General features: G+C 62.6%; 52 protein-coding genes and 6 pseudogenes (1 of these 58 cut by a window edge). 32 read left to right on the top strand and 26 right to left on the bottom strand.

Annotated features, from left to right (window positions below):
- Positions 1–81: 81 nt before the first annotated feature.
- The 4 genes and pseudogenes from D1793_RS18835 (at position 82) to D1793_RS18820 (ending at position 3,654) form a co-directional block, all read left to right on the top strand.
- Positions 82–1,230: a TolC family protein gene (locus tag D1793_RS18835; protein ID WP_162900032.1), complete on the top strand. Its 1,149-nt coding sequence runs from the start codon at positions 82–84 to the stop codon at positions 1,228–1,230.
- Positions 1,227–2,684: an efflux RND transporter periplasmic adaptor subunit gene (locus D1793_RS18830; protein WP_119023464.1), complete on the top strand. Its 1,458-nt coding sequence runs from the start codon at positions 1,227–1,229 to the stop codon at positions 2,682–2,684. The genes D1793_RS18835 and D1793_RS18830 overlap by 4 nt, the downstream gene beginning before the upstream one ends.
- Before the next feature lie 11 nt (positions 2,685–2,695).
- Positions 2,696–3,181, top strand: a pseudogene (locus tag D1793_RS18825) (efflux RND transporter permease subunit); the annotation flags it as partial.
- Between the two features lie 158 nt (positions 3,182–3,339).
- Complete coding sequence (locus tag D1793_RS18820; protein ID WP_119023463.1) at positions 3,340–3,654, top strand: cupin domain-containing protein; 315 nt, start codon at positions 3,340–3,342, stop codon at positions 3,652–3,654.
- 31 nt (positions 3,655–3,685) lie between these two features.
- On the opposite strand, the gene D1793_RS18815 is transcribed toward D1793_RS18820, so the two are convergent.
- Positions 3,686–4,336, bottom strand: a complete 651-nt coding sequence (locus D1793_RS18815; RefSeq protein ID WP_119023462.1) for an MbcA/ParS/Xre antitoxin family protein — start codon at positions 4,334–4,336, stop codon at positions 3,686–3,688.
- A 399-nt stretch (positions 4,337–4,735) separates the two neighbouring features.
- Positions 4,736–5,092 (bottom strand): hypothetical protein, encoded by a 357-nt coding sequence (locus D1793_RS19610; protein ID WP_162900031.1) that lies wholly within the window; start codon positions 5,090–5,092, stop codon positions 4,736–4,738.
- A gap of 849 nt (positions 5,093–5,941) precedes the next feature.
- Between D1793_RS19610 and D1793_RS18810 the strand changes: the two genes are divergently transcribed.
- From D1793_RS18810 to D1793_RS18800, 3 genes and pseudogenes are all read left to right on the top strand, one after another.
- Complete coding sequence (locus tag D1793_RS18810; RefSeq protein WP_119023461.1) at positions 5,942–6,151, top strand: hypothetical protein; 210 nt, start codon at positions 5,942–5,944, stop codon at positions 6,149–6,151.
- A 639-nt stretch (positions 6,152–6,790) separates the two neighbouring features.
- The gene (locus D1793_RS18805) at positions 6,791–7,159 is read left to right on the top strand and encodes a DUF2442 domain-containing protein (RefSeq protein WP_119023460.1); all 369 of its coding nucleotides are present in this window, start codon (positions 6,791–6,793) and stop codon (positions 7,157–7,159) included.
- A 243-nt stretch (positions 7,160–7,402) separates the two neighbouring features.
- A pseudogene (locus D1793_RS18800) lies at positions 7,403–7,648 on the top strand (IS256 family transposase); the annotation flags it as partial.
- A 62-nt stretch (positions 7,649–7,710) separates the two neighbouring features.
- Here D1793_RS18800 and D1793_RS18795 read toward each other — a convergent pair.
- From D1793_RS18795 to D1793_RS18785, 3 genes are all read right to left on the bottom strand, one after another.
- Positions 7,711–8,013 carry a helix-turn-helix domain-containing protein gene (locus tag D1793_RS18795; protein WP_119023757.1) on the bottom strand — a complete coding sequence of 101 codons (303 nt, stop codon included), beginning with the start codon at positions 8,011–8,013 and terminating at the stop codon, positions 7,711–7,713.
- A 10-nt stretch (positions 8,014–8,023) separates the two neighbouring features.
- Positions 8,024–8,164 carry a hypothetical protein gene (locus D1793_RS18790; protein WP_205527586.1) on the bottom strand — a complete coding sequence of 47 codons (141 nt, stop codon included), beginning with the start codon at positions 8,162–8,164 and terminating at the stop codon, positions 8,024–8,026.
- A gap of 314 nt (positions 8,165–8,478) precedes the next feature.
- Positions 8,479–9,564 carry an integrase domain-containing protein gene (locus tag D1793_RS18785; RefSeq protein WP_276110629.1) on the bottom strand — a complete coding sequence of 362 codons (1,086 nt, stop codon included), beginning with the start codon at positions 9,562–9,564 and terminating at the stop codon, positions 8,479–8,481.
- 147 nt (positions 9,565–9,711) lie between these two features.
- Here D1793_RS18785 and D1793_RS18780 point away from each other — a divergent pair, with 147 nt between their 5' ends.
- The 3 genes from D1793_RS18780 to D1793_RS18770 all read left to right on the top strand — a co-directional run bounded on the left by D1793_RS18780 (position 9,712) and on the right by D1793_RS18770 (position 11,878).
- Positions 9,712–10,701, top strand: a complete 990-nt coding sequence (locus D1793_RS18780; RefSeq protein WP_119023458.1) for a tripartite tricarboxylate transporter substrate binding protein — start codon at positions 9,712–9,714, stop codon at positions 10,699–10,701.
- Positions 10,702–10,797: 96 nt separating this feature from the next.
- Positions 10,798–11,160, top strand: coding sequence for a tripartite tricarboxylate transporter TctB family protein (locus D1793_RS19750; RefSeq protein WP_205527585.1), 363 nt, complete (start codon positions 10,798–10,800; stop codon positions 11,158–11,160).
- A gap of 448 nt (positions 11,161–11,608) precedes the next feature.
- Positions 11,609–11,878 carry a DUF5666 domain-containing protein gene (locus D1793_RS18770; protein WP_119023457.1) on the top strand — a complete coding sequence of 90 codons (270 nt, stop codon included), beginning with the start codon at positions 11,609–11,611 and terminating at the stop codon, positions 11,876–11,878.
- Between the two features lie 10 nt (positions 11,879–11,888).
- Here the strand turns inward: D1793_RS18770 and D1793_RS18765 are convergent, their stop codons facing one another.
- Positions 11,889–14,360 (bottom strand): cation-transporting P-type ATPase, encoded by a 2,472-nt coding sequence (locus D1793_RS18765; RefSeq protein ID WP_119023456.1) that lies wholly within the window; start codon positions 14,358–14,360, stop codon positions 11,889–11,891.
- Between the two features lie 576 nt (positions 14,361–14,936).
- Here D1793_RS18765 and D1793_RS19935 point away from each other — a divergent pair.
- The 9 genes and pseudogenes from D1793_RS19935 to D1793_RS18725 form a co-directional block, all read left to right on the top strand.
- A pseudogene (locus D1793_RS19935) lies at positions 14,937–15,392 on the top strand (sodium:calcium antiporter); the annotation flags it as partial.
- Positions 15,393–15,527: 135 nt separating this feature from the next.
- A pseudogene (locus tag D1793_RS19930) lies at positions 15,528–15,914 on the top strand (chromate transporter); the annotation flags it as partial.
- A 134-nt stretch (positions 15,915–16,048) separates the two neighbouring features.
- Positions 16,049–17,023: a tripartite tricarboxylate transporter substrate binding protein gene (locus tag D1793_RS18755; protein WP_119023455.1), complete on the top strand. Its 975-nt coding sequence runs from the start codon at positions 16,049–16,051 to the stop codon at positions 17,021–17,023.
- Between the two features lie 46 nt (positions 17,024–17,069).
- Positions 17,070–17,540, top strand: a complete 471-nt coding sequence (locus D1793_RS18750; RefSeq protein WP_119023454.1) for a tripartite tricarboxylate transporter TctB family protein — start codon at positions 17,070–17,072, stop codon at positions 17,538–17,540.
- A 17-nt stretch (positions 17,541–17,557) separates the two neighbouring features.
- Positions 17,558–19,072 (top strand): tripartite tricarboxylate transporter permease, encoded by a 1,515-nt coding sequence (locus D1793_RS18745; protein ID WP_119023453.1) that lies wholly within the window; start codon positions 17,558–17,560, stop codon positions 19,070–19,072.
- Between the two features lie 20 nt (positions 19,073–19,092).
- Positions 19,093–22,437 (top strand): heavy metal translocating P-type ATPase, encoded by a 3,345-nt coding sequence (locus tag D1793_RS18740; RefSeq protein ID WP_240407727.1) that lies wholly within the window; start codon positions 19,093–19,095, stop codon positions 22,435–22,437.
- Positions 22,434–22,613 (top strand): hypothetical protein, encoded by a 180-nt coding sequence (locus D1793_RS18735; protein WP_119023452.1) that lies wholly within the window; start codon positions 22,434–22,436, stop codon positions 22,611–22,613. The genes D1793_RS18740 and D1793_RS18735 overlap by 4 nt, the downstream gene beginning before the upstream one ends.
- A gap of 107 nt (positions 22,614–22,720) precedes the next feature.
- Positions 22,721–23,074 (top strand): DUF2946 family protein, encoded by a 354-nt coding sequence (locus D1793_RS19605; RefSeq protein ID WP_162900029.1) that lies wholly within the window; start codon positions 22,721–22,723, stop codon positions 23,072–23,074.
- Between the two features lie 87 nt (positions 23,075–23,161).
- Positions 23,162–24,262 (top strand): YncE family protein, encoded by a 1,101-nt coding sequence (locus D1793_RS18725; RefSeq protein WP_205527583.1) that lies wholly within the window; start codon positions 23,162–23,164, stop codon positions 24,260–24,262.
- 133 nt (positions 24,263–24,395) lie between these two features.
- Here D1793_RS18725 and D1793_RS19925 read toward each other — a convergent pair whose 3' ends face one another.
- From D1793_RS19925 to D1793_RS18700, 5 genes and pseudogenes are all read right to left on the bottom strand, one after another.
- Complete coding sequence (locus D1793_RS19925) at positions 24,396–24,668, bottom strand: dioxygenase (protein ID WP_240407726.1); 273 nt, start codon at positions 24,666–24,668, stop codon at positions 24,396–24,398.
- A gap of 516 nt (positions 24,669–25,184) precedes the next feature.
- Complete coding sequence (locus D1793_RS18715; RefSeq protein WP_205527704.1) at positions 25,185–25,658, bottom strand: MaoC/PaaZ C-terminal domain-containing protein; 474 nt, start codon at positions 25,656–25,658, stop codon at positions 25,185–25,187.
- Between the two features lie 89 nt (positions 25,659–25,747).
- A complete protein-coding gene (locus D1793_RS18710; protein ID WP_205527582.1) occupies positions 25,748–26,806 on the bottom strand; it encodes a zinc-binding dehydrogenase in 1,059 nt (352 codons plus the stop codon).
- A pseudogene (locus D1793_RS18705) lies at positions 26,803–28,051 on the bottom strand (thiolase family protein). Before D1793_RS18705 ends, D1793_RS18710 begins: the two are co-directional and overlap by 4 nt.
- A gap of 27 nt (positions 28,052–28,078) precedes the next feature.
- Complete coding sequence (locus tag D1793_RS18700; RefSeq protein WP_119023449.1) at positions 28,079–29,032, bottom strand: branched-chain amino acid ABC transporter permease; 954 nt, start codon at positions 29,030–29,032, stop codon at positions 28,079–28,081.
- Between the two features lie 186 nt (positions 29,033–29,218).
- Here D1793_RS18700 and D1793_RS18695 point away from each other — a divergent pair, with 186 nt between their 5' ends.
- The 3 genes from D1793_RS18695 to D1793_RS19600 all read left to right on the top strand — a co-directional run bounded on the left by D1793_RS18695 (position 29,219) and on the right by D1793_RS19600 (position 34,043).
- Positions 29,219–30,574, top strand: a complete 1,356-nt coding sequence (locus D1793_RS18695) for a site-specific integrase (RefSeq protein ID WP_086511096.1) — start codon at positions 29,219–29,221, stop codon at positions 30,572–30,574.
- A 95-nt stretch (positions 30,575–30,669) separates the two neighbouring features.
- Positions 30,670–33,579, top strand: coding sequence for a site-specific integrase (locus tag D1793_RS18690; RefSeq protein ID WP_160113392.1), 2,910 nt, complete (start codon positions 30,670–30,672; stop codon positions 33,577–33,579).
- On the top strand, positions 33,576–34,043 hold the full coding sequence (locus tag D1793_RS19600; protein ID WP_140162521.1) for a hypothetical protein: 468 nt from the start codon (positions 33,576–33,578) through the stop codon (positions 34,041–34,043). Before D1793_RS18690 ends, D1793_RS19600 begins: the two co-directional genes overlap by 4 nt.
- Before the next feature lie 165 nt (positions 34,044–34,208).
- Here D1793_RS19600 and D1793_RS18685 read toward each other — a convergent pair whose 3' ends face one another.
- The 5 genes from D1793_RS18685 to D1793_RS18665 all read right to left on the bottom strand — a co-directional run bounded on the left by D1793_RS18685 (position 34,209) and on the right by D1793_RS18665 (position 36,319).
- Positions 34,209–34,526 carry a DUF4160 domain-containing protein gene (locus D1793_RS18685; RefSeq protein WP_205527581.1) on the bottom strand — a complete coding sequence of 106 codons (318 nt, stop codon included), beginning with the start codon at positions 34,524–34,526 and terminating at the stop codon, positions 34,209–34,211.
- A 180-nt stretch (positions 34,527–34,706) separates the two neighbouring features.
- Positions 34,707–35,204, bottom strand: coding sequence for a type II toxin-antitoxin system YhaV family toxin (locus D1793_RS18680; protein ID WP_119023448.1), 498 nt, complete (start codon positions 35,202–35,204; stop codon positions 34,707–34,709).
- The gene (locus D1793_RS18675; RefSeq protein WP_119023447.1) at positions 35,201–35,536 is read right to left on the bottom strand and encodes a type II toxin-antitoxin system PrlF family antitoxin; all 336 of its coding nucleotides are present in this window, start codon (positions 35,534–35,536) and stop codon (positions 35,201–35,203) included. The genes D1793_RS18680 and D1793_RS18675 overlap by 4 nt, the downstream gene beginning before the upstream one ends.
- Positions 35,537–35,702: 166 nt before the next feature.
- The gene (locus D1793_RS18670) at positions 35,703–35,984 is read right to left on the bottom strand and encodes a helix-turn-helix domain-containing protein (protein WP_119023446.1); all 282 of its coding nucleotides are present in this window, start codon (positions 35,982–35,984) and stop codon (positions 35,703–35,705) included.
- Positions 35,981–36,319: a type II toxin-antitoxin system RelE/ParE family toxin gene (locus D1793_RS18665; protein ID WP_119023445.1), complete on the bottom strand. Its 339-nt coding sequence runs from the start codon at positions 36,317–36,319 to the stop codon at positions 35,981–35,983. Before D1793_RS18665 ends, D1793_RS18670 begins: the two co-directional genes overlap by 4 nt.
- A gap of 148 nt (positions 36,320–36,467) precedes the next feature.
- Between D1793_RS18665 and D1793_RS18660 the strand changes: the two genes are divergently transcribed.
- Positions 36,468–36,671, top strand: a complete 204-nt coding sequence (locus tag D1793_RS18660) for an antitoxin Xre/MbcA/ParS toxin-binding domain-containing protein (RefSeq protein WP_119023753.1) — start codon at positions 36,468–36,470, stop codon at positions 36,669–36,671.
- A 312-nt stretch (positions 36,672–36,983) separates the two neighbouring features.
- Positions 36,984–38,147, top strand: a complete 1,164-nt coding sequence (locus D1793_RS18655) for a Fic family protein (RefSeq protein WP_119023444.1) — start codon at positions 36,984–36,986, stop codon at positions 38,145–38,147.
- Between the two features lie 48 nt (positions 38,148–38,195).
- Here the strand turns inward: D1793_RS18655 and D1793_RS18650 are convergent.
- The 3 genes and pseudogenes from D1793_RS18650 to D1793_RS18640 all read right to left on the bottom strand — a co-directional run.
- Positions 38,196–38,348 (bottom strand): annotated as a pseudogene (locus tag D1793_RS18650) (IS1380 family transposase); the annotation flags it as partial.
- A gap of 48 nt (positions 38,349–38,396) precedes the next feature.
- Positions 38,397–38,870 carry an RES family NAD+ phosphorylase gene (locus D1793_RS18645; protein ID WP_119023443.1) on the bottom strand — a complete coding sequence of 158 codons (474 nt, stop codon included), beginning with the start codon at positions 38,868–38,870 and terminating at the stop codon, positions 38,397–38,399.
- Positions 38,870–39,322 carry an antitoxin Xre/MbcA/ParS toxin-binding domain-containing protein gene (locus tag D1793_RS18640; RefSeq protein WP_205527580.1) on the bottom strand — a complete coding sequence of 151 codons (453 nt, stop codon included), beginning with the start codon at positions 39,320–39,322 and terminating at the stop codon, positions 38,870–38,872. Before D1793_RS18640 ends, D1793_RS18645 begins: the two co-directional genes overlap by 1 nt.
- Positions 39,323–39,646: 324 nt before the next feature.
- On the opposite strand from D1793_RS18640, the gene D1793_RS18635 reads away from it, so the two are divergent.
- Positions 39,647–40,900 (top strand): IS1380 family transposase, encoded by a 1,254-nt coding sequence (locus D1793_RS18635; RefSeq protein ID WP_119023442.1) that lies wholly within the window; start codon positions 39,647–39,649, stop codon positions 40,898–40,900.
- A gap of 266 nt (positions 40,901–41,166) precedes the next feature.
- Here the strand turns inward: D1793_RS18635 and D1793_RS18630 are convergent, their stop codons facing one another.
- The 6 genes from D1793_RS18630 to D1793_RS18605 form a co-directional block, all read right to left on the bottom strand.
- Positions 41,167–42,327 carry an FAD-dependent oxidoreductase gene (locus tag D1793_RS18630; RefSeq protein WP_119023441.1) on the bottom strand — a complete coding sequence of 387 codons (1,161 nt, stop codon included), beginning with the start codon at positions 42,325–42,327 and terminating at the stop codon, positions 41,167–41,169.
- A gap of 32 nt (positions 42,328–42,359) precedes the next feature.
- On the bottom strand, positions 42,360–44,930 hold the full coding sequence (locus D1793_RS18625) for a LuxR C-terminal-related transcriptional regulator (RefSeq protein WP_240407724.1): 2,571 nt from the start codon (positions 44,928–44,930) through the stop codon (positions 42,360–42,362).
- A gap of 539 nt (positions 44,931–45,469) precedes the next feature.
- The gene (glnE, locus tag D1793_RS18620; RefSeq protein ID WP_119023439.1) at positions 45,470–48,451 is read right to left on the bottom strand and encodes a bifunctional [glutamate--ammonia ligase]-adenylyl-L-tyrosine phosphorylase/[glutamate--ammonia-ligase] adenylyltransferase; all 2,982 of its coding nucleotides are present in this window, start codon (positions 48,449–48,451) and stop codon (positions 45,470–45,472) included.
- Positions 48,452–48,530: 79 nt separating this feature from the next.
- A complete protein-coding gene (locus D1793_RS18615) occupies positions 48,531–48,902 on the bottom strand; it encodes a diacylglycerol kinase (protein ID WP_119023438.1) in 372 nt (123 codons plus the stop codon).
- Positions 48,903–48,933: 31 nt separating this feature from the next.
- The gene (dacB, locus tag D1793_RS18610) at positions 48,934–50,373 is read right to left on the bottom strand and encodes a D-alanyl-D-alanine carboxypeptidase/D-alanyl-D-alanine-endopeptidase (protein ID WP_119023437.1); all 1,440 of its coding nucleotides are present in this window, start codon (positions 50,371–50,373) and stop codon (positions 48,934–48,936) included.
- A gap of 64 nt (positions 50,374–50,437) precedes the next feature.
- Positions 50,438–51,127 carry a methyltransferase domain-containing protein gene (locus tag D1793_RS18605; protein ID WP_119023436.1) on the bottom strand — a complete coding sequence of 230 codons (690 nt, stop codon included), beginning with the start codon at positions 51,125–51,127 and terminating at the stop codon, positions 50,438–50,440.
- A gap of 453 nt (positions 51,128–51,580) precedes the next feature.
- On the opposite strand from D1793_RS18605, the gene D1793_RS18600 reads away from it, so the two are divergent.
- From D1793_RS18600 to radC, 7 genes are all read left to right on the top strand, one after another.
- Positions 51,581–51,748, top strand: coding sequence for a DUF1153 domain-containing protein (locus D1793_RS18600; RefSeq protein WP_205527579.1), 168 nt, complete (start codon positions 51,581–51,583; stop codon positions 51,746–51,748).
- Positions 51,749–51,839: 91 nt separating this feature from the next.
- On the top strand, positions 51,840–52,157 hold the full coding sequence (locus tag D1793_RS18595) for a hypothetical protein (protein WP_119023435.1): 318 nt from the start codon (positions 51,840–51,842) through the stop codon (positions 52,155–52,157).
- 65 nt (positions 52,158–52,222) lie between these two features.
- Entirely contained in the window at positions 52,223–53,191 is a 969-nt protein-coding gene (locus tag D1793_RS18590) for a DUF932 domain-containing protein (protein ID WP_119023434.1), read from the top strand.
- Positions 53,192–53,307: 116 nt separating this feature from the next.
- Positions 53,308–53,493: a hypothetical protein gene (locus D1793_RS18585; protein ID WP_119023433.1), complete on the top strand. Its 186-nt coding sequence runs from the start codon at positions 53,308–53,310 to the stop codon at positions 53,491–53,493.
- An 18-nt stretch (positions 53,494–53,511) separates the two neighbouring features.
- Positions 53,512–54,297 (top strand): ERF family protein, encoded by a 786-nt coding sequence (locus D1793_RS18580; RefSeq protein WP_240407723.1) that lies wholly within the window; start codon positions 53,512–53,514, stop codon positions 54,295–54,297.
- Between the two features lie 63 nt (positions 54,298–54,360).
- A complete protein-coding gene (locus D1793_RS18575) occupies positions 54,361–54,972 on the top strand; it encodes a lambda exonuclease family protein (RefSeq protein ID WP_119023432.1) in 612 nt (203 codons plus the stop codon).
- Positions 54,973–54,983: 11 nt separating this feature from the next.
- Entirely contained in the window at positions 54,984–55,481 is a 498-nt protein-coding gene (gene radC / locus D1793_RS18570; RefSeq protein WP_119023431.1) for a DNA repair protein RadC, read from the top strand.
- A gap of 123 nt (positions 55,482–55,604) precedes the next feature.
- Here the strand turns inward: radC and chrA are convergent, their stop codons facing one another.
- Positions 55,605–56,379 carry the 3' portion of a chromate efflux transporter gene (chrA, locus tag D1793_RS18565; RefSeq protein WP_119023430.1) on the bottom strand. It continues 599 nt past the right edge of the window, so the window shows 775 of its 1,374 coding nt (coding positions 600–1,374); its start codon lies beyond the right edge, outside the window — the gene reads right to left on this strand; the stop codon is at positions 55,605–55,607.

Genomic DNA, 56,379 nt, shown 5'->3' with positions numbered 1-56,379 from the left:
TTACCCAAAATGTTGGCTGTGGCGTTAAGCACGGCTTTTATGTTGCCTTTGCCGGTATTGTCAGAGCCGGTGCTTTCTCTGATGGAAGCTGAGCGGCTCGCTCGCATCGACGACCCTGCCACGCTGCGCTATCAGGAGCTGGCTGAGGCTCGACGTGAGGCCGCCATCTCGGCCAGACAGCTTCCCGATCCCATGCTGATCATGGAGGTCATGGACGTCGCACGAGAGGGTCTTTCCATCGATGACGACACCATGACCCAACTGCGTGTGGGAGTGCGCCAGACCTTCCCGAGAGGCGACAGCCGTCGATTGGCAAGCGAGCGGGAAGGCGCGTTGGCCATGGCTGACGCAGCTCGTGGCAGCAACGCAGAAATCACTGCCGTTCGCGCCGTGCGGCGTGCCTACCTGTCGCTCTACGAGCAGCGCGCCATCCGGGAAGTGCTGGAGAAGAGCCAGCCCTTGTTCGAGGACCTGCGCGATATCACCGAACGCGAGTTTGCTTCCGGCTTTGCCGATCAACAGGATCTGTTACGCGCCGAACTGGAGCTGAGCCGGTTGCATGATCGCCTGCTTTCCGTTCAGGCACAGGAAGCGGCAGCACGGGCCCAGCTTGCGCGTTGGGTCGGTCAGGATGCCATTTCGCGACCCTTAGCCCCCGACCTGCCCGACATGACCGCGCCGGCGGATGCGTTGCTGTCGCACCCGCTGCTCGCCGCAGAACAGGCTCTCGTCGATGCCGGCAACCACGGTGTCGAGCTGGCGCGTCAAGGCTACAGGCCTCAGTGGTCGGTCGAGCTGACCTATGGCACGCCAACGGAACGGGGCATGGACATGCCGGATCGCATGTCGGCGATGGTCATGGTCGACCTTCCGCTCTTTACACGCCAGCGCCAGGACCGCGATCTATCGGCCAGCGTGCACCGTCGTGAGGCCGCCCAGTATGCCTGGGATGCACAGGCCCTCGAGTTGCAGCGCCAGGTGGGGGAGACCCAGGCCAGGTGGCATCAGTTGAGCGAGCGTGAGCGTCAGTATGCAGAGCGCCTCCTTCCGCAGGCCAGGGAGAACGCCGAAGCCGCCGAGCATGGGTATCGCAATCGCACCACGGACTTCAACTCGCTTGTGCGTGCACGCCTGACCGAGCTGGAAACGCATATCGAGGCCGTGCGTATCGGGTCGCAGCGTCGCCTTGAGCAGGTGGACCTGCTCTATCTACTGGGAGAAAACGCATGAAGGCGTTCGCTGTCATCGTCCTGCTGGCTGCGGGGGCTGCCGCAGGCGCCGCTGCCGTGACCTACTGGCCGGGTTCCCACGCACACGTTGCCGCGGCGGACACGACCAACGGTGAGAGAGAGATTCTCTATTACCGCCACCCACATAACCCCTCCGTGACCTCTCCCGAGCCGCGCAAGGATGAGATGGGCATGGACTTCATTCCGATCTATGCGGGTGGCGGCGACGCGACGCCCGGCACAGTCAGTATCAGCCCTGTCGTGCAGCAGAATATGAATGTGCGTATCGGCTCGGTGGCTCGTGGTGATCTGGCGCGCCTGGTCGAGACGGTTGGCTTCGTCGACTATGACGAATCGAGACTCAGCCACGTTCACCTGCGTACTCAGGGCTGGATCGAGGAACTCAGCGTCAGAACCACCGGCGAGCGAGTCGAGGAGGGGCAGCTGCTGTTCCGCCTCTATTCGCCGGAACTGGTCAATGCGCAAGAGGAGTTGCTGCATGTCGTGCGTCGTGGCGGCAGTCCTGCTCCTGCGCGCGAGCGCCTCCGGGCGCTGGGGGTCAGTGCCGCCGAGATTGCCGAGATCGAGCGGGCCGGTCAGCCGCGGCGGCTCATCGCGGTGCGAGCGGACCAGGGCGGCGTGGTGGAGTCGCTCAACGTACGTGAAGGCATGTATGTCACCCCGGGCACCGAGGTGATGACCATTGCCGACCTCTCGCAGGTATGGGTGATGGCCGACCTGTTCGAGCATCAGGTGGATGCCGTGGCGCGAGGCGACGCCGCCCATGTGAAGCTGCCCTTCCGCCCGGGCGAACGTCTCGAGGGCAAGATCGACTACATCTATCCGAGCCTGAACAGCCCGACGCGAACCGTTCAGGTACGCCTGACCTTCGACAATCCCGGTGAGCGCCTAAAACCGGGGATGTATGCCGATGTCCAGCTGACCACCCGCCCACTGCAAGGTGTCCTGTACCTGCCGGCTGAGGCGGTGATCCGTACCGGCAGGCAGGACCGGGTCATTCTGGCGCTGGGCGAAGGGCGTTTCCAGGCGCGTGAGGTCCAGGTGGGGCGTCGTGCCAACGGCGACCTGGAGATCATCGAAGGCCTCCAGGAAGGAGAGCGTGTGGTTCTCTCCGGCCACTTCCTGCTCGACTCCGAAGCGGCAGCCAGTGCCGAGCTGGCGCGCATGACCGAAGCCGAGCAGGAGAGTTCGGATGGCGATGTCTGGGCCGATGGGCGCCTGATTTCCATCGACCGCGATGCCCGCGTGCTTAACGTCGACCACGCGGCGATTCCCCTGCTGGGCTGGCCGGCAATGGTCATGGACTTCACCGTGGCCGATGATCTCGAACTCGATGGGCTGCACGACGATATGCCGATGCGCTTCCGCATGCGCGAGCGTGAGGAGTTCGTCTACGAAATCACCGCCATCGAGCCGCTGAGCCACGACCACTGAGGAGTCGATTCATGATCGAAAGGATCATCACGTGGTCGCTGCACAATCGCCTGCTTGTGCTCCTGGTAACGGCCATTTTCGTCGTCTGGGGGCTCTTCACCGGCAGGCAGATGCCGCTGGATGCCATTCCTGATCTCTCCGACGTTCAGGTGATCGTTCATACCAGCTATCCCGGCCAGGCTCCCCAGGTGGTGGAGGATCAGGTTACCTATCCCCTGTCGACGGCCATGCTGGCCGTACCCCAGGCGCGCGACGTGCGCGGGTTCTCCATGTTCGGCGACTCCTACGTCTACGTGCTGTTCGAGGATGGCACCGATCCCTACTGGGCACGCTCCCGCGTGCTCGAGTACCTGAGCCAGGTGGCGCCGCGGCTGCCAGCCGGCGCCACGCCGGCGCTGGGGCCGGACGCCACCGGTGTGGGCTGGGTCTACCAGTACGCCCTGGTGGACCGCAGCGGCGAGCTCGACCTGGCCGGCCTGCGCTCGCTGCAGGACTGGACACCGGCGTGCTGAGCGGTGGCACCGAACCGCGCACCGACGGCGCCGTGCTGCCCTGGTAGCGGGACTAACGGGCCCTCTCCCCAGGGAGAGGGCCCAAAACATCAACATTAACGCCATGCCTTGCAATGGCGAACACCCTCTGGGAGAGCTCATACATGAAATCGGACTATCCGCGTGCGAAGGCAACACCCAGCCAACAAATTGATAATTTCAATGTCATTGTTACGCGATGGGATTTCCCACCTGGGGGCGAAACTGGCTGGCATAAGCACGAACATGACTACGTGGTGGTACCTCTGACGCAAGGAACGCTGACACTGGAAACTCGTGACGGCGTAATCAAGTCTGAACTTTGGCCAGGTACCTCCTATGCCCGAGGCGCTGGCGTCGAGCACAACGTGATAAATAGCAACGACTTCGAGTTTTCATTTATAGAGATTGAAATAAAACAGCAACACAGCAAAAAATAACGACATCAAGAGCCCCATAATGAAATCATTTTCAGAAGAGATCACTCTCCAAACGCACCAACAGATCGTATACGCGCTGTATATCCGAGGGAAGCACTTCTTCAGGAGACCTCCCCTCTAGCTGCTTGAGTGGCTGCCTCATCCATTTCTGAGCATTTTCATAGCTATCGAAAACACGCTCGGCTTTTTCCCATACATCGTTCTCACCAAGCCCCCCCAGCAACTCCCTTCCAATGTCAGGCATCTCCTGCCAGGCTTTTATTTCCTCATGCTGCGGAGCCGTGATGTCGCACTGCTCCAGCAATTGATCAAGCGAGAAAGGTCGGTCTTCCAGGGGGATAGATTTTGACAATTCCGCCTTGTGAATGATGAGTGTGACACGCAGCCAGGCTTCAACTTTCTTACATACATCGTCATTATGCTCCGGTAGCACGAGAGTAGCGTCGATCTCGCCACTGCGGCGAAGAAAAAAGTAGTCAGGGATGGTCAGAGCGCAGCCACCACGCAGATAGGCAATAATCTCACCGCTCAAAGCCGCCATGTAGGAGCGATCACTCTGCAGGCACTCCAGCGCCTCTCGGAAAGTCTCCAGTGGTTGCGGAAATCGATCGCGCAGGTCGATAGCCCGGTAGGCAAAAATGCACGAAAGAGGATCTTTTGGTCGTTGTATTGGCGATACCATAGCTACTCCAAATGCAAAAGCCTTACCTTAGGATAGATGTAAACCTGACAGCCATTCATCTTCACGAAAATTTGGCCACCCCCGAAAAATTCCAATTCCAACCAACACGATTCACAACTCATCTGTACATCTTCAATCTCAACAAAAATTAACACGCATAGTGAAGCCAGGAAATTTGGCACCCTACACTCAAACACTACGGGAACAGACAAAGAGCCTAGAGAACATCGCAGCCATACTGCGCTTGGTGGCCTTCACTCAGAGAGAGGATGCCAAATAACTCATGGAACATCACCTTGCCCAGGCACTGGCCACCAATGCCATGAAACTCACTTATTAATACTGCAAAATATGAAATTTCACTTCTCTCATTGGCTACTCCTTCACATCCCCGCACAATCAAGACCAACCACCTGTAGAAACATGTAATATGTAAAGCATTACTTCTTCATTCCGTCCTCCCGACACCAACTCATCCGCGGTCAGCCCGCCCAGTGGAGCGATTCTATATTTACAGTACCAATCCCACGCCCTACCCATGGAGCCGGACCATGGCTCAATGCAGGCCAAAATCTTTGCCACCTCAATAAGCCGCTGCCGAGCTTCCAAATAGGGCATTGAACCACTTTCCCACGCTTCTAAGTCAACTCCCTCCAATGAAAGGGATACACTCAACAAACTAGTGGGCAACTGAAAAAGCACAGACCTGGCAACATTCAACTCTTCTTCAAAAGCGAAACATTCATCATTAGCCATAACGCAAGCCCTTAACCCCCCATCACAAGAGTAGCCCATCTGCGACAATAGACAAGCATTTATTGCTTACCCTCAAAAATCAGCTGACCACCACGCTCAACCGCATTAATAAAAATGCCAGGGAGAATATAAAGCATAAAATTGAGCAGTGCTGAGTAAACTGTGCTTTGAATGAGATGCTGGTTCAATAACTCTACTGTGGGAGTGCTGCTGTGGGAGTGCTGCTGTGGGAGTGCTGCTGGGGAGTGCTGCTGCGGGAGTGCTGCTGCGGGAGTGCTGCTGCGGGAATGCTGCTGCGGGAATGCCAGCCAGCATAACTAAAAAATACAAAGCCATCAAAAACAATGACTTGTAGCACATTTATTGCCGACCACCTCTCCCAGGCCTACTGGAACCCTGCGAGGCAAAAGAGACTAAATGCAACATAACTCAGGTTATGATGCATTTAGACACAAACGCTGGCCCACCTAGTCTTTGCTGCCATCTGAACAAGCCGGCTTGCAGCGACCGTAGATAACGGCAAAATTTCCTAGTATGACCGGCAACCGCGAGCTGCTCGGCAGCTTAGTAGTCGAATACATCCATCGACTCGTTGTGGAACTAGGTGCAGGCTTTTGTCCCCGATCAGAAGACCCGCTCGGTGGCGTCCAGCACTGCCACTGAGTATTCCTTAATAGCGATGGGTTTTGTCATGGGATACTCCGGAATTTAGAAGCTCATGGAGCCCACGTCCAAGTTTGACAGGGCCACCGACAAAATTTTTCCTTCTTCTGGACAGCTTTTGCAATCCAGATATAGACTTACACGAGGGGCCGCCGCCCTGTTGAACGATAGTTGAGGGATAAGCCCATGGCCACTATGCCTGACAGTCTGCTCAAGGATGCCATCGAAGATATTGGCGAAAATGCATCGGTGCTCCACCGGCTCGGGCTCCGGCTGCTGGACACAGCCCCCGAAACTGCTAACGCCGCCCTGGCTGTCGCGCAGGAGCTCTGGGAGGTGCAGAAAGGCCTGAGCGACGGAAGGCAGGTCAAGTTCGGCACAAAACCGTCTCCCTGATCTCATCATACCATAGAGGGGGCCATCACGTTTTGGGCCCTCTCTAGAGCTGGGGGGTTGAACAAAGCGTACCAATGTCACCGGTAGCGATGACTCCCAGCGGTGACCGACCATTGAAGCCTTCGTTTTCAGGTTGGTTCCACGAATGAGGCGGGCTGACGTCTATCCTCGGCGTCTGAGATTAGCAGCTTCCCTAGTGCGGGCTGCCATGTAAATGAAACTTACCATTTCCTTACATATAAATATTTACGCAAATTCTTTACGCTAAACCGCCCCTCCAAGGCCTCCTAGAGGCGTGCTCATTGAGTGCAAATAACGACCATATGATTCGCGTCTGCTATCGGCCAGAAGCGGACGCCCAGGAATTTTAGATGAAACTAATATCACCATGGGTAAAAAAATCTAGAATTTAACCGTTTCCTCTATCAACATCTTTAATCGCAGTTAAAACTGTGTTTTTAATGTCATCAACAAGCTCAGGAAAGCTATCCCAGTTACATGTCGGGTCCCGTGTGATTGATTACCCGCTTGGTAAATAACTCTGGTCGCTTGGCCTGCCACAGACAGGACTGCCGCCTGACTTGCCGTACACAGGATTTGACAATAACTCATGACGCCCGGCAGCAAGCCGAAGCCCACATGAGCGCTGAGCGCGACCATGCCCACGCGGTATCCGCTCGCTATGACCGGCGGACCAAGCGCGTGATCGTTCGCCTACACAGCGGCCTGGAGCTCGCCATCCCGCCGGCCCTGGTCGAAGGCCTCGCCGATGCCACGCCGGACGCCCTGGCCGAGATCGAGATCTCCTCCTCCGGGCTTGGCCTGCACTGGCCGCAGTTGGACGCCGATGCGTACGTCCCCGCGCTGTTGGAAGGACAATTCGGCAGTCGGCAGTGGATGGCCCGTCAGCTAGGGGCCGTCGGCGGCCGTAGCCGCAGCGATGCCAAACGCCTCGCGGCCAGGGCTAACGGCGCCAAGGGAGGGCGCCCCCGCAAGACCCAGGGCTAACCGCACTCAGGTCCCCTTGCGCGTATCACCGACCGCGATCCGCCACATACCCGTCGCCATCGGCAGTCAGCCGCTGCTCGATTCGCGTCAGGCAGCGCTGCCTCAAACAAGGCGCGGCCGTTGCGCTCCCTTGACGCTTTCCCGACACCGTCAGGTCGGCATGACCCGATCATCACTTGGGGCCTACCACACGGAAACGACACCTGGCGTCGCATCAGCGGCCTGACACGCCATGCAAGATTATGGGTGGATATCCGCACCACCAACCCGATCGAGTCGACCTTCGCCACGGTCCGTCTGAGGACCAAGCGGAGCCGGAACTGCGGCTCCCGGGCGACGACCCTGGCGATGGTCTTCAAGCTGCTCCAGAGCGCGAAGAAGCGATGGAGGAGGATCAAGCACTTCCAGAAGCTGGAACTGGTCGTCAGCAACGTCAAGTTCCAGGACGGAGAGCAAGGAGTTGATCAATCAGACAGGAATGCGGCCTGATCGCCATCCACCAGATCTGACGATAACTCCCTGGAAGGCGCGGGGAACCCGGTCCGTATCACTCAGACCGAGAAGCCGTGATGGCTGCCGTCGGGGAGTTCGACATCCAGGCGGACACGGCCGCCGATCGCCTCGACATAGCGCTTGAGGGAGCTCAGGCGAAGGTCCTGGCCGGCTCTCTCCAGTCCGGCGATGGTGGGCTGTTTGACGCCCATCGCCTCGGCCATCTGCGCCTGGGTCATGTCGACCAGCTGCCGCAGCTCGGCGAGCCGCAACTCGAGGAACATGTCATCGGCCTTGGCCTGGGCCGCTGCCACGATCTCGTGTTTCTCGTTGGCGATTATGTCTTCCAGCTTGTGTGCCACGGGGGTCACCTCACCTCTCAGCATGCGGTCGGGCCAGCATCAGGCCGCGTTCCTGCAGGAGCAGGAGTGCGGCCAGGACATTCTCGCGGTCGGCGGCATCCAGCGCGTGGTCCCAAGCCTCGAATCGCTCTGTCTGCTCGATCGACCACATGGGGTCCCTCCGGTCTGTATAGGCAATAGGCTATATAGGTCTTGTCCTATTATCAAGCTCCCTCGTTTACGCTCCGAGGGCCGGGAGTGTGCCAGCTCGCGCGGGCGGCCCCCGGGGGCGCCCGGGCGAGGACCGGGGGAGGGGGTGGTGCGCGTCCAGGGCCCGCGCAGGTGCGGCTCCCAGTCCGGCCAGTGACCCAACGCTGCGGCGAGCACGGAGGCCGTTTTCCAGTAATCGTACTGGCTGGCCTGCGCCAGATTGGCGACACCGGTCTTGAGCGCCCACTGCAGGTGCTTGACGCTCCACTGGTACGGCTAGCGGATGCCCCAGCGTTCTTCGATGGCCCGGGCAATGCGTTGGCCGCGCGGGATGTGAGCTTTCACGCCGCCGTGTTTACCGGGTTGGGCGCGGCGCAGCAGGAGCTCGATACGGGTGGGCTGTGCGATGGTCATCGGCTGCTCCCTGTCAGGCGACACGGAAAACTGACCCCTCAGTGAGCTCACCTGGAGGGTCCATTCATGCAGCAACCCGGATATAACGTTCCCCACACTCAGGTACGAGGGGAACCGATGCAGAGCCCGGAGGATGACGCCGCCATGCTGCGCCTGAAGGCCTGTGGCTGGGGCACTCAGCGCATCGCCGATCAACTCGGTGTCAGCAGGAACAACGTCAAACGTTATCTGCGCCAGGGCGGCTGGGCGCCCTACGCGATCCCGCAACGCACCAAATCGCTTGATGGCCTGGAAGCGTGGCTGCAGGCCCCAAGGGGTCACTTTCTGGTGTCCCTTGACACTCCCGACATAACTGACCAACACATCGACCCGGCCGTGGCCGAGCTCTTTGGAGATGGCGAGGCGTGCCTTGAGGTCGTCGTCTTTGGGTGCCAACCGCTCACCGGCCACGGCCGGGGCGGGGAGGCCGGTGATTTGCTCATAGCGCTCGCAGGCATAGGCTGCGCGCGAATCGTGGTAGCCCGGCAGGCCGTGGTACTTGAGGATGTCGCGGCCTTGAGTGATCTCGCCGCCGCGGCTGATGGCAAGCTGAGCGTAGGTCTCATGGGGTGCTATCAGGTTGGCGCTGCCCGCGGGACGGGCAGCGAGGGCATTGGCTAGGGCTTGGCGGTGTGCCTCGCCGACCGGGATCCAGCGATCGACGTCTCTGCCGCCCTTGGTATCCTCCTGGACGCTGACGGACGAGTTGCCATGTTGGTCATGGCAAGCGGCTTCTCGCGCCCAACGGTCCAGGTTGGCTTTGACTGCCTCCTCGCGGCGCACACAAAACTCTCGAGCGAGCTCGAGGGTGGCAGCGGCACGGGGAAGGCCGGCCTCCTGCAGCGATGGAACCCTCGCCCAAAGCGCGAAGCGTGGCGGGCGGGAAGTGTCAGCGTTGATCAATGTCACAGGCTCGCGGCCTACGCTGTTGGCGTAAAACCAAAGTTGAATATGTGGTGTAAGAATGATGCCAGTAGGCTGGGTAGTGCATTTAGCGAATGAGTGTTCGCATGGCGAACATTTGCCGGGAGAAACCACCTCCTCTAGGAGTTGATCATGAAGAAGCTTTTAAATGTCCTGTGTGCCGCCACATGCAGTGGCGCAGTGGCTCTTACTCTCTCTGTGTCCGCTGCGCATGCACAGGACTGGCCAACCAAGGATGTGCGTCTGATCGTGCCCTACGCTCCAGGCGGAACCACCGATGTTCTCTCGCGGCGTGTAGCTGACCTGCTGAAGGATGAAATTAACGCTAACGTGGTGGTAGAAAACCGCCCCGGGGCTGGCTCTACTGTGGCGACTGGGCGCTTGGCCCGCGGTGGTCGCGATGCGGACCATACTATCCTGATGGCCTCACCCGGCCACACCATTGGTGCTGCCATCTACCCCAACCTGACCTACGATCCGGTTGAGGACTTTGTGTTTATCCAGAATATGCTGGATATCCCGAATGTCATGGTGGTTCCAGCCAACAGCCCGTACGAGAGCGTGGCGGAGTTCATCGAGGCTGCTCAAGACCAGAACATGTCTTTCAGCAGCAGTGGTGTAGGCAGCTCTATTCATATGTCTGGTGAGCTGTTCAAGACGCTCACAGGCTCGAATATGACTCACGTGCCGTTTGCTGGCAGCGGCGCGGCATTGCCGGCTCTGCTCGGTGGGGACGTTGACGTCTCCTTCGAGAACATGCCCACGGTGTTCTCTCACATCCAGACCGGTGACCTCAGGGCACTGGCTGTGACCTCCGAAGAGCGTTCGGAGTATCTCCCCGATGTGCCGACTCTGAAAGAGATTGGTGATCATAACCTTGATCAGTTTGTCACCACCGCCTGGTTTGGCCTGATCGCTCACAACTCCTTCCCTGATGAGGCTTTCGCCACGATGCAGGAAGCGCTCCAACAAGTGATGGAGCGTGAGGAGTTCACCAGCTTCGTAGAGCAGCTGGGAGGGGAGAAGGGGACTGTTGCTGGCGACGATTTCAAGGCCTTTGTCGCCGATGAGGTTGCTCGCTGGGACGAAGTGGCGGGTGAAGCCGGTATTCGCCAGGAGTAAGTCACTTTTCTGTCACGGTATGGTGAGGCGAGGGCACGTTGCCCTCGCCTCAGTGGTTTCCATGCGGAGTATTTACACGTCTAGAGGGTTCTCCCGATGACGAAATCTCACCCTTCCCACCGCATGCTGGTCAAAGATCCCTTGGATGTGGTCGCCGGGGTGCTGCTGCTGTGCTTTTCGCTGCTGCTTTTACTGTATTTGATTCCCAATCACATTGGTGAGCCGCCGATTCTGCAGAATCCGATGATGTCGCCGCGCTGGCTGCCGACCATCGTCGGGTGGCTGCTCGTGGTATTTTCTGCCCTCATGATTATCCAAGGGGTGCTGGTCGCTGACGATGGTGAGGAGAGCGGGCGTCGCTTCGAGCGTGGTCCATGGTATGGTGGCGCTACCTGCGATGGCGACCAGCGATCATGGACACGGCAAGCATGCCGGTCATGGCGCCAAGACAGGACATGAGCATCAGGAAATGCGCACAGCCGAAGGCTTTGGTACCAGGTTGGGCACGAGGTGATCGACGGAGGGCTGCTGGCCTACTCCGCCTCATTGGGTGTGACCCTGGTCAGTAGGGCTGAAAACTCACTGAAGCCTGCCATAAGGCGTGCTGACCGAGGGCTTTATGCCGCTAAGGGGGCGGGACGAAACCGGGCTCATTGGCAGGGTGAGCGCCAGGCTACGTGATCGATGCGCAGCACGTCGCTCGGGAGAGAGGCACCCAGATCGGCGGCTGACACAAGACAGACGAGCTGGCGGTGGCGGAAGGGTAGTGGGCCAGCTCACCAGAAGGCCTATCAATCACCACCGTCGTCCTACCCTTCCCCTCGCTATAATGTTGCTGGCCATGCCTGTCGCGGACCGCTGATCAGGCACCTTGAGCCCGTACCATCGAACTGTGGAGACCCCCATCATGAAGCTTCGCACCCGGCTGGCAACGATAGCGCTGTCCACCTTTGCCGTTACCGCCCACGCCAACGAGGTCGAGGGCCACATCGAGGCGGTGGATCCCACGAACCGGACCCTCATGGTCCAGGGCATCACTTTCGAGGTCTCAGATCGCACCGACTACGATGACGGGCTGCGCCGCTTCGAGGATCTGGAGGTAGGCCAGCGCGTCGAGGTCGACTTCGAGTATCGCGATGGTCGCCATATCGCCACGGAGATCGAGCTGGAGGATTGACCTCACTGGCTCAGGCGCGTGATGGCCGCCGCCGCTGGCCCACCCAGGCCAGCAGGGTGATGACCCCGCTGCCGCCCAGCACCATCAGCCAGTCCTCAACATGGGGCGGCTGCAGGCCGAGTAGCGAGCCCAGGCCGGGCAGGTGGATCATCACCGCCGACAGCAGCGGGGCGGCGACCACCATGGTCCAGGCGCTCGTGCTGCGCAGGCGGCTAAGGACCGCGGTGATGCCGGCCCCGGTGAGGATCAGCGCCATCAGCGCCACGCTGCGGGCATGCTCGACGGCGTAGTCGGCCCCGAGGCTGTAGAGATAGAGCCCCGTGACCCCGGCGGTCGCGGCCGTTCCTACCACCAGCAGCGCTCCCCACAGCCGTGGCGTGAAGAAGCGGGGCCTGTCGCTCCGCGAGGGGGACTGCCCCAGCGCTGCTGAGGTCGGCAGGTTCTGGAACACCAGCAGCGCGGTGGGGTGCATGATCAGTTCCAGCCAGACGATGTGGATCGGCAGGTAGAGCAGAGGGTAACCCAGCATCGGGATCAGGGCGGCGGTCATCACCAGCGGGATGTGCACCATCAGCAGGTACAGGAAGCAGAGCTGCAGGTTGGTGAACAGGCGGCGCCCCTCGGCGATGGCTCCGGCGATGCTCCCGAAGTTGTCGTCCAGCAGCACGATGGAGGAGACTTCCCTGGCGATCCGGGTCCCACGTTCCCCCATGGCGATGCCTATGTCGGCGGCCTGCAGCGCCGGGACATCATTGACCCCGTCGCCGGTCACCGCGACGATCTCTCCCTGGGCCTGCAGCGCGCGGACCAGGGCCAGCTTCTGCCCCGGCAGGGTGCGCGCCACGACATCGATGCCCTCGGGCAGGCGGCCGTCGTGTTCGAGCCGTGCCGCCAGGTCGTCTCCGGTGATCACCCGGGGCTGCGCGCCGCCGATGCCCGCCTCCCTGGCGATGGCCAGGGCCGTACCGGCATGGTCCCCGGTCACCATGATGACCCGAATGCCCGCCGCTCGGCAGGCCGCCACGGCGTCGGGCACCCCCTCACGCACGGGGTCCTCGAAGGCCAGCAGGCCGGCCATCCTGAACCCGTCGCTCGGTTCCTCGCCCTGCCAGCCATCCGGCGACAGGTCGCGATAGGCACAGGCGATCACCTTGTGGCCGCCGGCGCTGAACGTCTCCATGTCGTCATGCCAGACTTGCCGCTCCGCTTCCACCAGCGAGCAGAGCCCGAACACCACCTCCGGGGCGCCCTTGACCGCCACCCGCAGGCCTCCCTCGCCTTCCCGCACCACGGACGCCTTGCGACGCGCCTCCGTGAACGGGAAGCGGGCCACCACCCGATTCTCGCCCTGAAGGCCATGGCCGGCGAGCACCGCCTCATCCAGCGGGTCGCCGTTGTCCTCCTGGGAGGCCGCTGCTGCCAGCTGGCGGAGGTGCGCGTCGCTCAGCCCCGGCGCCGGGTGCAGGTGTGACAGGATCAGGCGCCCCTCGGTGAGGGTGCCGGTCTTGTCCGAGCAGATGCAGGTGACGCGCCCGATGTTCTCCACCACCACCGCACGCCGCACCAGGGCACGCCGCCGGGCGAGCCGATAGACCCCGACGCCGAGGAAGAAGGTCAGCACCACCGGAAACTCCTCGGGCAGGGCGGCGATGGCCAGGGTCAGAGCGCTGATCAGGGCATCCAGCAGGCCATGGCCCTGCTGGTAGCGCAGCCCGGCCAGGACCAGGCAGAAGATAAGCGCCACGACCACCAGCACCCGGACGAGCTGGGCGACCGACTGCTGCAGGGGAGTGCGGGCATGGGTGCCCGCCACGGCCGAACGGACGACCTCGCCGTAGAGGGTCTCGGCGCCGGTCAGGACCACGCGAAGCCAGGCCTGCCCCGTCAGCAGGCGGGTGCCGGCGAGCCCCCAGTACGGTGACTCGACCCCCGCTCGGGAGGTGGCGGGCGGCAGGGCCTCCAGCACCTGCTTGCGCACCGGCCAGGATTCGCCGGTGAGGGTGGATTCATCCACCTGCATCTCGTCACCCGCCACCAGCAGGCCATCGGCGGGGAAGGACTCCCCCGCGCGGACCAGGGCGAGATCCCCCGGCACCAGTGCCTCGGCGGCCACCGTCTGCGCCACGCCGTCGCGCACCACCCTGACCGTGGTGGCGAGCCTTCCGCTCAGGCCCTCCACCGACGCCTGGGTACGCCGGTGCAGATAGGCGTCCATGCCGAGCAGGGGCACCAGGGCCAGCAGCATGACCAGGGCCTCTCCATGGCGGCCGACCGCCGCGAACAGCAGGCCCGTGGCGATCAGGAACCACAGCATGGGGTCGCGCAGCGTATCCGCCAGCGTCGCCCGCCAGCCCTCGCGCACGCCGGGGATGATGGCATTGGCGCCGTAGCGAGCCAGGCGGGCCTCGGCCTCGACCGCGGTCAGCCCCAGCATCGGATCCGTCAATCCATCCAGGCGCCCCTCAGGCACGCCTCGTCTCATCGATATGCTTCCCTCTGCGCCTGGTCTGTGCGACCTGTTGTCTCCCTGGCATGGCAGGGTTACGGCGCTGCCGCGAGACGCTGATCTGTCCATTGCGAAGGCAAAATGGACATGGCGTCATCAAGGCATCGATATCAGGCTGTAGCCTTCAAGCCATAGCTCATCGGAGTCCTCTGTGCCATCAGGCTATGAAGGACTCCGGAGAGCTCAGGGTATAGAGCATTCAGCAGAGAGAGGCTCCTTGTAAGGGCCTCTCTCTGGGACTGAACCGCAGGTGAGGTCCAATGTGATTGATTTGATAAAGCGGAGAGCTCCTCCCCCCAAAGGGGGAGCTCTCTGAAAACTTTTACATTTGGTGTTTTATAATTTGGATAAAAGCCGACGAGCGGATGCGAGGAGAGCCTAATCACGGGGCCCCGGGGAGGGGCCCCTTTTATATCGCTTAAAAAAGGTACCCCTGAATCAATGCTGTCAGTAGATTGTGTTTGTTAGTAATTTTAGATTCAGGTGGCCAGGGGTAAACACGCCAGCAGCGTGACGATCGTCAACAACGCGGTGCTCGTATCTGAGCAGGCGATGGTAGCCTCGACGAGCCGCCATGAGGTTATTTTGACGTTGGGAGGCGGGTATAACCGTCTTGGCATTTTGTTACTGCTGATCATCGGGGCCGAGGGGCTGGTCAGGGGCGCTTCTCGCCTGGCTACCCGGTTCGGCATGTCGCCGCTGATCATCGGGTTGACGGTCGTGGCCTTCGGCACCAGCTCGCCGGAGTTGGCGGTCAGCCTGAAGGCGGCCGTCGATGGCCAGGCGGGTATTGCCATGGGTAACGTGGTGGGCAGCAACGTGTTCAACGTGCTGTTCATTCTGGGCGTCTCGGCGCTGATCGTGCCGCTGACCGTGGCGCATCAGCTGATTCGCTTCGATATCCCGCTCATGGTGGGCCTTTCGTTGCTGGTCCTGCTACTGGTGCTGGATGGCAGCGTCGGGCGCGTCGATGGCTGGCTGCTGGTGGTGGGACTTGCCGCTTACCTGATATTCCTGTTCCGCCAGAGTCGTCGGGAGCCCTCGCCGGAGAGCCCCGTGGAGCCTCGCGCGGAAGGTGACAGGCTGGTGTGCAACCTGGCGTATGTGCTGGGGGGCTTGGGCATGCTGGTACTGGGGTCACGGGCCCTGGGCAACGCCCTGCCGAGCCCCATCGCCACCAAGATGGCCGGCCAGGTCGGCTACGAAGTGGCCGGGGCAGGGGGCGCCCTGGTGGCCGTGCTGGCCACGGTGGTGCCGTCGCTGCTGCTGATGCTGGGCGCCCTGGGCCTGCTCTATCGCCACCGGGAGTCGCCTCGGGTCAAGCGCATGAGCCAGTGGGTCCGCCCGGTCATCGCGCTGATGATGGGCTGGCTGACCCTCGGCTTCTTCCTGGAGGGCATCGACGGCGCCGGCCTGCTCCACACCCTGGTGATCGGCATCGCCGCCGCCATTGCCCTGCTTCGCTTCCGCGCCCACCCCGCCTTCGTGGTGCTGGGGGCGCTCGTCTATGGAGGGCTCTTCCTCGGCTGATGACCTCGGCTCCGACCCGAACGACCCGCCCGGTAGGCCGGGCCCATAACAAGACCCCAAGCGGGAGCACGCGCTCACACCAGCGCCGCCTCGAGCGGTGACTGCACCAAACCACAACAGCAAAGGTGTCCGACATGACGCGTTCCAGACTGACCCAGACCTTCGCCGCCATTGGCCTCGCTACCGGCCTCGCCCTCACCGGTACGGCCCAGGCCGACTACCCCGAACAGGACATCCGCCTGGTCATCCCCTATGGCCCGGGCGGTGCCACCGACATCATCTTCCGCCTGATCTCCCAGGAGGCCGAGGGCCACCTCGGCACCTCGATCGTGCCGGTCAACATGGCCGGCGCCGGGGCTACCCTGGGCTCCCGGAACGTCAAGGATGCGCGCCCCGACGGCTACACGCTGCTGGGCAGCCACGACACCATCGCCCTCTCCAAGCTGGCGGGCACCGTCGACTACTCCTACGACGCCTTCGAGCCCGTCGCCCTGCTGACCCAGACGATCAACATCCCGGCGGCCCATGCCAACCACCCGGTGCAGTCCGCCGACGAGATCGCCGACTACATCCGCGAGAACCCCGGCCGGGTGCGGATCAGCATGATCCCGAGCTCCACGGACCACTTCTTCTGGGTGCAGTTCTTCGACGCGGCCGGCATCGACATGGCCGACGTGCGCCTGGTGGGCTACCCGGACACCGGCGAGCAGGTCTCGGCGCTGCTGGCCGAGGAGATCGACTTCGCCATGTTCAACCTGCCCTCCGGCGGCGCCTTCTTCGAGGACGGCACCTTCCGCCCGCTGGGCGTGGCGCATCCCGAGCGCCTCGACGGCCTGCCGGAGGTGGCGACCCTGCGCGAGCTGGGCATCGAGATGGATCACTCCACCAGCCGCGGCATCTTCGCCCCCAAGGGGACGCCCCAGGAGATCCTCGACACCCTCGCCGAGGCCTATGGCCAGGCGCTGGAGGACGAGACGGTGCGCAGCCGCATCGAGAACGAGTTCGGCTCCGTGGTGCGCTTCCTCGCCGGCGAGGAGTACCAGGCCTTCCTGGACGAGAACGAGGCCGCCCTGAGTGCCGCGGCCGAGAACATCGACTTCCAGAACTGAGCCCGTGGTGGCGCCGCCGCCCGGCGGCGCCACCGGAGAGACGCCCATGTTGACCCTGACCAAGGACCGCGCCCTGGCCCTGGTGATGCTGGTGATCGCCGGCATCATGCTGGCGGAGACGCGCCACATCCGTCCGCCGACCAGCTGGCAGCCCTACGGCTCGGCGCTGTTCCCCCGCATCCTGCTGGTGGTGATCGGCCTGCTGGCCCTGCTGATCCTGATCCGCTCGCTGTTCCAGGACGCGCCCCCGCGGGAGGCGCCGAGACGCCGCTTCCGGGAGTGGCTCGCCCACCATCGCATCGTGCTGTCGCTGTTCGCCCTGTTCGGTGCCTATGCGCTGCTGTTGCCGCTGCTGGGCTACATCATCAGCACCCTGGCCTTCATGGTCAGCGCCCTGGCGCTGTTGCTGGGCGTGGACCACTGGCGCAAGTGGGCCCTCAATCTCGGGGTGAGCTTCACCCTGGTGCCCCTTGTCTACGTGATCTTCCGTTACGGCCTGCGGGTCTGGCTGCCCTGAACGATCTGGAGTGACCCATGGCGGACTTCTTTCTTCAAGCGCTCGGCCAGGTCAGCAGCCCCTCGGTGCTGCTGCTGATCCTGATCGGCGTGCTCTTCGGCATCATCGGCGGCAGCATCCCCGGCTTCACCGTCACCATGGCCATCCTGGTGGTCTTCCCCTTCACCTTCGCCATGGACCCGGTGAGCGGTGTCTCGCTGATGGTCGGCGTCTTCGTCGGCGGCTACTCGGGCGGGATCGTCTCGGGGGTGATGCTCGGCATCCCCGGTACCCCCTCCTCGATCACCACCGTCTACGATGGCTACCCGATGGCCCAGAACGGCCAGCCCGGCCGGGCGCTCGGCATCGGGGTGGCGGCTTCCTTCCTCGGCACCCTGATCAGCGTGGCGGTCCTGGTCTTCTTCGGCCCGCTGATCGCCAGCTTCAGCATGAACTTCCGCCCCTGGGAGATCACCGCGCTGATCATCTTCGCCCTCACCCTGGTGGCGGGGCTCTCCAACGGCGCCCTGCTCAAGGGGCTGCTGGCGGCGGCCCTGGGGCTCCTGATCACCACGGTGGGCTATGACCGCAACAGCAACCTGCGCTTCGACTTCGGCATCCCGGCGCTGAGCTCCGGCTTCGAGATCCTGCCGGTGATGATCGGCATCTTCGCCTTCTCCCAGCTGCTGGGAAATCTCGAGAAGCTGCGCGACGACCCCCAGGGGGCTCGAAGCGTCGACACCAACGTGGCCATCCCCTACGGCACCATCCTCAAGGACATGGCGGGGCAGAAGCTCAACACCCTGCGCTCCTCGCTGATCGGCAGCCTGGTGGGCGCCCTGCCCGGCACCGGCGGCACCGTGGCCAACTTCATCAGCTACGACCAGGCCAAGAAGTTCTCGCGCCACCCGGAGCGCTTCGGCAAGGGCACCCCGGACGGCATCGTGGCCTCGGAGGCCTCCAACAGCGCGGTGGCCGGCGGCGCCTTCGTGCCCACCCTGGCGCTGGGGATACCCGGCGACCTGCCCATGGCGATCATGATGGGCGTGCTGATCCTCCATGGCATCACCCCGGGGCCGCTGATGTTCGAGCAGAACCCGGTGCTGGTGGGCGCCATCTACGCCAGCCTGCTGATCGGCGCGGTGGTGATGGTGCTCTGCCAGCTGATGCTGGTGCGCTGGTTCGCCAAGATCTCGCTGATTCCCCAGCAGGTCCTGGTGCCGGTGGTGCTGATGCTCTGCGCCATCGGCGCCTATGCCCTGAACAACAACCTCTTCGACATCTGGGTGCTGTTCATTTTCGGCCTGCTCGGCTACCTGCTGTGGAAGGCCGAGGTGCCGCTGACCCCGCTGATCCTCGGCGTGGTGCTGGGCAACAACCTCGAGCGCCAGCTGTTCCGGGCCCTCGAACTCGACGACAGCTGGATGACCTTCCTGACGCGACCGCTCTCGGCGCTGTTCCTGGCCCTGGCCGTGGCGTCGATCGTCTTCTCGCTCTACCAGGACCGCAAGATCCAACGCAACCGGCTCAAGGCCCAGCAGGGCGACGCCTGACCCGACTCAAGGAGCTTTCGATGCAACACGATGCGCTTTACTACCCCAGCCCCTCCCGGCGCATGGCCGCCTTCGGCACCCGTGGCATGGTCGCCACCTCCCAGCCGCTGGCCGCCCAGGTGGGCATGAGCATCCTCCAGCGGGGCGGCAACGCCGTGGATGCCGCCATTGCCTCGGCCGCGGCGCTGACCGTGGTGGAACCCACCTCCAACGGCATCGGCAGCGATGTCTTCGCCATCGTCTGGCTGGACGGCGAGCTGCACGGCCTCAACGCCAGCGGCCCGGCCCCCCAGGCGGCGAGTATCGAGGCCATGAAGGCCCTCGGCCACGAGAGCGTCCCCAACCACGGCATGCTGCCGGTCACCGTGCCGGGTGCCCCGGCCGCCTGGGCGGCGCTCTCCGAGCGCTTCGGTCGGCTGCCCTTCGCCGAGCTGCTGGCCCCGGCCATCGCCCTGGCCGAGGAGGGCTTTCCTGTCTCGCCGGTCATCCACCAGCTCTGGGACGAGGCCTTCCACAGCTACTCGGCCTACGACGATGCCAGCTTCGCGCCCTGGTTCGACACCTTCGCCCCAGAGGGGCGCGCCCCGCGCCCGGGCGAGCGCTGGGCGGCGCCGGACCATGCCCGTACCCTGCGCCGCATCGCCGAGACTCAGGCGCGCGACTTCTACGAGGGCGAGCTGGCCGAGCGCATCGACGCCTTCTTCCGCGAGCACGGCGGCCTGCTGCGCAAGGAAGACCTGGCGAGCTTCGCGCCGGAGTGGGTCGACCCGATCAGCGTGCGCTACCAGGGTCATGACATCTGGGAGATTCCCCCGAACGGCAGCGGCCTGATCGTGCTGCAGGCGCTGGGCATGCTGGAGCGCCTGGGGCCGGAGGGACGCGACCCGGTGGAGACCCTGCACCGGCGCATCGAGGCCACCAAGCTGGCCTACGTGGACGGCCTCGAGCGCCTCGATGGCGTGAGCGAGATCCAGACCAATATCGCCAACCACCATGTCAGCGTGACCCTCGATGATAGCGGGCCCGATGGCGATACCCTGAAGGCCGCCGTCGAGGGCGCCGGCTACGATGTGGCCGCCGTCAGCGGCGGCACCGGCAAGCCACAGATTCGCCTGACGGTGCCGGGCATGGGCTCGGACCACTGCGCCGGCATCATCCGTAGCACCCTGGAGCGGCTGGAGGGTGTCGATCGAATCGACACCAACATCGCCAGCCACCGTGTGTCGGTGACCGTCGCCGCCGATGGCCCCGATGGCGATGCGCTCAAGCGCGCAGTGGAAGGCGCCGGCTACGACGTGGCGGCAGTGCAGACGGAGGAGCAGGAAACAAACGAGGGTGATGCCGAGATCGAAGAGGCCTACCTCGCCCAGGCCCGCAAGCGCCTGATCATCGCCGCCGTGCCCACCACCCTGATCATGCTGCTGATGATGCCACACATGTTCTGGCAGCCAATCCCGGGCTACCTGGCCATCGTCGCCCTGCTCGCCTTTCCGGTGGTGTTCCTCTATGGCGGCGCCGCCACTCACCGATCGAGCTGGCGTTCGCTGAAGAACGGCACCTTCAACATGGACGTGTTGATCTCCATGGGCAGCCTGCCGCCCTACCTGATCGGCCTGGTGGGTTTCATCACTCCGATGACGTCGTTCATCGAGATGGCTGCCACCATCATGACCTTCCACCTGCTGGGCCGCTACCTGGAGGCGCTGGCCAAGGGGCGCGCCTCCCAGGCCATCCGCCGCCTGTTGACCCTGGGCGCCAAGACGGCCCGGGTGGAGCGCGACGGCGAGGAGGTCGAGGTGCCGGTAAGAGAGCTGGCCCCCGGCGACATCATGGTGGTGCGTCCCGGTGACAAGATCCCCACCGATGGTGAAGTGGTCGAGGGCGAGAGCCATCTCGACGAGTCCATCGCCACCGGCGAGTCGATACCCGTTTACAAGAGCACCGGCGACAGCGTGATCGGCGCGACCATCAACAAGGAGGGGCGCCTGCGGGTCAAGGCGACCCGAGTCGGCGGCGATACCTTTCTCGCCCAGGTCGTCCGCCTGATCGACCAGGCACAGGGCTCCCGGGTACCGATCCAGGAGTTCGCCGACCGCATGACCGGGCGCTTCGTACCGGCGGTGCTGGTGATATCGCTGGCCAGCCTCATCGCCTGGGCGCTGTTTCCGGACGTCCTGCGCCCGATCCTCGACTGGGGCGCGACCTTCCTGCCCTGGGTAAACCCCGACGCCACCACGCCGGCACTGGCCTTGCTCGCCGCCGTCGCGGTGCTGGTCATCGCCTGCCCCTGCGCCCTGGGCCTGGCCACCCCCACCGCGCTGATGGTGGGCTCCGGCATCGGTGCCGAGCGTGGCATCCTGATCCGCTCGGGCGAGGCGATCCAGACCTTCAAGGACGTCAAGGTCATGGTGCTCGACAAGACCGGCACCATCACCCGCGGGGAGCCGAAACTCACCGAGGCGGTGACCGCCGAGGGCATCGAGGAGACGCACCTGCTGACCCTCGCCGCGAGCGTGGAGAACGCCTCCGAGCACCCCATCGCCCGGGCCATCGTCGACGGCGCCCGAGAGCGCGGCATCGAACCCGAGGTCGTCACTGAGTTTCGCTCCACCGGTGCCCGCGGCGTCTCGGGCAGAGTGGGTGACGAGACGGTGCTGATCGGCAATCGCCGGCTGCTCGAGGAGGAAGGCGTGGCCGGCCTCGACGCCCTGGATGACGCCATGGGCAAGCTCGAGGGCAAGGGACGCACCGTGGTGATCGTCGCCGCCGACGGCCAGGCGCTCGGCCTCGTGGCCGTGGCCGATACCCTCAAGGAGGAATCGGTCGAGGCCATTCGCGGCATGCACGCGCTGGGACTGCACGTGGTGATGATCACCGGCGACAACGAGCGGGCCGCCCGCGCCGTGGCCGAGGAGGTCGGCATCGACGAGGTCCAGGCCGGCGTGCTGCCCGAGGGCAAGGTCGACGCCATCCGCGCGCTGCAAAAGCAACACGGTAACCACGTGGCCATGGTCGGCGACGGCATCAACGACGCCGCGGCGCTGAAGCAGGCCAACGTGGGTATCGCCATCGGCGCCGGGGCCGACGTGGCCATCGAGGCCGCCGACGTGACCCTGGTGCGCGGCGAGCTGACCGGCGTGGTGGAGGCGATGCACCTCTCCCGCGCTACCTTCGGCAAGATCGTGCAGAACCTGATCTGGGCCAGCGGCTACAACGTGGCCGCCATTCCCATCGCCGCCGTGGGCCTGCTGCACCCCATGATCGGCGTGATCGCCATGACGGCAAGCTCGCTCTCGGTGATCGGCAACTCGCTGCTGCTCAAGCGGCGCTTCACCCGCACGAACCCGCAAGGAGAATCGACATGAACCGTCACCACTGGCTGATGACCGCTTGCCTGGTGCTGATGGGCGTGGCCATGCTCATCGTGCTGTGGCGCGGCAACTCCTTCGGTGCCGGTACCTGGCTACTGCTGCTGCCGATGGGGCTCTGTCTCGGCCTGCACCTGTTCATGCATCGTCACTGTCACCGAAACGATGAATGACCCACGACCTCACTCCCACTCCGCGATTCGCCCGGGAAATTGCCTGGGGTCAATGCAACCCTGTCCACAGGCAGGCATGCTGAAGGCCTGACACAAGGGAGTTCCTCATGCACCGGCTCACTCGGACATCATCAACACAGCGTACAGGAGGTCGCCTGCTGGCCCTCCTGCTCGCGCTGCTGTTGGCGATGGTCACGCTGACGAGCCACGGCGGCATACAGAGCCACCCCAGCGATTGCGGTATCGCTACCGAATGGATGTCGGATAACGGCCAGTCGGGTGAAGGCCATTCGGATAACGGCCACAGCGCCGACCATGACGCCTCATCCTGCGTCACCTGTTCCACCGCCACGGGCCAGGCATTGCTGCCCGTGGCGGGTCCGCAACGCCAGGCCAACTCAACTGCCATGGCGATGGTCCCGCAGACTCCGCTGACTCCCAGACGTCCTCCCAGAGCCTGAGCGAACGAAGACGGCCCTTCCGTCGAACCGCGACACCGTTCGCTGCGACACCGTTCGCATTATGGTTACGTTCCTCAGGAGTTCATCATGTCTATCCGTTTTTCATCGGCCGCGACGGCGCGCCAGGCATTCCTGCCGTCCTCATTTCCGCTCACCGGCAACCATCGGCTCCTCGGCTGGCTGATGGCCGCTGGGCTGTCCCTCTCCGCACTGCCGACACTCGCCGACGCGGTACCGACGGGCACGGTGGTTACCGCCAATGAGCATGGCGCCTCTCTCACCCACATCAACCTGTCGAGCGATGAGATCAGCACCCACGCCATTGCCATCGCGCCCCACAACGTTCAGATCAGCGACTCCGGCCGCTACCTGATGGCCGTGGGGGAGCCGGCGTCCGACGACCACGGCCATGACGGCGGCCATGCCCACGGTGATACCCCCGGCAAGCTCAAGCTCTACCCCTCCCATGACCCGAGCGGCGCTCCCCTGGCCAGCATCGAGGTGGGCAGCCACCCGGCTCATGTGGTCAGTGACCGGGAAGGCCGGTTCGCCTTCGTCACCAATGCGGGGGACAAAAGCGTCTCGGTCGTGGATCTGGAGGCAAAGGAGAGCGTGGCGACCATCGCCACCGGTGAGTATCCCCACGGACTGCGTCTGAGTCCCGATGGCCAGGAGCTCTATGTGGCCAACGTCCTGGATGGCAGCGTCTCGATCATCGATATCGAGGCGCGGGAAGAGGTCGCTCGCCTGCCGGTCGGCCAGGCTCCCGTGCAAGTGGGCTTCACCCCGGATGGAACCCGGGTCTTCGTCTCATTACGGGACGAGAACCGCGTGGCCGTCATCGACACCAACCGCCGTGAGGTCGTCGAGCGCATCGAGGTGGGCCGGTTGCCGATCCAGGTACACGCCACCCCGGATGGCCGCTACATCCTGGTGGCCAACGAGGGCAGCGAAGCCGAGCCCGACAACCGGGTCTCGGTCATCGCGCTCGATAGCCTGGCGGTGGTGGCCACCCATGAGGTCGGTGCCGGTGCCCACGGTGTCAGCGTCGATGATTCCGGGCGCTTCGCCTTCGTGACCAGCCTGTATGACGACAGCCTGTCGGTCATCGACCTCGAAGCCGGCGCTGTCATCAGCCGCCATGACACCGGCCAGGGTCCCAACGGCGTGACCTGGGTAAACCACTGAGGGAGCCAAACCATGATGACTCAATGTGCCGCCCTGATCGGCCCTCTGGGCTGGGTCATGCCCGTCGCCATGATGCAGCACAACGATAGGTTCACAAGGATACGCGGACTCAGGCTATCTCTTTGCAGAACAGCTACACGGCAGTCAAAGCCGTATCCCCCGGTGGCGCTCCTGCAACGCCAGTACGACCAGCGTCAGGGCTGTCAGCGGTAGCGCAAAGTAGAGCATGGTGACGCTGAATACCGGCAGCGCAGGTGACGTCGAAGTCGTCGATCAGCTTGAACAGGTCGGAGAGCAGGCGGTGCATGATCTGCTTCGCGCGCTCGTTGCCGCCTTCCTGGTCGAAGCCGGCGACGGTCTTCAGGAAATCCTGGACATCGGGGGTATCAAAGATCTTCACGGTCATGGTGGTCGTCTCCTCGTCGTTGTCGTTGTGCCCTGCGCTGCGTCAGGGGGAGTGCAAGGCCATCGAATGGGTGGCTCTCGTGTCCACTTCTACTGGATGTCGAGAGGATTCTGGCCCTCGCCGCAAGTCCCAACCAATATCGAATGGGTACCCCGCCATACCCCTGGGGTATCGGCTCGGCCTGCCGAACCGCGCGCTTCTCCGCCCAGAATGGCGACAAAAAGTCCATGATTTTCCAGTGAATTATCCAAGGAAACCGCGGGCTCGACGGCCCCGGGCCGCCGCCGCTCTGCGGCGAGGTCGGCATGGCCGATGGCGCGACGGCCTCAAATCAAGGGATTGGCGGCGCTCCGGCAGCACCGCCGTGGGGAGAAGTCGCGCTCCATCAACCCTGCGGAGGGGAGAAGGTGCGACAAAAGCATAATGGGCGATGACGCCGACAAAAAAGGCGACGGGGTTGTCCGTCGCCAAGCCACCGGTCGCGCGCGACCGATCGAGAGAGAGGGATAGAAGGGCTCAGCTCGCGATGGAGATGGCCGGCAGGGTCGGCTTCGGCACCGAGAGCTTCTCGGTGGGGGCAATCACCTTCGCCTCCCCGACGACCACCTGATCGCCGTGCTGATTGCGAACCTCGCAGCCTAGCACCACGCGATTGCGGGGCTCCTTCCTGAGCACGGTCAGCGTGATGCTCAGGGTGTCGCCCAGCCTGACCGGACGCTTGAAGGCCAGGCTCTGCTCCAGGTAGATGGTGCCTGGGCCGGGCATCACGGTGGCGAGAGCCCCCGATATCAGGGAACCGCTCCACATGCCGTGGGCGATACGTTCCTTGAACAGGGTCGCCGCGGCGAAGTCGGCATCCAGGTGCAGGGGATTCACGTCGCCGGAAACGGCCGCGAACAGCACCAGCTCGTCGCTGGTCAGGGTACGGGTGAAGGTGGCGGCATCGCCCTCCTTCAACTCGTCGTAGGTAATATTGTCGAGGGTCGTCAGGGTAGCGTTCATCGCGGGCTCCAGTGATCAGGGGGTGGGTAGACTCGGGGTGAAAAGCAAGGCGGTCTCTGGCGTGGTGCCCGCGGGGGTCAGTGCCCCATCTCCAGCCCCACCTTGCCCATCCGGCTCCCCGACTCGAGGCGCTCCAGCGCCTCGTGGATCGCCTCCAGCGGATAGACGCTGTCGATGACGGGGATGATCCGGTGGCGCTCCACATAGGCGAGCAGCTCCCGGAACTCCGCGGCGTTGCCGCTGGTGGAGCCGATGATCTGCAGCTGGCGGATGAAGAGACGCTTCAGGTCAGCCGGAGGCTGGTCCCCCGAGGTCGCCCCGCAGGTCACCAGGCGCCCGCCGCGCACCAGCGACTTCATGGCCGAGGCCCAGACGGCCTCGCCAACGTTCTCGACCACCACGTCCACGCCGCGGCCGTCGGTAAGCGCCATGACGCGTCGAGCCACCTCCTCGCTCCTGCCGTTGATCGCCTCGTGGGCGCCCAGCGTCAGGGCCCGCTGAAGCTTCTCGTCCTCCCGGGAGGTCACGATCACCCTGGCGCCGATGCTGGCGGCCAGCTGCATGGCGGCCAGCGACACGCCACCGCCCACCCCGAACACCAGCACGGTCTCCCAGGGCTTCAGCTGCGCCCGGGTGAAGAGCATCCGCCAGGCGGTGAGGTAGTTGACCCCCAGGGCCGCGGCCTGCACGAAGTCCAGGTGCGCCGGCATGGGGAAGAGGTTCTCCACTGGCACGCTGAGCCACTGGGCGAAGGTGCCGTCCACATGCTCGCCCATCAGCTTCATGCGGGTGCAGAGCACGTCGTCGCCCCGCTGGCAAAACTCGCACTGCCCGCAGGTCAGGTTGGGAAACACCACCACCCGCTGGCCCGCCGCCAGGCGCGTCTCGCCCTCCTCGACCTCCTCCACCACGCCGGCGCCGTCCAGCCCCATCACCAGCGGCAGCTCATGGGTGATGCCCGCACCGCTGTTGCGCATGTAGAGGTCGACCTGGTTGAGGGTGCCCGCCTCCAGGCGCACCAGCGCCTCGCCCGGCCGTCGCCGGGGCCGTTCGCCCTGCCTGACCTCGACCACCTCGTTGCCACCGTGGCCGGTAATCACGACGGTCTTCATGGTCTCCTGCATGCTCTCGTTCACGAGTCCGTCCTCTCCAGCAGCGTGGCGATACCCTGCCCCACGCCCACGCACATGGTGCACAGGGCGTAGCGCTTGCCGCTCTGCTGCAGCTCATGGGCCGCGGTCATCAGCAGGCGGGCGCCGGACATGCCCAGCGGGTGGCCGAGCGCAATGGCGCCGCCGTTGGGGTTGACCCGCGGGTCGTCGTCGGCGATCCCCAGCTCGCGCATACAGGCGAGCGCCTGGGCGGCGAAGGCCTCGTTGAGCTCAACAGGCGAGCGCCTGGGCGGCGAAGGCCTCGTTGAGCTCAATCACGTCGATCTCGTCCAGCGACACGCCGGTGCGCGCGAGCAGCTTCTGCACCGCGGGCACCGGGCCAATGCCCATGATGCGCGGCTCGACGCCGGCGGTGGCCATGCCGAGGATCCTCGCCATGGGGGTGAGGCCGTGCGTCTCCACCGCTTCTCGACTGGCCACCAGCATGGCGGCGGCACCGTCGTTGACCCCGGAGGCGTTGCCGGCGGTGACGCTACCACCTTCCCGGAACGGCGTCGGTAGCCCGGCGAGCTTCTCGAGCGTCGTCGCGCGCAGGTGCTCGTCCTGGTCGAAGCGCAGCGGTTCCTGCTTGCGGCGCGGGATCTCGATGGCGGTGATCTCACAGGCGAAGCGGCCGGCAGCCTGGGCGGCGGCGGCCTTCTGCTGGGAGCGCAGGGCGAAGGCGTCCTGGTCCTCGCGGGAGATGGCGAACTGCTCGGCCAGGTTCTCGGCGGTCTCCGGCATGGACTCGACGCCGTAGGCCTTCTTCATCAGTGGGTTGATGAAGCGCCAGCCGATGGTGGTGTCCTCGATCTGCTGGCCCCGGGAGAAGGCGCTGTCGGCCTTGCCCATCACGTAGGGGGCCCGAGACATCGACTCCACGCCGCCGGCCAGCGCCAGGTCCATCTCGCCGGCCTTGATGGCGCGGAAAGCGGTGCCCACCGCGTCCATGCCGGAGCCGCATAGGCGGTTCAGGGTGGTGCCGGGGATGGATACCGGCATGCCCGCCAGCAGCAGCGACATGCGCGCCACGTTGCGGTTGTCCTCGCCGGCCTGGTTGGCGCAACCCATGAAGACCTCTTCGATGGCGGCAGGGTCGAGATTCGGCGTCTCGGCCAGCACCGCCTTGAAGATGGTGGCCGCCAGGTCGTCGGGGCGCACGCTCGAGAGGGTGCCGCCGAAGCGGCCGATACCGCTGCGGCGTGGATGACAGAGGTAGACACTATTCATAACTAGCACCAAGTTATTCACGGCAATTTATTTAAAGTTCTTGCGGTAGGACTTGAGGATCTCGCCGACGATGCCGCTGCGGAAGCTCAGCACGCAGATCACGAAGATCACCCCGAGGATCGGCCCCACCCAGTTGCCCAGCGGCGACTGGGCCAGCAGGTGCTGCAGGCTGACCACGATGCCCGCGCCCACCACCGGACCGAACAGGGTGCCCACTCCGCCCAGCAGGGTCATCAGGATCACCTCGCCAGACATGTGCCAGTGTGCGTCGGTCAGCGAGGCCAGCTGGAACACCACCGTCTTGGTGGAGCCGGCCAGGCCCGCGAGGCCCGCGGAGAGCACGAAGGCCACCCACTTGTAGGCGTCGACGTTGTAGCCCAGCGATACCGCCCGCGGCTCGTTCTCGCGGATCGCCTTGAGCACCTGGCCGTAGGGCGAGTGCACGGCACGCTGCACGATGGCGAAGCCGAACAGGAAGATGGCGAACACGAAGTAGTACATCGCCAGGTTGCTGCGCAGGCTGATCACGCCGAACAGGTCGCCCCGCGGCACCCCGTGCAGGCCGTCCTCGCCGCCGGTGAAGGGCGACTGGACGTAGACGAAGAACACCAGCTGGGCCAGCGCCAGGGTCACCATGGCGAAGTAGATGCCCTGGCGGCGGATCGACAGCGCCCCGAACACCGCGCCCAGCGCCACGGCGGTCAGGGTCCCGGCGAGGATGCCCAGCTCCGGGGTGAGCGCCGGGTGGCTCGACAGCAGGTAGCCGGTGATGTAGCCGCCGGTGGCCAGGAAGGCGGCGTGGCCGAAGGAGAGCAGCCCCGCGTAGCCGAGCAGCAGGTTGAAGGCGCAGGCGAACAGCGCAAAGCACAGCACCTTCATCAGGAACACCGGGTAGGCCACGAAGGGGGCCACCAGGCCGATGACGATCAGCACCAGGTAGAAGACGTTGCGGCGAATATCGGCGCGGCGCTGACGCTTCATGGAGGTGACCGATCAGTCAGACAGGACTGCCGCCTGACTTGCCGTACACAGGATTTGACAATAACTCGTTCGCCAGCTTGGCTCTATACTCCAGAGTGGACTCTTTCTCATCAAAGCTACTGTAGTACAGTCATCGGACATGTGCAGGTAGCAACAGTATTCTTGGCTCTGGGGAGGTAACCGTTTATGCCGGTTTATCGAGTCCTGCATGCCGAAGGTTGCTATCCCTTTCATGTGGTGGATCGCGATGGGTTACCGCACCCGGAGCTGACCCTCTATGCCTGCCTGTCCGTGCGTCATCATGCATCGCTGACGGCAAGAGCCTACACGAGGGAAGTGGTCTCCTTTGCTTCCTGGGCGGCAGATCATCCCGTCGTGCTTCGACAGGGTTGGCAGTTGCTTGGTCCACCTACTCAGGTGCGGGCACTGTTGGCTTTCTTCCTCGCTTCGGAAATGAAGTGCATCGTGGCGTTGGGTCGAGATCGCTGCGGATTCGAAACCCGTCGGATCGAACCGACTTGGCAGACTGGCCGGCGCCTGGAACGGCTCCTGGCGGCGCTGAGATCGTTCTACACGGTACTGCATGAGCACGGTCGCTATCACCATGGCAATCCGATGGATGCCGACGGTGCCCGCCGATACATCGAGGAGGAGCGCCGCCGGCAACTCCAGGTGTTTGTCGATGCCCATGGTCGAATGCCCATGCCGGCTGACAGTGGCGTAGACGGCGTTCGAGAGATGCGCCTTTCCGCCAGTTACTTCCGGCTGAAGGGGAATCAATGGTTACCCGAGATCCTGGATGAACCGGCCCTGATGAACAGGGTCATGTCAGCTGGTGAGCAGTGGGGGTGGACACTACGCGAAACCGGCCTGGTACGTATCCTTTTTGATACCGGCTGCCGTGTGCACGAGGCTTGTCAACTCAGCGTGGCGGACTGGGTGCAGAGTGGTTTTATGCGAGAGATGTTGTCGATCAGCAAGGGAAGTCATGGACGCCGAGTGAAAAGGCTGTTCATTACCGACCGCACGGCCAAGGTCCTGCGACACTATGTGGACGAGCAGCGTGCTCGGCTAGATCCCCGAGGGTATGGGCTGGCGGAACTCACTACACTGCCTGTGGAAGCTCTTCATCACCTTCCGCTGTTCCTGACTCGACGTGGCACATCAATGAACCCGGACCACTTCCGCCGCGACTATTGGGCACCGGCTCTCAACGCCGCCGGCCTACAAGTGCGTTGCCATCAGGTCCGCCACTGGTTCGTGACACAGGCGCTCAACGACATCCACCAGCGTGCCCGATCCGCTGAGGAACTGCTGAGCCTGCGTGGTGCCCTACGTGAACTCATGGCCTGGAAAAGCGACATGCTGCCAATCTATGACCAAGCTATCTGCCGACATAATCTGCCGGAGCTGGCTCATCGCATTCATGCTCGCATCGAACGTGAGCACCGGCATGATCGCGCTCGCCGTTCCCAGCCGGCTTCTCCCCCCGAGTCACTTACCGAGAGCCAGCGAATGTTAGATGAGATGCTGAAACCATGACGCCGCCGGCCCGGCAACACCGCGCCAATCCGGAGCATCGGCGGCTTACGATACGTGCCGAGCTTGATCGTCGACGCGAGCGGGGTGAGGCCTTCGTGAATCGGGAGGTGATGGCGGTTACCGGCTACGATCGCAAGACGATCAGTGGCGTTACCCAGCGTTATGTTCGTGACCTGGCAGCGGAGTTGCTGCAGACGGTGGTCGAGAACCGAGAGGCTCATGAACGCTGGGTACGTGACTACCGCACCTTTCGCCCCTTTATTACGCGCACAACAAGTGGTCCGGTGCTGTTCCGACGCTTTGTGCGGCTGGTCATCGAACAACTGCATCGCGAGAACACGTTGATGACGGTGAACGCAGTTGAAGCCATTACGGGAGGGCGAAGACGGATCCTCAATGAGGAGTTGGTTCTCTGGGAGCAGGAGACCGGTCATCAGGTAGCGCGCACGGTTGCCTGGAAATCTCTCGACACCTACGGTACCACCGTCCTCGTGGGCGAAAATCATGCGCTGAACCAGCGAAACGAATCGATCACGGCGGAACTGGACCGTCGTCGCCGGCTCGGCACTCCCTTCAAGCTGGCCGATATCAGCCGGTGCCTCGGGTACAGCGTAGCCACCGTGTCGGGGTATTCGCGCCATTACGTGGCAGCATTGGCCGATGAACTCCTGAGCACCCCGGTCGACAGTCGTGAGGCCTATGAGGGCTGGCGTCGGGACTTCAATACCTTTCGCTATTCGCTTCCCAATACGCGGCGTTCACGTGAAGTGCTCACGCGGCTCACACGTCTGACCATTGAGCACCTACACCGCGAGGGACATACGGTAGCCTACAGCGAGGTACTGCGGATTTCCGAGCACAATGATCGTCACATTAAACAAGAAATCCGGCGTTGGGAAGAAGAGACGGGGCATCAGGCCAGGCCATTGCGGGTATGGAAGGAGATCACTCTGGAGATGGTGCTTGACAGAGTAACACCGGCACTCCACCACCTGCCGCTGACCTTTCTGGAATCACCGACCATGGGGCGGCCCTTCAATGAGTCCCAGCGCCGAATGATCCACTCCATTTCGCAACCGAAACTACGGGATGTGGCATTCTTCGTCATGACCTTCGCCGATGGCAACCGACGTAACGACATCACCTTCTTTGCCAGCATGTCGCGCTATCTAAAACGGTTGGAACTTGCAGATATCGATGAGCTGGACCCCGAGGCGTTCTATCAAAGATACCATGATGGTGAGGTATTGCCGGAAGAGGGTACGCCCAAGCGCGGCCGATTTCTGCAGACCTATTTCCGCTTGCTGCGCAAACAAGAGGATTACCTACTCAAGTTGACACCCGAGCAGCGCCGGGCCGTAGCGCCTTGGAAACTCATTGCTCTGAAGGATGACCACTTCTGGCACCGCTCCACTATTCATAGAGAAGTAAGAGCCGAGCAGAGGATGCGCCGTAAGGCCGCTACCGCCGTTGTACATGATCGCTTCTATCTGCTCCGTGATATAGCCGAGCGTCGATGCATTCAGGTCGAGCGACTGTACACAGCCTTCCGAGATGCCATTGCCCATCATGAACGGAAGGGAGAGGCCCTGCCGATATCATTCTCGATCACCGATGAGACGGTATCGGCCTCAGGCCGCACTCGACCGACACAGCAGCATTTCAGGCTCTGGGACGCAGCGACATTGCGTTCTGTGCATGAGCCCGTGGCAGAAGACTTCTACTATCATCAGGATCAGCGTCAGCGCATGCGTGCGGCGGTATGCGACCAGGCAGGTTACTTCCTGAGCTATGAGGGCGGCCATGCCCGTGATGACGCTGATGCTGTAGAGCCCTATTGGTTCATCGAACTGCTGCAGGCGAATGTGCTGCGCTCTCAGGTTGTCGATCCTGATTTTCTGACGCGAAATGGCTACTCGAGAAGCTCATTTCAGCTCCCTCCACAATCGACTTGGGGAGCATCAACCAATAACTGGTTGGAACGTATCTCGCGAGATATTGGCATGCTCTTTATTCCACTTGATGCGCTCAAGCTTGGCGCTCTCGTCGGGCATGCGGCCATTCAGATCATGACCAAGACCGGGGCTCGCATGAACGAGTTCCTGCAAATCAGGTTGAGTCAGGAGCATCTATCACGAGTGCTGCTCGCCAAGGGCCGTGAAGCGATCGCCTTTCGCGCAATTCCCAAGGGACGCCGGGCAGAAGAGCCCTACTATATTGACGAGCGCTGCATGAGAGCGCTACACGCTTGGTGGAAGTTCCAGCGAGAGCGGGAGCAGAGCCTGGAGACCATCCCTGCTACTAGGAATTTGCGGCATAAACTTCGACCGGCGCCCTACTTATGGCAGCACGCCGGAAGACATTTCAGCCATAAGGACATCAATGCGACGATGTCCATCATGCTGCACGGTATCTCGCTGCAAACGCCTGACGGTGAGGCCGTGCGGGTCACTTCCCACCTGCTGCGTCACGGCTTTGCCACGGAGATGCGGGCGTTGAACACGCCTGTGGATGTGATCGCACTCCTCATGAAGCAGCGAGATATACGAGTGACCGAATACTATTCCCAGCCGACGCCGGCCAGGCTGGTGGAGCTGCAACGGAAGATCTTTGAAAGCCGTGTGGACCTGTCCCGTACCCACATACGATCCCCAGCGCAAATCCGGCGGCAGGTCGAAGCCGCGCAGGAGCAGGTGGGTGCACTGATCCCGGTTATCGGTGGACGTTGCACAGTGGCCAGTCAGTGTCCCATCAAGTTCGCCTGCATCGGCTGTGCCGGGAATGCGCCCGACTGGCGCAAGCGTGACCAAGTCATCATCTACCGGCAGGCCTGTGCGCAGATGGCGGAAATGGCGGAAGCACAGAATCTGCCCGCTGAAGAGCGCAAGGCAAAGGAAGCCATGGCGAGCTGCAATGATGTGCTGGCCGAGATGGAACTTCTTGAGCGAGCTGATCAGGCTGCAGCAGACCCCGTCATACTGACCATCGGGAGGAAGGAGGGATGACGCGACAATCCAGTAAGGCACGTTCCGAGGCTGCAATGGCCGGTTTGAAACGCAGTCATCAGCAACGTCGCAATCGAAGCGTGGCGATCGTGCGTCAAGCAATCAGCCGGCTACAGGAGACCGGCAGTCCTGTGACGCTGGGACGGATTGCGAGAATGTCGCGTGAACTCTCCGATACGGGAATGGGGATTTCCGAATCCACCATTCTTCGAAATCCTGAATGCTGCCAATTATACGAGGAAGCTGCTCAACCCGTTCGAAGGCGGCGTACCATTGGACGCCTACTGAACAGCGATGTGGAAAGACCCACCGATGCGGAGCGGCGACGTATGCATTATTTGATGCGCCTGACAAAGGCTGAGCTGGCCGCTCGCATTCTCGCTGTTGAGCGGAAGCTGGCTTTATCGGAAAAATCGAATGGCGTCCTGCGCGATCAGATTCTTCGGGAAAACTTGGGTCTATAATCACCTTTTCAATACTTAGACCCCACAGCTACTCACTTTGCATCGGAAATGAGGCTCCCTCGCTTTCTTCCGCCTGATGACGTTGTTGCTCTGGCGTCCATAGCGTGAGTTATTGTCAAATCCTGTGTACGGCAAGTCAGGCGGCAGTCCTGTCTGACTGATCGGTCAATCAGCAGGATACGTCACCCTCTCGACTTCCCTCCATACACAAGACTTGAGCTTAACTCGGGCGTCATCAGTAATGGCCATAAATATCCCTCCATTTCCGCAGAGTGCCAGGAGCTCAGCCGCCAGCGCGGTGGCGATACGGTTGAGGTCTGGCGTGTTGAAGCGATAGTTCTCGCGCAGCTCTGGCGGTCCCTCGGGGCAGTGCAGGATGAACACCGCTTCACCGCCCTTGCCGATGACATGGACATGCGCAGGCCGGTGGTCGTTGGGATAGATGACGGCGCGCAGGCCATCGAAGCGTAGGACGGTTGGCATGGGGACAGTCTCGCATAAACCCAAGCGGTCAGGATTATGCTCGCGCAAGGCGCGACATCGATCGTCGCCCCCTTGGTATGAGGGTATCGTGACTGCTCCCCGCCCGAGTGGGCGAGGGTTTACGCGAACTGTTGCTAACTGGGGGACGGATTACGAGGTGCCGACCCCAGCATGTCGAAATTAAGGCTCATCATCCTCTGCCCCCAGAAGCGCTTTGATGCGTCCGCCATCACTGATGGCCGCGCTCCACAAGTCATTCCAGCTATCAGGTGGGTTACCGTTCTTGAGCATCTTGCGGTAGACAGCGTAAGCGTCTTGCTTGCTGTCATAGGCGCGCTTGGTGGATTCGTCGTTGACCCAGGCGTAGATGAGGATCTTGCTCGCAAGGTCGTAGCGAAAGAACAGCCGGTACTGCTGGTAGAACGTTGCCCGGCACCAATGGGTGTGGTCAGCCCCGAGGGCGCTTCCTTGGCGATACTGAGAGCCTGCCGGGTCTTGTGGAATGTCGTTCTTGGCCAGCTTCACAATCGCCGCCAGACGCTTGGTGGTCGGTTTGCTGTGATATCCGAGTGGATCCTTTTCCTGGAGTCGCCTCACCTTACTGGTGAGCGCATCGACCTGCTCTAGGAATAGCGGATGTGCGTAGATCGTCCATCCGTTTATCTCCAGAGGACTCATGAGTCGTCGTCGTCCTCTGGCAGTTCCTCATCGAGGTCTACCTCAATGCCTGCCGTCAGGCGCTCGGCCTCGGCAAAGGTGCTGGCAGTGATAGGACGAATGTTTTCCGGGTGCTCCTGAAGATCGCGCTCCAGGAAGGCCAGGAAGCTGGCCATCACGGGGTCTTGGCTGGACTCATCACAGGCGCGAGTGAGCACCACTTCCCCATTGGGGCGAATCACATAGTGAATCCGATCGCGGCGCTTCAGCTTCAGCGCACGACGAACCGATGCCGGAACGGTCGTCTGGTAGCGATCCGTCAGGGTGGAGTCATCCTCAATGGCCGTGTTCATGATTGGCCTCCGCTCAATGGCAATGCAAAAGTAATGCACTTAGGGTAATGCAATCGCATTGCCTCGTCAATGGCAGGGAAAGCAATCAATAGGTCTCCGGCGCAACACCCTACTTCTGGTGTGGCTCCCAATATGCGATCATTCTGTAAAGAAAACGAAAGTTTTCTTACGCAGCATCGAATACGCGCATTTCGACATGCAGCCCCGCTGCGACAACCATGTTCACCAGCGTATCGAGACTAAACAGGTGGATTTTTCCGCGCATCAGGTCGGACACCCTGGGTTGAGTGACGCCCAGTCGCTTCGCGGCTTCGCCTTGGGTCCAGCCTTGCTGGGTAACGTGCTGTTCAAGTGCCATCATCAGGCCGGAGCGAAGCTTCATGTTTTCCGCTTCGGCGGCAGTGTCCTCGATGGCGTCCCACACGCTGTCGAATGTCTCATTGCTCATTGTTTCACCTCGCTTAGCAAGGCGCGGTATCTGGCTTCGGCCAAGTCGAGATCCGCCTTACTCGTCTTCTGGGTTTTCTTCTGGAAGCAGTGCAGGACATAGACAGCCTCGGCGAGCTTGGCGACGTAGATCACCCGGAACGCCCCGTCAGCGTCTCTGATGCGAATTTCCCGCACGCCTTGGCCCACAGTAGCCATTGGCTTCCAGTCTTTCGGCTCGAGCCCCCGTTGCACCTTGTCGAGCTGGTATCCCACTTCCTGTCGGACAGTTGCTGGGAACGCTCGGAGGTCGGCGAGGGCGCTACCTCGGAAATTTAGGGGTTTGTGTTCTGACATGCTGTAATTATACAAAGTTCTGTATAGCTCGCAATGTCGGGAGCCCCTCCCCTTGCGTAGACCCGCCTGGGTGCGGTGCTGGCATCAGCTACAAGCTACGGTCACAATGTAAGGAAAATCAAGGTTTTTTCTATCGATGGAGGCTGTTATGGCCGAGCGGAAAGGATGCAGTGCCGCTGATGTTCAGCGGGCGGCTATCGAGCTGTTTGAAGGCAACTGCGTAGCAGCGGACCACTGGCTGCACCAAGAGGCTGTGGGGCTTGGAAGGAAGCGCCCCATCGATGTCATGGAGAGGAACACTCAGCAGGTGCTGGACCTGATCGGCCGTCTCGAGCATGGGGTGTTCACCTGATCCGAGCCTAGTCTTGGTGATGACATGGCTGAGCTTGGGGCTACAAGGACGATGCGGCCACTTGGAATTGTCCGCATGCCGACATTGCTGGGCGGTGTGATGTCGCTGTCGGCGTGCCAGCCGACCCGGTGCCGGCTCCTGACAGGGCGTGATTCTCGACCTCTCTGAGGTGCCCCGATCATGAGGAGACAGAGAGCCGGGGCCTTACGGCTCCCAGGCTTGTCAGTTGAGCCGAAACCGATCACCATTCGGCTCATAGTGTGAGCTGAATATAGTTGCCATTCGGCTCCTCCGCCTTCTTGGAGGTCTAGCATGGCCCATCACACCACGACATGGATCTGGCAGCATCCCGATTGGCCGCGGTTTACCTGGCAAGCGGCCAAGATTCAGCCGCGGGTCCGGGCATGCTGGCGGGATCTCGGCATCTTGCTGGGACGAGCGGGGGCCCTGACGTTTGCGGATGACGAGGACGCTGAGGCGAGAGCCGCCTTGGATACGTTATTGCAGAATATCGTCACCTCCTCGGCGATCGAAGGAGAGCGTCTGGACGTGGCGTCAGTTCGCTCCTCTTTGGCCCGGCGCCTTGGCCTGGAGGCGCCGGAGGGCGTTACCTCACCGCGTTCTGAAGGTTTGGCGGAGTTGATGCTGGATGCCACCTTACAGCCCGACACGCCACTGGACACCGAGAGGCTGTTCCAGTGGCATCGCTGGCTGTTCCCTGAGGCTGATGCCGCGCTGACGACGCTGCGCCCAGGGCAATGGCGCGGGCTGGAGCCAATGCAGGTGGTGTCAGGTCGCCTGGATCGTCCCAAGGTACATTTCGAGGCGCCGCCGCAAGAGGGGTTGGAACACGAGGTTGACCAGTTCCTCGCGTGGTTTGAGGCCAGCCGTCATGACCCGGCATTGGATCCCTTGGTCCGGGCCGGCCTGGCACACTTCTGGTTCGTGACGCTGCATCCGTTTGAAGACGGCAACGGCCGGATTGCCCGGGCCATTGCCGATCGTGCCTTGGCGCAGGCCGATCAGCAGAGTATCCGGCTGTATGCCATGTCGGCCGCCATCCTGGAGCGCCACGCCGACTACTATCGCCGCTTGGAAGCGAGCCAGCAGAGCACGCCAGACCTGACGGACTGGCTTGTCTGGTTCCTGGAGACCCTAGATGCCACCTTGCTGGATGTCTTGGCGCAGGTCGAGCGGACGTTGGTCAAGGCCCGTTTCTGGGAACGCTTCAGGTTGGCCGGCCTGCTCCCCGAGCAAGTGAAGGTGCTGAACCGCCTGCTGGATGGCGGAGAGCGAGGGTTTGCGCACGGCATCAGTGCATCGCAGTACCAGAAAGTCGCCAAGGTCAGTAAGGCCACTGCCACACGTCACCTCGTAGGCTTGGTCGAGAAGGGGTGCTTGGTGAAGCTACCCGGAGGAGGCCGCAGCACGCGCTATCAGGTACCGAAATGGCGCCGTCAGGACGATGGGGAGTAGGTGTCTCCAATGCCCTCGCCTCACTCACGAGGGTACTGGATGATCGGTCAGTAGCGGCGACGGCGTGGCTTGAGACGGCCGGTCCTGGGACAGGGACGTCATACCGCACGCATTGCTGGAGGCCCGTTGCCAACGCGGGGTACACCGCAGCGTGTCGCTGTCGCCGAGATCGATCAAGCCCATGGCACGTTGCAGCACCAAGGCGGTATCAGCACTTACCGCCAGGATAAGGAGCCAAGCGACCAGCCGTCACTTGAACCCTTGGAACAACCTCGGGTTGTAAATCCGCCGTTGAATGCTGACGAGCGATATCTTGCCGATGTCTGGGTGACGCGGATTCACCACGGCGATTTGATCGATCCCGGTGGCGGCAGCGCTGGGCACCAAGAGGATCAGGTTGTTGCCGGCTTCCAGGAAATCCGTACCCACCCTCTGCGTGCCTCGACCAGGAGGGTGAAGGTCCCAGTCCTCCGGGAGTGCATCAAGCGCCACGGTTTCGATGGCGCTCGACGCCGCCTCATAGATACCCAGCACGTAGTCTTTCGGGATCAGACGTGGGTTGGGGATGTAGTTCCCCATCTCCAACATGGCCACCGAGGCGCTTGTCCCAAAGTACAGGACGGGGTGGCCAGCATCATTCCATCGCGCCCCGTCACGATAGCTTCCCCCCTGCCCGGATAGATCACCGATGAACCGTTCTGGCGCAATCCGGTAGAGGTACATCAGCTGAATTCACCGTAGCTGATCTTGCGCAGCACCTGGCGCACGAGCTCACGGCCGGCAAACGTATCCAGCAGATCGACGGGGCGCGATCCGGAGAGGGCGGCAATTTCCGTGTGCAGCCACTCATGGCCCACCTCGCGATCGCCAAAGACCTTACCGGCTTCAACGTACAGCTTGACGGTATCGAGCACTTCCTCACTCTGCGCTCGGCTCAGTGCTTTGCGCTTGTAGAAGCGATGCAGATTGCCGGAGTCTGTCTCCAGGAGCCTGATAAAGACATCTCGATCCGCTGACAGTGCCTGGATAGCCTGTTTGAGCACGCTTCCTGGCAGCCCCTTCCTCACGGTCCTGATAAACGACACGGGGTTGGTGTACACATCACCCGGCAAGCTGAGGTCCACCATCATCTCATTGCCATTCGTGTCGTTCGTACCGATGAGATCCATGTCCATCGTGACCTCCTGCCATCATCGACCCGGGTCAGTTTGAGTCGTTGTGGGTACACCCATGATACGTCATATCGATGCCCATGCAACGTCAGAATGATCCACAGCAATCCATACGCTTGGCATATCGCGCGCATTCCCTCCTTGGTGCAAGTGTATGCACCTTGCGCCCCAGATGGTGCAAAGCCCCTCTGTCGCGCGGGCCACCTGCCATCTTCTCACCGAAAATATCACCAAACAACGTATTGTTTTATATGTGTCGGGTCCCGTGTGATTGATTACCCGCTTGGTAAATAACTCTGGTCGCTTGGCCTGCCACCAATCAGCAGGATACGTCACCCTCTCGACTTCCCTCCATACACAAGACTTGAGCTTAACTCCTTTGCCGGCTTTACCGTACGAGCCGATTTCGAGGGCGGGGCCTTGTCATCCGACTTCGGGCCCCTGTTGCTGCGCGGCGTTGACCAGCAAATCGGCCTGATCCATCGACTGGCCCAGGCCATTCATGACGGCCGTCACGCCTCCTACATCGATCACTCAATGGAGGATCTGCTGACCCAGCGCATCTTCCAGATCGCCTGTGGCTACGCCGATGCCAACGATGCGAATGCCTTGCGTCGTGACCCGGTGTTCAAGCTCGGCGCCGAACGCCTGCCGCTTGAGGCGGAGCAGGATCTGGCCAGTGCCCCCACCTTCTCGCGTCTGGAGAATGCCGCCAACACCCGCGACCTCTACCGGTTGGCCGAGGCCTTTGTGGAACAGTTTGTCGCCAGCTACGCCAAGCCGCCAGAGATAATCGTGCTCGACATGGATCACGCCGAGGACCAGACCCATGGCCAGCAGGAACTGGCGTTTTACAACCACCATTACCAGAGCCACTGCTATCTGCCGCTGTTTCTGTTTGAGGGCCTGTCGGGCAAGTTCATTACCGCGGCACTGCGCCCCGGCAAACGCCCGAAGGGGGCAGAGAACGCGATGATCCTCAAGCGAGTGCTCAAGCGGCTGCGCCAGCACTGGCCCGAGACCCGCATCCTGTTGCGGGGTGACGGCCATTTTGCCAACGTGGAATTGATGCAGCTGGCGCTTGACGATCCGTACACGGATTTCCTGTTCGGCCTGGCCGGTAACAGCCGTCTGAAAAGACTGCCCGAGCCACACCTGGAGCACACCCGCCGGTTGCACGAGACCCGCTGCCACAATGCCCGCCTCGCCGAGCAAGAGCCGCCGCAACGCTCACGCACCTTCCATGAGCTCGACTATCAGGCCCGCTCCTGGCCGCAGGCCTTTCGCACCGTCCTGAAAGCCGAGGTCATGGGGCTCGGCGACAACCCCCGCTTCGTTGTCACCTCCCTGGAAGAGCCGGCCCCGGAGATGCTGTACGCCGAGCTGTTGCAAGGCACTGAGCTGTCCCGGGCCCAGCCCTCGACGGTCATCATCAAGCTGTTCAAACTGGCCGTACGAGTCGTGCAGTACAAAGACCGCATCAAGCTCCACCTGCCCAGCAGCTGCCCGGTCAAAGCCCTTCTGCACACGATCACCGAACGGTTATACCGGCTGCCTCGGCCCACGCCAAACACCAGCTGAGCCGCCATCGGCACTCCCGGCCACCGCCATCCCGGCCCTCGGGAGGCTCTCGCACGCCTGGGCACTGGAATTGCTCAAATATTAAGCGGTTCGTGCGGATAAAGTATGGGTCCGGAGGTAAATCCGGACCCCTTGATAAGAACACCTATCATGTTCGGGCAAGGTGGGCATGCTGATGGCGGGATTGGATGGCTATTTGGAGCTTTTATGAAACATCCGGGTTAGATGCCGGTGAGGTGAGGAGGAGTCCATCCCATTGCTTGTGGTTACCCTGAAAGAACATCAGATAGCTTGGCTTGCCGGGTGGGAAGATTGACTGTTTCAGCTGCGATCATCCGGTCTCCGGAAAAGAGCCAGAATTCACAGGCATTGTCACTCTCTGTGGGACGCCGCTGAATTCGGTCGTATCCAGTGGCGATTCCAATACACTGGACTTTCATGCCGTTGAGATCTGACCAAAAACGAGGAGGAGAGGCAGGCGGAGACGGTTTACCACAAATATGAGCCGCCGCAATTTGTGCTTGAAGCATGGCATTATGAATAGTTTCTATTCGGATGGGTGTATTGGTGGAAACGTTGACGGCTTTAGCGCAATCTCCGATCGCAAATATGTCAGGGTCGGAGCTACGCATGCCGCTGTCTACTATAATACCACCGTCGCAATCCAGGTTTGCGTCTTGCGCAAGTTCGGCATTGGGGATGGCTCCTATACCGATAACAACGACGTCTGCGGGTTTGGTAGTGCCGTCGGACAAACGGATACCGGAAGCTCGGTCTCCCTCAGTGAGAATCTGGTTGACGCTAGCATTGAAGTAGAACATTACGCCGGCAGAGGCCATGCGGTTTCTGACAAAATTACTTGTTAATGGTGACGCTACTCGACACATCGCTCGGCTGTTGGCCTCAAACACAGAGACTTGTTTTCCCTGTAGATTGGCAGCGGAGGCGACTTCGAGCCCGATAACACCCGCGCCGAGAATGGCCACCTTCTCGCATTCCGGGGCTAACAGGGCATTACGTAATGCGGTGGAGTGGTCAAGATTCCTGAGATAGAAAACATTTTTTGCGCTCTCACCAGGTAAATCAATAGGACGTGGCCTCGCTCCTGTTGCCAAAATCAGCGTGTCGTATTTAATTTTCCTGCCGCCTTGAATCACTACTTGCTTTGCCGATCGTTCAAGCGCTATTACTTTACCGCCTTGTTCAAATTCAACTTTGTTGTCCCGAAAGAAATTAGGAGAACGGATCGGAGTTGGCGAGGGCAACTCATCTGAGGTCAAATAGGCTTTGGACAACGGGGGACGCTGGTAAGGCAGCGTGTTTTCCTCGCCCAAAATGGTAATCGTTCCGTCGAATCCATTCCGGCGGAGAGCCTCTGCGGCGGTCAGGCTGGCTATTCCAGCGCCAATAATAACTATTTTTTGCATATTCGCTCGATTCCTCTTTTGTTTTTGTAGCACTATAAAAGTCCGCGCAGTCGAGCTTCAGTGACTGCCTGAACCCGGTTGGTTACTTTAAGTTCGCTGAAAATCTTCTTCATATGCCATTTGACGGTATCCTCCGTCACAAGAAGCCGTTCAGCTATTTCTCTGTTGGTCATTCCGTTGCTTACGCATTTCAACAGAGAAATCTGCTTTATCGTGATAGTTGAGTGGGCATTGCCGGGCACAGGTGGCACGCTGGAGTCTTCTATTCTGACATCGGGATCCTTCGTAGCTTTAGCTTCAGAGTCGTCTGGCAGATCGTTAAAAAGATCCTGAGCAAGGGGGCTAAGAGAAAGTAGCGCTTCTTTGATCCAGAGCCGTGTGAAGTGACAGTTCAAATGTTCCGAAAGTAGGTTGGCATCAAGAATCGTGCGCTTCGCCGATTTTGATGAACCGAGGGCAAAGGCTGCCAGGGCCTGACAATAGTGGGCGGCGATCCTGGTTCTAGCATCTGAAATTGCGCTGGCGCTTTGTAGTGCTTGTTTGGCATATTTTTCGGCGACACCAAACTGTTTCCCAAGCCGTAGTCTATACATTGAGGTTACCAGGGCCATACGTGCTTGAATGGCCTGGTTTTGATTTGGCAGGAACGTCAGCTCACATTCATCGGGGAGTATGGGTGGACCCAATTCCTCGTTGTTCAGGAGAGTAAACTCAGCTAACTGAACCTTAGTCAGGATGTTGAGGCGAGAGAGCTCTCGCTCGCAGGCGGCTAGGCGAGATTGTTCCAACAAGGCCATGGCTCTATCTCGGAACCCTTGGTGGTACAGAAAACGGCTGTAGGCCTGTGTACACCCCCACAGAATATCTGTAACACCATAGTTCAAAGCGAAATCGAACGAAGCCTGTGCGGATTCCTGGGTAACCAGGTGATGGTTCTGTTCGTGTAGGATTTGTAACTCAAGAGCGCCAAACATTTTATTTAAAAAAGTTTTTGGCACCTGAATCTTTTCTGCTGTTTTATTCGCCTGAATCAACGCTCTCATTGCTCGGGCGATGTCACCCTTAAACAGTTCAGCCTGAATTTCTGCCGTTTTAAGCCAAATAAAAGCGTAATGTTGATTGGATGACTGGATGGCCACAGCCGCTCGATGCGATAATCGCTCCAACTCTTCAAAATGTCGTCCACTGGAGGCAATGAATGCCTGGCAAGTAAGTGCGGCGCCTTTGCCAACCATGTTACGGTCGCCAAAGGAGTCTATCCATTTTTGACAGAGAACCTGACTCTCCAGTAATTCATCCTGTGTAGCTTTGCCTATCGCATTAACCAATTCCCGCCATCCTTCCTCATCAAGATTGCCCAACCCCCTGGAGCTCGGATGAAGCGAACTAGCCAGTATTTCCTCTGCTTGACGAGCTTGTTGGCTAAAATACAAAATCCACGCGTAACCTATGCTCAAGGAAGCGATTTTTTTTATCGTACGAGCTGGTACTTTTTCAAACCAGGTGCGAAGTACTTCGATTTCACCCTGCCTGAGCGCCACGTCCAGGATAATGCTGTCACTTACGACGCGAGCCCAGCGATGGTCACTGGCTTCCAGAGCTGCATTGATTGAATGGGGATACTCCCCCCTACGCCAATGCCAGAATGCGACCCGTTTCAGCACATACGAGCGACGTTCTCGTTGGGTGGTGTTAAATAAACTACGCAAATACTCTCGCAGCACAAAGTGCATATCCATACGATCACCAGAAGCCACGGTGGGAGCTAAAAGAGCATAATGTTCGTTAAGAAACGAAATTTCCCGGTCGGCCTCTTCTGTCTTATATACATAGTCGTAGCATTCAGCGCTGATTACTTCGAGCATCGCTGCATTGCAAAGAAAGGTCCTCGTATTCTTGGGTAGTCCAGTTAAGAGGTTGTCCCTGAAATACGAGCGAGTTTCCGGCCAAGTCGCTGCGGGGAGATTTGGGTTTGGGGTTCGGCACATAAGCCTGACAAGTGCTGGCCATCCACCGGTGGCTTTTATGATGTTGCTGGCTTCGGGGCCACCCATACCCGATAATTCACTAACCTCCTCTTCTGTAAATACAAGTTCATCAGCACCATACGTTACAACACCCGCCATCATAGACAAACGTGGCAACGCCCCGACGCTACTCGGTGCAATGAAAAATTTCACATTGCTCGGTGTTTCATAGATTAAATCCTCAATCAAATCCGCGGTATGTTTAGCCTCGCCAACCCCATCAAGGCAAATTCTTATCGTCTTTTTTGCATTACACAGTGCGTTTCGAAGAACTTCGATGGTGTCGATGTCACTTTTTATCGTGCGCCAAGATTCAACTCCTTCGAGTTGATATAAAACTAACGCTGCAAACAAACTGTCATTAACGTCACATGAGTCAGGGTAGGATCGAGTATTGATATAAACGGCGCTCTCAAGTTCCTGTTCGTGAGTGTTTGCTGCCAAGGCCACTTGTACAGATTTTCCATAGCCGAGCGGGGCCCGATACAGAACTACCTTTGATTCAGGCGTAGCAGAAGCGCTCAGGTAATAGCGGTCTATACACCCTTGAGTAATGAAACACTGACGGGCCCACATCCTTTTAGACATCCTCCGACACCAGTCTTCCAAGCTATGGTGTGTCATGACAATCCGATCTCCTGCCTCGTCTCCCCAAAATGCGAGGGCGCTATGGGATGAAAGCATATTGATAAATGTCTAGTGAGTTATTGTCAAATCCTGTGTACGGCAAGTCAGGCGGCAGTCCTGTCTGACTGATCGGTCGGAGCTTGAATTATAACCGATTTTCAGCCGCCTTTTTCATTTCCGGTGCAATATCCAGGCTAGCGCTGTCTTGTAGAACATGTTGTCACCCGTTGTTGTAATAGGCTGTTGTAATGGCAATCTGGCGTTGCGTGGCTGAGCGGGCCTGCTGCCCGTCAGGGTGAATGCAGCTTATGGGCTGGCAAGAGCTCGCGGCAACGGCGCTTGGGGGGTGAAATATCCAATCTGGTTATTTTCCCCATGGCGGCCCGAGGGTGACGCAACACGAGAAAAGCCCCGGCCGTCGAGACGGCCGGGGCAGGCATTGGCGAGGGGCCAGCGGGCAGGTGGGCAGGCACCTCACCTGCCGAGGGTCAGGGCGTCGGCGGCTCCAGCAGCCGCTGCCAGGCCTCGATCACCACCCGGCGGTGGTCCTGGAAGGCGTCGCTGCGTCCCCGGGCGGGCTCGCGGGTCAGCGAGGCGCGGTGGGCACTGCTGCGCAGGGCCAGGTAGGCCTCGCGCAGGCGCTGGCACTCCTTGGCCGGGAGGCGCTCGGCGGCCTCCAGGGTCTCGAGGATGCGCATGTTATCGCTCCACTGCAGCAGCTCCGGGGCCTCGTGACCCATGGCGAGCACGGCGTACTGGCAGAGGAACTCGATATCGACCATGCCGCCGGGGTCGTGCTTGAGGTCGAACTCCCCCTCCCCGCTCTTGCCGCCCAGGTGGTCGCGCATCTTGTGGCGCATCTTGACCACCTCCTCACGCAGCGCCTCGGCGTCGCGTTCGCGGCCGAGGACCTCGCGCCGGATGGCGTCGAAGCCCTCGACCAGGCGCGGATGCCCCGCCACCACCCGGGCACGCACCAGCGCCTGGTGCTCCCAGGTCCAGGCATCGCGACGCTGGTAGTCGGCGAAGGCGGCCAGCGAGCTGACCAGCAGCCCCGAGTTGCCGGAGGGGCGCAGGCGCATGTCCACCTCGTAGAGGGTGCCGGCGGGAGTCACCGCGGTGAGCAGGTGGATGATGCGCTGCCCCAGCCGGGTGAAGAAGACGGCGTTGTCCAGGGGGCGCTGGCCATCGGTGCTGCCCTGAGTGGCGCCGTCGTGGATGAACACCAGGTCCAGGTCCGAGCCGTAGCCCAGCTCGATGCCGCCGAGCTTGCCGTAGCCGACGATCAGGAAGTCTGGCTCGGCTCCGGCGCGGCTGCCGTCGGCCAGCTCCGGGACGCCGTGCTTGCGGGTCAGGTGCTTCCAGGCCATGGCCAGCACCGCCTCGAGGATCACCTCGGCGATATAGGTGAGGTAGTCGCTCACCTTCATCAGGTGGCGGGTACCGGCGATGTCGGAGGCGGCCACGTGCAGGGTCTGGGCGTGCTTGAAGACCCGCAGCGCCTCGAGCTGGGCCTCCTCGTCCTCCTCGGGAATCCGCGCCAGGGTCTGGCGCAGCTCGTCGGCGAGGCGCGCCTTGTCGGCGGGGGTGTAGAGGGTCTCGGGGGTGAGCAGCTCGTCGAGCAGGATCGGGTAGCGGGCCAGCTGCTCGGCGATCCATGGGCTCGCCGCGCAGAGCGTCATCAGGTGGCCCAGCGCCTCGGGGTTCTCGCGCAGCAGCGCCAGGTAGGCGGTGCGCCGCAGCACCGCCTCGATCAGCGGCAGCACCCGCTCCAGCGCCGTGTCGGGCGCCTCGCTCTCGGCCACGGCGTCGAGCAGCAGCGGCATCAGGGCCTCCAGGCGCTCGAAGCCGATGCGCTGCATGGTCTGGACCTGGCGGGAGTGGTAGAGCGAGGCGATCCGCCGTGCCGCGGTGGCACTCTCCGCGAAGCCGGCCTCCTCCAGCAGCACGCTGACCTCCTCCTCGTCGAGCTCGCCGCGCCACAGCGCCCGCCACTGCTCCAGGGCGATGCCGCCGGCCGCCTCCTCCGACGCCTCCTCGACCTCCTCTTCGGGGTCGGCGATCACCGCATCGAAGTGCTGGCGGATCCGGGCGCGGACCTCGTCGAGCCTGGCCATCAGCGCCGGCCAGTCCTCCATGTCCAGGGCCAGGGCCACCCGCTCGCGGTCGAGGTCATCGTCGGGCAGGCTCTGGGTCTGTCGATCCTCCAGCGCCTGCAGGGCGTGCTCCAGGTCGCGCAGGAAGACGTAGTCCGGAATGAGCTCCTCGACCACCGCGACGGGCAGCAGGCCCAGCGCCGGCAGCCGTTCCAGGGCGCTCTTCAGCGAGGTGACCTGGAGCTCGGTGTCGCGCCCGCCGCGAATCAGCTGGAAGGCCTGCACCACGAACTCCACCTCGCGGATGCCGCCAGGGCCGAGCTTGATGTTGCCCTCCATGCCCTTGCGGCGCACCTCGCGGTTGATCATGCCCTTGAGCTCGCGCAGCGACTCGATGGCCCCGAAGTCGAGGTAGCGGCGATAGACGAAGGGGCGCAGGCTGGCCAGCAGCTCGGCCCCGGCGTCCAGGTCGCCGGCCACCGGGCGCGCCTTGAGCATGGCGTAGCGCTCCCACTCGCGCCCCTGGTCCTGGTAGTAGCTGGCCAGGGAGCTGAAGTTGCCCACCAGGGGGCCGCCGTCGCCCAGCGGGCGCAGGCGCATGTCGACGCGGAAGGCGAAGCCGTCGGCGGTCACCGCATCCAGGGCGCCGATCAACCGCTGTCCCAACTTGGTGAAGTACTCCTGGTGCACCAGGGACTTGCGCCCACCCTCGGTCTCGCCGTTCTCGGCGAAGGCGAAGATCAGGTCGATATCGGAGGAGAGGTTGAGTTCGCCGGCGCCGAGCTTGCCCATGCCCAGCACCACCAGGCGCTGTTCGCTGCCGTCGCGGCGCGGGGCGGGCCGGCCCCAGCGCGGCGCGAGGAAGCGCTCCAGCCAGGTGAGCGCCCCCTCCAGGCACACCTCGGCCAGGCGGGACACCGCGGCGGCGGTGGCCCACATGTCGGTGCCCTCGGGCCGGGTGAGGTCGCGCCACACGATGCCGGTCATCCGCGCGCGGCGAAAGCGGCGAATGGCGGCCTGCATGGCGGCCTCGTCCTCGGCCGCCTCCAGGCGCTCCTCGAGCCAGTCGCGCAGGCTCTCCGCGTCGGGGGCGAGGTCCAGTTCCCCGCTGGCATCCAGGTGCAGCAGCCACTCCGGGTAGCGCACCAGGGTCTCGGCCACGAACTCCGAGATCGCCAGCACCCGAGCCAGCTGCTCGCGGCGCGGTTCGGCGAGGCCCTGCCAGTCTTCCAGGGGCGACTCGCGCCCGGTCATGCCGGCCAGGTGGTCGGCCTGGGCCAGCGCCTCGGCCAGCCGCTCCCGGGTGCGCGTCAGGGGCGCCTTGAGGGGCTCGGGAATATCGATCAGCGGCAGGAAGTCATCGGGCAGGGGCATGGGCGTCTCGCGTCCGGGTGGCGAATGCCCCCAGCATAGCGAAGCGCGAACGCCATGGGCACCCGGAGCGACGAGCGACTCAGCCGAACAGCTTCTGCCCGGCCAGCAGCAGCCAGGTGAGTCCGGCCAGGGCCAGCGACACCATCACCGCCGCGGAGCCCAGGTCCTTGGCGCGTCCGGAGAGCTCGTGGTGCTCGGGACCGATGCGGTCCACCACGCTCTCGATGGCGCTGTTGATCAACTCCACCACCAGCACCAGCAGGCAGCTGCCCACCAGCAGGATCCATTCCACCGGCCCCTGGCCGATCCACCAGGCCAGCGGCAGCAGCAGTACGCAGAGGGCCAGCTCCTGACGGAAGGCCGACTCATGGCGCCAGGCAGCCTTGAGCCCCTTGAGGGAGTAGCGGGTGGAGTGCACCAGGTGGCGCCAACCGGTATGTCCGGGCTTCATCGGGGGATCCTTTGGGTGGGAGGTGGGCCGCTCAATGGTTGTCGATCATTCGCTCGAGGTCCACCGAGAGCGGATCCAGCACCTCGGACCAGCTCAGGTAGGGGGTGCTGCCGGTGCCGTTGACCAGCGCGGTGAAGACCCCCCAGCGCCCGCTGCGCGTGCGGAAGTAGCCGCTCACCGCCCGCACCGCCACCGGCTGGTTGAGGGTGCCGGTCTTGAGCATGACGTGGTGCTGGAAGGTCGGCGAGCCGCGGCGGATGAAGCGCATCACCCCGTTGCCGGGGGACTGCAGGGTCGCCACGAAGCTCGGGAACAGCGACGGACGGTGGAACATGCTCTCCAGCAGCGCATTGGCGCCACGGGCCGAGGTGCGGTTCTCGGTGGTCAGGCCGCTGCCACTGAGCAGGGTCACCGGGCCGTGGTCCGGGATGCCGGCCACGAACGCCTCGATGGCCGCACCGCCGAGGCGCAGGTCGGCGCGGGGGGTCTCCACCAGGTTCAGGGCGAGGATGTCGGCCATGAAGTTGTTGGAGTAGTTCATCACCCGCAGCAGCAGCTCCTGCAGCGGCTTGCCCTCGACTTCGGCCAGCGACCGGGCGCCGGCAGGCGGCTCGGCCAGGGTGGTCTCGGCCCCCCCGCGCACCGCGATGCCGGCCTGGTCGAGCATCCCCAGCAGGGTCCTGGCCATCTGGTCAGCGGGATCGGAGCTGCCCCGGTAGATGTCCCGGGGGCGGGCATTGGTGGAGATCTGGCCGCTGAGCACCATGACATCATCGCCGTTGCGGGTGATGCGCTCGGCGCGCAGCTCGGTGCCACTGTTGTCGGGCCGGGTCTCCACGCGGTTGTCGATCTCGAGAATGGCCGCCTGGCTGTCGCAGCCGGTCACCCGGGCCGGCTGCCCGGGGGCGGCGCCGGGTGCCACGCTGACGCACCAGCTGCCGTAGTTGACCCCCGCCGAGGAGAGCAGCGCGCTGTAGGCGTTGGCCGTGCGATCGCGGGCCTGGCAGCGGTCGGTGGTGATGCACTCCACCGGGCCGAAGCGCCACTGGCTGACCAGCAGCCGACCCTCCACCTCGCGCACCCCGGCCTGGTGGAGGCGCTGCACCAGCCGCCACAGGTCCTCGGTGGTCAACGCCGGGTCGCCGCCACCATCGAGGATCAGGTCGCCCGACAGCACGCCATCGCCGTCCGGGCGCGACTCGCCGAGCAGCCGAGTGGTGAAGCGATGCTGGGGGCCCCAGCGGTCCAGCGCCGCGGCCGCCAGGTAGCTCTTGGTCACCGACGCCGGCGAGAGCTGGCGATCGGCCTCGATGGCCCCCAGCACCGTGCCCTCATCGATCAGGCGCGCCTCGGCGCTGATCAGGAAGCCCTTGTCGGCCAGCCGGCCCAACTGGGTGAAGCCCGAGGCCTGGGCAATCGCCGGCAGCAGGCAGAGCAGGAAGAGAAGCAGTTTCGACAGACGACGACACATGGCAACACCGCGGAGTTGGATCAGGAGGGGGGATATCAGTGGCTGGATATCGAGGGAAGCCGCGTCACGAGGCCGGGACCAGCTCGGGGTCATGGGGCAACTCCACCACCAGCTTCCAGAGCGGCTGTCCGCTGACATGGTACTTCTGCTCGAAGGGGGTCAGGAAGTCGTTTCCGGGCTCATGGGGCCCCACCTCGGCCCTGCGGCCGGTTGCCTGGGCCACGGCCAGGGCGAACTCCTCCACATAGAGCCGCCAGTTGGAGCGCAGCTCCAGGCGCCCGCCCAGGGCCAGGATCACCGGAAGGACCGGGTGGCCCTGCCAGCGCATCTTGAGATGGGCCGCCTTGGGGTAGGGATTGGGGTAGAGCAGGTAGTGGCGCACGGGCCGCCAGCCATCGGCCAGCGCCAGGCGCCAGAAGTCCACCAGGTCGGCGCGGACCAGCAGGGCGTTGTTGGGCAGCGGGCCATGCTCGCGGGTCAGGCGGCTCTCGCTGCGATCCACGCCGATCACCGCATGGTTGGCAAAGCGCTCCGCCAGGCGGCGGGTGGAGAGCCCCACCCCGCAGCCGGCGTCCAGAATCAGCGGCATGTCGAGCCGCGCGGCACGCCATGTCCGCGCCGCCTCGAAGGCGCGACGGGTATGTTCTGCCACCGGCTTGCGCAGCGGGTGCGCCAGGGCGCGTGCCACACGCCGGCTCAGGTCCTCGTGGGGCCCGGGCTGGTTGGTGACGATGGAGCGGGAACTGGATTGCATGGTGATCGGCCACGACACGAAACAGGGGGTGATTCTATCAGTCCGGCATGGCGGCCGCATGATCGCCAGAAATGCGAAAAGCCCCGACCATCTCACGATGATCGGGGCTTTTCTCTATAAGTGCCTGACGATGTACCCGGCCGGCGCTCCGGGACTCTCCATGGGGAGACCCCCCAGAACGACGAAACCCCAGCCATAGGGCTGGGGTTTCTGAAAAGGGGCCTGACGATGACCTACTCTCACATGGGGAGACCCCACACTACCATCGGCGCTGAGCGGTTTCTCCCTGGCGGCTAGCAAAGGATAACTCCTATAGGCGATTTGATCATCCGGGACCCTACACTTACCAGCATTAATTACCTTATAATTTTTAACTAAAGTAGACTTTAGGAGCTATTGAAGTGCCCCCCTCCAGAGCTGCACAGGCTATAGTGCAGCGACCAGGAGGATGAGATGAGCAACGAACCCACCGTTAAACGCTGGACCGCGAAGCGCAAAGCCACCGTGGTCATGGACATCTTCAAGGGCAAGACCACGGTCGCTGAAGTGGCTCGCCAGTATGACCATACCGTATTCGAGTGCTGGAGCAGAAAGCCGGCGCGCAGAAGAGGCCAGCGATAGAGCCAGCTGCGAATAAAAAAACTTAAGACCTATATCACTCCTGTGAGCTGAGCCCTCCCCGGGCTTGAACTACCAATACAGGAGACTCGATATGCCCCCACCCTGCTCGCGCTGTGACGCGCAGCGCGCCATCAACCTCGAGACCGCTCGCAAGCTGGGCACCGCAGCCGGTGCCTTGGTCGGCTCCCTTAAGGGGGCTTACACCTCGCTCTACGCGCCCAGCCGCCTGGTGGCAGCGTCTTTCAATTTTCCCATGACCCGCATCGCCGCCGCCGTGGTGGCCGCGGCCTCGGGTGGCATCGCCGGTGCCGCCGCCGGGCAGCAGATGGTGCAGTACCTCTTCCCACCCGGAGAGGGCACGCCCTGGCTGTGCCTGGGCTGCGGCCACGCTTTCCGCATTCTCGACTGACCCGTTCACACCCTTTCCCCTACTCGCCGGCGATCTGCCGGCTTTTTTCGTCAAGGAGCCTTCCTATGGCACACCAAATCGAACAGATGGCCTATGTCGGCGATACCCCCTGGCACGGCCTGGGGCAGCAGCTGTCGCGTCACCAACCCCTCGAGGTCTGGCGGCAGCAAGCCGGCATGGACTGGCACATCGAATCCTCCCCGGTGCGCTTCATCGCCGATGGTGCCGGCCACCTGGGCAGCATCCACTCCTTCCCGGAGCAGAAGGTGCTCTACCGCTCGGATACCCGGGCACCGCTGTCGGTGGTCTCCCAGCGCTACAAGGTGGTCCAGCCCGAGGAGGTGCTGGAGTTCTACCGCGACTTGACCGAGTACGCCGGCTATGAGCTGGAGACCGCGGGGGTGCTCAAGGGCGGCCGCAAGTTCTGGGCGCTGGCCCGTAGCGGCCTGGGCACGGCGTTGAAGGGCCAGGACCAGGTCAACGCCTACCTGTTGCTGGCGACCTCCTGTGACGGGTCCCTTGCCACGGTGGCCACACCGACCTCGGTACGGGTGGTCTGCAACAACACCCTGACCATCGCGGTGGATGGCATGAGCCAGGGGGTGAAGGTGCCCCACAGCACCGAGTTCAACCCGCAGCGGGTCAAGCAGCAGCTGGGCATCTCGGTCGCGCAGTGGGACGACTTCATGTACCGCATGAAGACCCTGGCCGAGCGCAAGGTCAGCCAGGAGGAAGTGAAGGCTTACTTCCAGTCGGTGATCTGCAACGCCGAGGAGCCGCTGGACGATCCCTCCAAGCTGCCCAACGTGCGGGCCCTCAACCGCGTCCAGAAGCTCTACCACGGCGAAGGGCGGGGCTCACAGCTGTGCACGGCCCAGGGCACCGCCTGGGGCCTGCTCAACGCCATCACCGAGTACGTCGACCATGAGAAGCGGGCGCGCAGCAACGACTACCGCATGGACTCGGCCTGGTTCGGCCAGGGCGCCAACCTCAAGGACAAGGCCCTGGAGTCCGCCATGGCGCTGGTGGCCTGACGTTGACACCTCCCTTCCACCCATTCACCTCTTCACCTTTTCACCACTCACCTCAACCATTACGGCATAGCGCCCGGCCCCTCACAGGCTGGGCGTTTCTGCGTCTGGAGGACCCCATGCAACCCCGAATTCCGTTTGAAACCTGTCGGGCGCTGACCCTGCTGGCTCGCCAGCTGCTCGGCGCCGGTGAAACACAAGCCCAGACCCACGTGCTGGCCGAGGGCCGGGTATTCCGCGTGGTCGTGTCGCTGGAGCCGGTCCCCGCCGATCAGCTCCAGGACGTCATCAACCAGTACCGCTGAATCCACCAGGAGAATCCCATGGCAACCCCCATCCACCCCCAGCATGGCAAGCCCAACGGCCAGGTCACCCGCCACTCCCCGGCGGGCCCTGCCGAGCCGGCGCCGGTTCCCTCGGCGCCGCTTCAAGAAAGCACGGCGATCATCCAGGTGATCGAGCGAGCGGCCCTCAACCCCCAAGTCGATATCGACAAGATGGAGCGCCTGCTGCAGATGCAGGAGCGCGTGCTCGACCGCCAGGCGCTGATGGCCTACAGCGCCGCCATGGCGGCCATGCAAACGGAGTTGCCCAGCATCGCCGAGCGCGGCAAGACCAACACCGGCTACTACGCCACCCTGGAGGATATCGTCGACACCGTTCGGCCGATCATGAAGCGGCACGGCTTTGCGGTGAGCTTCCGTATCCAGACCCAGGAGCGCGGCATCCAGGTCACCGGCGTGCTGATGCACAAGGACGGTCACCGCGAGGAGACCAGCATGCTGCTGCCGGCCGACACCAGCGGCAGCAAGAACGCGGTGCAGGCCTTCGGCTCCTCGACCAGCTACGGCAAGCGCTACGTGCTGTGCGCGCTGCTCAACATCACCACCCGGGGGCAGGACGACGACGGCCATGCCGCCGCCCCGGTGAAGCGCGTCACGCCCTTCCAGGCGGGGCAGCTGAAGCAGCTGATCGCGGCCTGTCCGCCCACCACCCAGGAGTGGTTCGTCGGCAAGTACGGCGAGGCCGAGCAGGTGCCGCGCAGCGACTTTGACAAGCTGCGTGCATCTCTCACCAAACGGGCACTGCCCACCCATCAACGTCACTGACTGGCAGATCGGCGAGGGGCGTCCCTCGCCGGCTATGCCGTCGTGTCATCAAGGAGAATCGTCATGCAGATTCTGACACTGGAACAGGGCACGCCCGAGTGGCATGCCGCACGCCTGGGCATCGTCACCATGTCCGAACTGAAGACCCTGCTGGTCAAGGGCAAGGGGCCGGGAGGGTTCGGCGCCGGGGCCCTGAGCTACATGCATCAGCTGATCGGCGAGCGCATCACCGGCGAGCCCTCGGATGCCTTCCCCGGCAACGTCCACACCCAGCGCGGCCATGAACTGGAGCCCATGGCCCGGGAGCTCTATCACGAGGCCAGCGGCCTGCCCCGGCTGGAGCAGGTCGGCATCATCCTCAACCACGGCGTGGGCTACTCCCCCGACTGCCTGGTGGACGGGAATGGCCTGGTGGAGATCAAGACCAAGCTGCCCAAGTACCAGGTCGAGCTGCTGCTCGAGGGTGAACTGCCCCAGGAGCACGTAGCGCAGTGCCAGGGCGGCCTCTGGGTCAGCGAGCGGGAGTGGATCGACTTTGTCAGCTACTGGCCGGGAATGCCGCTGTTCGTGAAGCGGGCCTACCGGGACGAAGCGCTGATCCGCACCATTGCAGAGCGAGTCGAGGTCTTCTACGAGGAAATGGAGCGCCGCGTGGCGCAAGTGATGGCGGCCTGAGGAGAAGGATCATGAATCACCGTAAGCTCAAGGCCGGCGAGGTCGCCGGCACCTACGACATCACCGCCCCCATCACCGAAGCGGAGCTGGTCAGCATCGCTCAGGCCTTTGCCAGGCGGAAGCTGGCCAGGGGCCGCAAGCTCACCCGGCCGAACCTGGTCTTCGACTACCTGCAGGTACTCTTCCAGGGTTACGAGCACGAAGTGTTCAGCGCCCTGTTCCTGGACAGCCAACACCGGTTGATCCACTTCGAGACGCTGTTCCGGGGCACCATCGACTCGGCCAGCGTCTATCCCCGGGAAGTGGTGAAGCGTGCCCTGGCCCACAACGCCGCGGCGGTGATCTTTGTCCACAACCACCCCAGTGGTGATCCCGAGCCCAGCGACGCCGACCGGCGCATTACCCAACGACTCAGTGACGCCCTGGCACTGATCGAGGTACGGGTCATCGACCATATCGTAGTCGGTGGCGACCGCTGCATATCCTTGGCGGAGAGGGGTGACCTCTAGGATCCAGTGGATGATCACGACATAGCACCGGTGCTGCCCTGCGGGGCGGCACCGGTATACCCGGCCTCTTCTTTTTTTGGTTCTTGGGTGCACTCCCTGAACCGTGTCGCCAGGCTCGGCTCATCAAAGCGCCAGGGAAAGGAGAATGCCAAGCAGCGCGCAGCCCCCCAGCACCTTGAGCATGCCGACCTGAAAGCGAAAGATAGCGACCATTGCCCCGGCGGCCAGCAGCAGGGCCAGGGGGTCCAGGGTGCCCAGCTGCGGGATCAGCAGGCGCACCCCGAGCAGGTGCCGCTCGGCCACCTCAGTGAAGATCACGTGCAGACCGAACCAGATCGCCAGGTTGAGGATCACCCCCACCACCGCGGCAGTGATGGCCGACAGCGCAGCGCTGAGGGCGCGGTTGTCTCGCAGCCGCTCCACATAAGGAGCGCCGAGGAAAATCCACAGGAAGCAGGGCACGAAGGTGACCCAGGTGGTGAGCACCGCCGCGAGCGTCGCCGCCAGCATGGGGTCGAGCCCGATGGCCTCGCGATAGGCGCCCATGAAGCCGACGAACTGCACCACCTGGATCAGCGGTCCCGGGGTGGTCTCGGCCATGCCCAGGCCGTCGAGCATCTCGCCCGGGGCCAGCCAGCCGTAGTTCTGTACCGCCTCCTGGGACACGTAGCCCAGCACCGCATAGGCGCCGCCAAAGGTGACCACCGCCATCTTGCTGAAGAAGGTGGCGATCTGGCTGAAGACGTTGTCACCCCCCAGCGTAACCAGTAACAGCGCCACCGGCGTCAGCCACAGCAACAGGAAGATCGCCGAGACACGCAGCGACCAGCTGCGGTTGGGGCGCGCATGGGCCGGCAGCCCCTCGCCGAGCAGTGAGTCGCGGTCGCTGAGTCCCTGA

This window comes from Halomonas sp. JS92-SW72 (genome assembly GCF_003547075.1).
GTDB lineage: Bacteria > Pseudomonadota > Gammaproteobacteria > Pseudomonadales > Halomonadaceae > Halomonas > Halomonas alkalicola.
The sequence above is the reverse complement of the archived record's forward strand: the minus strand, read 5'-3'. Positions and strand labels throughout refer to the sequence as shown.

Bases quoted from the DNA above. Each gene is read 5' to 3' on its own strand.
- D1793_RS18835 (WP_162900032.1), top strand. From the start codon at position 82: ATGGAAGCTGAGCGGCTCGCTCGCATCGACGACCCTGCCACGCTGCGC.
- D1793_RS18830 (WP_119023464.1), top strand. From the start codon at position 1,227: ATGAAGGCGTTCGCTGTCATCGTCCTGCTGGCTGCGGGGGCTGCCGCA.
- D1793_RS18820 (WP_119023463.1), top strand. From the start codon at position 3,340: ATGAAATCGGACTATCCGCGTGCGAAGGCAACACCCAGCCAACAAATT.
- D1793_RS18815 (WP_119023462.1), bottom strand. From the start codon at position 4,336: ATGGTATCGCCAATACAACGACCAAAAGATCCTCTTTCGTGCATTTTT.
- D1793_RS19610 (WP_162900031.1), bottom strand. From the start codon at position 5,092: ATGGCTAATGATGAATGTTTCGCTTTTGAAGAAGAGTTGAATGTTGCC.
- D1793_RS18810 (WP_119023461.1), top strand. From the start codon at position 5,942: ATGGCCACTATGCCTGACAGTCTGCTCAAGGATGCCATCGAAGATATT.
- D1793_RS18805 (WP_119023460.1), top strand. From the start codon at position 6,791: ATGAGCGCTGAGCGCGACCATGCCCACGCGGTATCCGCTCGCTATGAC.
- D1793_RS18790 (WP_205527586.1), bottom strand. From the start codon at position 8,164: ATGTGGTCGATCGAGCAGACAGAGCGATTCGAGGCTTGGGACCACGCG.
- D1793_RS18780 (WP_119023458.1), top strand. From the start codon at position 9,712: ATGAAGAAGCTTTTAAATGTCCTGTGTGCCGCCACATGCAGTGGCGCA.
- D1793_RS19750 (WP_205527585.1), top strand. From the start codon at position 10,798: ATGACGAAATCTCACCCTTCCCACCGCATGCTGGTCAAAGATCCCTTG.
- D1793_RS18770 (WP_119023457.1), top strand. From the start codon at position 11,609: ATGAAGCTTCGCACCCGGCTGGCAACGATAGCGCTGTCCACCTTTGCC.
- D1793_RS18765 (WP_119023456.1), bottom strand. From the start codon at position 14,360: ATGAGACGAGGCGTGCCTGAGGGGCGCCTGGATGGATTGACGGATCCG.
- D1793_RS18755 (WP_119023455.1), top strand. From the start codon at position 16,049: ATGACGCGTTCCAGACTGACCCAGACCTTCGCCGCCATTGGCCTCGCT.
- D1793_RS18750 (WP_119023454.1), top strand. From the start codon at position 17,070: ATGTTGACCCTGACCAAGGACCGCGCCCTGGCCCTGGTGATGCTGGTG.
- D1793_RS18745 (WP_119023453.1), top strand. From the start codon at position 17,558: ATGGCGGACTTCTTTCTTCAAGCGCTCGGCCAGGTCAGCAGCCCCTCG.
- D1793_RS18740 (WP_240407727.1), top strand. From the start codon at position 19,093: ATGCAACACGATGCGCTTTACTACCCCAGCCCCTCCCGGCGCATGGCC.
- D1793_RS18735 (WP_119023452.1), top strand. From the start codon at position 22,434: ATGAACCGTCACCACTGGCTGATGACCGCTTGCCTGGTGCTGATGGGC.
- D1793_RS19605 (WP_162900029.1), top strand. From the start codon at position 22,721: ATGCACCGGCTCACTCGGACATCATCAACACAGCGTACAGGAGGTCGC.
- D1793_RS18725 (WP_205527583.1), top strand. From the start codon at position 23,162: ATGTCTATCCGTTTTTCATCGGCCGCGACGGCGCGCCAGGCATTCCTG.
- D1793_RS19925 (WP_240407726.1), bottom strand. From the start codon at position 24,668: ATGACCGTGAAGATCTTTGATACCCCCGATGTCCAGGATTTCCTGAAG.
- D1793_RS18700 (WP_119023449.1), bottom strand. From the start codon at position 29,032: ATGAAGCGTCAGCGCCGCGCCGATATTCGCCGCAACGTCTTCTACCTG.
- D1793_RS18695 (WP_086511096.1), top strand. From the start codon at position 29,219: ATGCCGGTTTATCGAGTCCTGCATGCCGAAGGTTGCTATCCCTTTCAT.
- D1793_RS19600 (WP_140162521.1), top strand. From the start codon at position 33,576: ATGACGCGACAATCCAGTAAGGCACGTTCCGAGGCTGCAATGGCCGGT.
- D1793_RS18685 (WP_205527581.1), bottom strand. From the start codon at position 34,526: ATGCCAACCGTCCTACGCTTCGATGGCCTGCGCGCCGTCATCTATCCC.
- D1793_RS18680 (WP_119023448.1), bottom strand. From the start codon at position 35,204: ATGAGTCCTCTGGAGATAAACGGATGGACGATCTACGCACATCCGCTA.
- D1793_RS18675 (WP_119023447.1), bottom strand. From the start codon at position 35,536: ATGAACACGGCCATTGAGGATGACTCCACCCTGACGGATCGCTACCAG.
- D1793_RS18670 (WP_119023446.1), bottom strand. From the start codon at position 35,984: ATGAGCAATGAGACATTCGACAGCGTGTGGGACGCCATCGAGGACACT.
- D1793_RS18665 (WP_119023445.1), bottom strand. From the start codon at position 36,319: ATGTCAGAACACAAACCCCTAAATTTCCGAGGTAGCGCCCTCGCCGAC.
- D1793_RS18660 (WP_119023753.1), top strand. From the start codon at position 36,468: ATGGCCGAGCGGAAAGGATGCAGTGCCGCTGATGTTCAGCGGGCGGCT.
- D1793_RS18655 (WP_119023444.1), top strand. From the start codon at position 36,984: ATGGCCCATCACACCACGACATGGATCTGGCAGCATCCCGATTGGCCG.
- D1793_RS18645 (WP_119023443.1), bottom strand. From the start codon at position 38,870: ATGTACCTCTACCGGATTGCGCCAGAACGGTTCATCGGTGATCTATCC.
- D1793_RS18640 (WP_205527580.1), bottom strand. From the start codon at position 39,322: ATGGACATGGATCTCATCGGTACGAACGACACGAATGGCAATGAGATG.
- D1793_RS18630 (WP_119023441.1), bottom strand. From the start codon at position 42,327: ATGCAAAAAATAGTTATTATTGGCGCTGGAATAGCCAGCCTGACCGCC.
- D1793_RS18625 (WP_240407724.1), bottom strand. From the start codon at position 44,930: ATGTGGGCCCGTCAGTGTTTCATTACTCAAGGGTGTATAGACCGCTAT.
- glnE (WP_119023439.1), bottom strand. From the start codon at position 48,451: ATGCCCCTGCCCGATGACTTCCTGCCGCTGATCGATATTCCCGAGCCC.
- D1793_RS18615 (WP_119023438.1), bottom strand. From the start codon at position 48,902: ATGAAGCCCGGACATACCGGTTGGCGCCACCTGGTGCACTCCACCCGC.
- dacB (WP_119023437.1), bottom strand. From the start codon at position 50,373: ATGTGTCGTCGTCTGTCGAAACTGCTTCTCTTCCTGCTCTGCCTGCTG.
- D1793_RS18605 (WP_119023436.1), bottom strand. From the start codon at position 51,127: ATGCAATCCAGTTCCCGCTCCATCGTCACCAACCAGCCCGGGCCCCAC.
- D1793_RS18600 (WP_205527579.1), top strand. From the start codon at position 51,581: ATGAGCAACGAACCCACCGTTAAACGCTGGACCGCGAAGCGCAAAGCC.
- D1793_RS18595 (WP_119023435.1), top strand. From the start codon at position 51,840: ATGCCCCCACCCTGCTCGCGCTGTGACGCGCAGCGCGCCATCAACCTC.
- D1793_RS18590 (WP_119023434.1), top strand. From the start codon at position 52,223: ATGGCACACCAAATCGAACAGATGGCCTATGTCGGCGATACCCCCTGG.
- D1793_RS18585 (WP_119023433.1), top strand. From the start codon at position 53,308: ATGCAACCCCGAATTCCGTTTGAAACCTGTCGGGCGCTGACCCTGCTG.
- D1793_RS18580 (WP_240407723.1), top strand. From the start codon at position 53,512: ATGGCAACCCCCATCCACCCCCAGCATGGCAAGCCCAACGGCCAGGTC.
- D1793_RS18575 (WP_119023432.1), top strand. From the start codon at position 54,361: ATGCAGATTCTGACACTGGAACAGGGCACGCCCGAGTGGCATGCCGCA.
- radC (WP_119023431.1), top strand. From the start codon at position 54,984: ATGAATCACCGTAAGCTCAAGGCCGGCGAGGTCGCCGGCACCTACGAC.